Origin of the sequence: Oenococcus kitaharae DSM 17330, assembly GCF_000241055.1 — a bacterium.
GTDB lineage: Bacteria > Bacillota > Bacilli > Lactobacillales > Lactobacillaceae > Oenococcus > Oenococcus kitaharae.
On record NZ_CM001398.1, the window covers coordinates 1 to 57,671 of the forward strand.

55 protein-coding genes and 1 pseudogene are annotated in these 57,671 nt (G+C 43.8%); 20 read left to right on the forward strand and 36 right to left on the reverse strand.

The window, feature by feature from the left end:
- Positions 1 to 1,927: 1,927 nt before the first annotated feature.
- Together OKIT_RS09735 and OKIT_RS09570 are read right to left on the reverse strand one after the other, a co-directional pair.
- Positions 1,928 to 2,005 (reverse strand): annotated as a pseudogene (locus OKIT_RS09735) (KxYKxGKxW signal peptide domain-containing protein); the annotation flags it as partial.
- 687 nt (positions 2,006 to 2,692) lie between these two features.
- Positions 2,693 to 2,860, reverse strand: coding sequence for a hypothetical protein (locus OKIT_RS09570; RefSeq protein WP_007744175.1), 168 nt, complete (start codon positions 2,858 to 2,860; stop codon positions 2,693 to 2,695).
- A gap of 470 nt (positions 2,861 to 3,330) precedes the next feature.
- Here OKIT_RS09570 and OKIT_RS00010 point away from each other — a divergent pair, with 470 nt between their 5' ends.
- The 4 genes from OKIT_RS00010 to OKIT_RS00025 are packed head-to-tail and all read left to right on the forward strand — an operon-like array spanning position 3,331 to position 6,284.
- A complete protein-coding gene (locus OKIT_RS00010) occupies positions 3,331 to 3,642 on the forward strand; it encodes a PTS sugar transporter subunit IIB (RefSeq protein WP_007744177.1) in 312 nt (103 codons plus the stop codon).
- Positions 3,639 to 3,983, forward strand: coding sequence for a PTS lactose/cellobiose transporter subunit IIA (locus OKIT_RS00015; RefSeq protein WP_007744182.1), 345 nt, complete (start codon positions 3,639 to 3,641; stop codon positions 3,981 to 3,983). Before OKIT_RS00010 ends, OKIT_RS00015 begins: the two co-directional genes overlap by 4 nt.
- Before the next feature lie 57 nt (positions 3,984 to 4,040).
- Positions 4,041 to 5,495, forward strand: a complete 1,455-nt coding sequence (locus tag OKIT_RS00020; RefSeq protein WP_007744183.1) for a 6-phospho-beta-glucosidase — start codon at positions 4,041 to 4,043, stop codon at positions 5,493 to 5,495.
- 51 nt (positions 5,496 to 5,546) lie between these two features.
- Positions 5,547 to 6,284, forward strand: coding sequence for a GntR family transcriptional regulator (locus OKIT_RS00025; RefSeq protein WP_007744184.1), 738 nt, complete (start codon positions 5,547 to 5,549; stop codon positions 6,282 to 6,284).
- Here OKIT_RS00025 and OKIT_RS00030 read toward each other — a convergent pair.
- Positions 6,277 to 7,191, reverse strand: coding sequence for an ROK family protein (locus OKIT_RS00030; protein ID WP_007744185.1), 915 nt, complete (start codon positions 7,189 to 7,191; stop codon positions 6,277 to 6,279). The genes OKIT_RS00025 and OKIT_RS00030 overlap by 8 nt on opposite strands.
- 200 nt (positions 7,192 to 7,391) lie before the next feature.
- Here OKIT_RS00030 and OKIT_RS00035 point away from each other — a divergent pair, with 200 nt between their 5' ends.
- Complete coding sequence (locus tag OKIT_RS00035) at positions 7,392 to 7,598, forward strand: hypothetical protein (protein ID WP_007744186.1); 207 nt, start codon at positions 7,392 to 7,394, stop codon at positions 7,596 to 7,598.
- Between the two features lie 214 nt (positions 7,599 to 7,812).
- Here OKIT_RS00035 and OKIT_RS00040 read toward each other — a convergent pair whose 3' ends face one another.
- The 8 genes from OKIT_RS00040 to OKIT_RS00080 all read right to left on the reverse strand — a co-directional run bounded on the left by OKIT_RS00040 (position 7,813) and on the right by OKIT_RS00080 (position 19,513).
- Positions 7,813 to 8,838 carry a polysaccharide pyruvyl transferase family protein gene (locus tag OKIT_RS00040; protein ID WP_007744187.1) on the reverse strand — a complete coding sequence of 342 codons (1,026 nt, stop codon included), beginning with the start codon at positions 8,836 to 8,838 and terminating at the stop codon, positions 7,813 to 7,815.
- Positions 8,831 to 10,222, reverse strand: coding sequence for a sugar porter family MFS transporter (locus tag OKIT_RS00045; protein ID WP_007744188.1), 1,392 nt, complete (start codon positions 10,220 to 10,222; stop codon positions 8,831 to 8,833). Before OKIT_RS00045 ends, OKIT_RS00040 begins: the two co-directional genes overlap by 8 nt.
- 233 nt (positions 10,223 to 10,455) lie before the next feature.
- A complete protein-coding gene (locus OKIT_RS09435; RefSeq protein WP_007744190.1) occupies positions 10,456 to 11,865 on the reverse strand; it encodes a C39 family peptidase in 1,410 nt (469 codons plus the stop codon).
- 179 nt (positions 11,866 to 12,044) lie between these two features.
- Positions 12,045 to 13,208 carry a class C sortase gene (locus OKIT_RS00060; RefSeq protein ID WP_007744191.1) on the reverse strand — a complete coding sequence of 388 codons (1,164 nt, stop codon included), beginning with the start codon at positions 13,206 to 13,208 and terminating at the stop codon, positions 12,045 to 12,047.
- Positions 13,205 to 14,089 (reverse strand): class C sortase, encoded by an 885-nt coding sequence (locus tag OKIT_RS00065; protein ID WP_007744192.1) that lies wholly within the window; start codon positions 14,087 to 14,089, stop codon positions 13,205 to 13,207. The genes OKIT_RS00060 and OKIT_RS00065 overlap by 4 nt, the downstream gene beginning before the upstream one ends.
- Before the next feature lie 77 nt (positions 14,090 to 14,166).
- Positions 14,167 to 15,687, reverse strand: a complete 1,521-nt coding sequence (locus OKIT_RS00070) for a SpaH/EbpB family LPXTG-anchored major pilin (RefSeq protein ID WP_007744193.1) — start codon at positions 15,685 to 15,687, stop codon at positions 14,167 to 14,169.
- Positions 15,684 to 16,847 (reverse strand): pilin N-terminal domain-containing protein, encoded by a 1,164-nt coding sequence (locus OKIT_RS00075; protein ID WP_007744197.1) that lies wholly within the window; start codon positions 16,845 to 16,847, stop codon positions 15,684 to 15,686. The genes OKIT_RS00070 and OKIT_RS00075 overlap by 4 nt, the downstream gene beginning before the upstream one ends.
- The gene (locus OKIT_RS00080) at positions 16,844 to 19,513 is read right to left on the reverse strand and encodes a SpaA isopeptide-forming pilin-related protein (protein WP_007744198.1); all 2,670 of its coding nucleotides are present in this window, start codon (positions 19,511 to 19,513) and stop codon (positions 16,844 to 16,846) included. Before OKIT_RS00080 ends, OKIT_RS00075 begins: the two co-directional genes overlap by 4 nt.
- Before the next feature lie 460 nt (positions 19,514 to 19,973).
- Here OKIT_RS00080 and OKIT_RS00085 point away from each other — a divergent pair, with 460 nt between their 5' ends.
- Complete coding sequence (locus OKIT_RS00085; RefSeq protein ID WP_007744199.1) at positions 19,974 to 21,050, forward strand: FAD:protein FMN transferase; 1,077 nt, start codon at positions 19,974 to 19,976, stop codon at positions 21,048 to 21,050.
- A gap of 7 nt (positions 21,051 to 21,057) precedes the next feature.
- Here OKIT_RS00085 and OKIT_RS00090 read toward each other — a convergent pair whose 3' ends face one another.
- Positions 21,058 to 21,663 (reverse strand): class I SAM-dependent methyltransferase, encoded by a 606-nt coding sequence (locus OKIT_RS00090; protein ID WP_028291780.1) that lies wholly within the window; start codon positions 21,661 to 21,663, stop codon positions 21,058 to 21,060.
- A gap of 246 nt (positions 21,664 to 21,909) precedes the next feature.
- Here OKIT_RS00090 and OKIT_RS00095 point away from each other — a divergent pair, with 246 nt between their 5' ends.
- Genes OKIT_RS00095 through OKIT_RS00125 form a run of 7 tightly spaced genes read left to right on the forward strand, consistent with a single transcriptional unit; the run spans position 21,910 to position 28,251 of the window.
- Complete coding sequence (locus tag OKIT_RS00095) at positions 21,910 to 23,778, forward strand: FAD-dependent oxidoreductase (RefSeq protein ID WP_007744202.1); 1,869 nt, start codon at positions 21,910 to 21,912, stop codon at positions 23,776 to 23,778.
- A gap of 15 nt (positions 23,779 to 23,793) precedes the next feature.
- A complete protein-coding gene (locus OKIT_RS00100) occupies positions 23,794 to 24,237 on the forward strand; it encodes a NusG domain II-containing protein (RefSeq protein WP_007744203.1) in 444 nt (147 codons plus the stop codon).
- Positions 24,234 to 24,791, forward strand: a complete 558-nt coding sequence (locus OKIT_RS00105; RefSeq protein ID WP_007744204.1) for a Gx transporter family protein — start codon at positions 24,234 to 24,236, stop codon at positions 24,789 to 24,791. The genes OKIT_RS00100 and OKIT_RS00105 overlap by 4 nt, the downstream gene beginning before the upstream one ends.
- Before the next feature lie 5 nt (positions 24,792 to 24,796).
- Positions 24,797 to 25,774: a polyprenyl synthetase family protein gene (locus OKIT_RS00110; RefSeq protein ID WP_007744207.1), complete on the forward strand. Its 978-nt coding sequence runs from the start codon at positions 24,797 to 24,799 to the stop codon at positions 25,772 to 25,774.
- Position 25,775: 1 nt separating this feature from the next.
- Positions 25,776 to 26,609 (forward strand): energy-coupling factor transporter ATPase, encoded by an 834-nt coding sequence (locus OKIT_RS00115; RefSeq protein ID WP_007744208.1) that lies wholly within the window; start codon positions 25,776 to 25,778, stop codon positions 26,607 to 26,609.
- Complete coding sequence (locus OKIT_RS00120; RefSeq protein WP_007744209.1) at positions 26,585 to 27,451, forward strand: energy-coupling factor transporter ATPase; 867 nt, start codon at positions 26,585 to 26,587, stop codon at positions 27,449 to 27,451. The genes OKIT_RS00115 and OKIT_RS00120 overlap by 25 nt, the downstream gene beginning before the upstream one ends.
- The gene (locus OKIT_RS00125) at positions 27,448 to 28,251 is read left to right on the forward strand and encodes an energy-coupling factor transporter transmembrane component T family protein (protein ID WP_007744210.1); all 804 of its coding nucleotides are present in this window, start codon (positions 27,448 to 27,450) and stop codon (positions 28,249 to 28,251) included. Before OKIT_RS00120 ends, OKIT_RS00125 begins: the two co-directional genes overlap by 4 nt.
- On the opposite strand, the gene OKIT_RS00130 is transcribed toward OKIT_RS00125, so the two are convergent.
- Entirely contained in the window at positions 28,237 to 29,205 is a 969-nt protein-coding gene (locus OKIT_RS00130; protein ID WP_007744211.1) for a UbiA family prenyltransferase, read from the reverse strand. The two genes, OKIT_RS00125 and OKIT_RS00130, sit on opposite strands and share 15 nt — an antisense overlap.
- Before the next feature lie 108 nt (positions 29,206 to 29,313).
- Positions 29,314 to 30,225: an extracellular electron transfer flavoprotein PplA gene (gene pplA, locus OKIT_RS00135; protein ID WP_007744212.1), complete on the reverse strand. Its 912-nt coding sequence runs from the start codon at positions 30,223 to 30,225 to the stop codon at positions 29,314 to 29,316.
- A 224-nt stretch (positions 30,226 to 30,449) separates the two neighbouring features.
- Here pplA and OKIT_RS00140 point away from each other — a divergent pair, with 224 nt between their 5' ends.
- Entirely contained in the window at positions 30,450 to 31,205 is a 756-nt protein-coding gene (locus tag OKIT_RS00140; protein WP_007744213.1) for a MerR family transcriptional regulator, read from the forward strand.
- Between the two features lie 29 nt (positions 31,206 to 31,234).
- Here OKIT_RS00140 and OKIT_RS00145 read toward each other — a convergent pair whose 3' ends face one another.
- Complete coding sequence (locus tag OKIT_RS00145) at positions 31,235 to 31,534, reverse strand: hypothetical protein (protein WP_007744214.1); 300 nt, start codon at positions 31,532 to 31,534, stop codon at positions 31,235 to 31,237.
- Positions 31,535 to 31,729: 195 nt separating this feature from the next.
- On the opposite strand from OKIT_RS00145, the gene OKIT_RS00150 reads away from it, so the two are divergent.
- A complete protein-coding gene (locus tag OKIT_RS00150; RefSeq protein ID WP_007744215.1) occupies positions 31,730 to 33,358 on the forward strand; it encodes a gamma-glutamyltransferase family protein in 1,629 nt (542 codons plus the stop codon).
- A gap of 32 nt (positions 33,359 to 33,390) precedes the next feature.
- Here the strand turns inward: OKIT_RS00150 and OKIT_RS00155 are convergent, their stop codons facing one another.
- On the reverse strand, positions 33,391 to 34,851 hold the full coding sequence (locus OKIT_RS00155; RefSeq protein WP_007744216.1) for a glycoside hydrolase family 1 protein: 1,461 nt from the start codon (positions 34,849 to 34,851) through the stop codon (positions 33,391 to 33,393).
- 134 nt (positions 34,852 to 34,985) lie between these two features.
- Here OKIT_RS00155 and OKIT_RS00160 point away from each other — a divergent pair, with 134 nt between their 5' ends.
- Entirely contained in the window at positions 34,986 to 35,501 is a 516-nt protein-coding gene (locus OKIT_RS00160; RefSeq protein ID WP_007744217.1) for a flavodoxin, read from the forward strand.
- A gap of 64 nt (positions 35,502 to 35,565) precedes the next feature.
- Here OKIT_RS00160 and OKIT_RS00165 read toward each other — a convergent pair whose 3' ends face one another.
- The 3 genes from OKIT_RS00165 to OKIT_RS09440 form a co-directional block, all read right to left on the reverse strand.
- On the reverse strand, positions 35,566 to 39,147 hold the full coding sequence (locus tag OKIT_RS00165) for a GW dipeptide domain-containing protein (RefSeq protein ID WP_007744218.1): 3,582 nt from the start codon (positions 39,145 to 39,147) through the stop codon (positions 35,566 to 35,568).
- Between the two features lie 270 nt (positions 39,148 to 39,417).
- Positions 39,418 to 39,813: a type II toxin-antitoxin system CcdA family antitoxin gene (locus OKIT_RS00170; RefSeq protein ID WP_007744219.1), complete on the reverse strand. Its 396-nt coding sequence runs from the start codon at positions 39,811 to 39,813 to the stop codon at positions 39,418 to 39,420.
- Entirely contained in the window at positions 39,813 to 40,010 is a 198-nt protein-coding gene (locus OKIT_RS09440; protein ID WP_036593642.1) for a type II toxin-antitoxin system HicA family toxin, read from the reverse strand. Before OKIT_RS09440 ends, OKIT_RS00170 begins: the two co-directional genes overlap by 1 nt.
- Before the next feature lie 170 nt (positions 40,011 to 40,180).
- On the opposite strand from OKIT_RS09440, the gene OKIT_RS00180 reads away from it, so the two are divergent.
- A complete protein-coding gene (locus tag OKIT_RS00180) occupies positions 40,181 to 40,792 on the forward strand; it encodes a hypothetical protein (protein ID WP_007744221.1) in 612 nt (203 codons plus the stop codon).
- Between the two features lie 25 nt (positions 40,793 to 40,817).
- Here the strand turns inward: OKIT_RS00180 and OKIT_RS00185 are convergent, their stop codons facing one another.
- From OKIT_RS00185 to OKIT_RS00195, 4 genes are all read right to left on the reverse strand, one after another.
- Complete coding sequence (locus OKIT_RS00185) at positions 40,818 to 42,011, reverse strand: hypothetical protein (protein WP_007744222.1); 1,194 nt, start codon at positions 42,009 to 42,011, stop codon at positions 40,818 to 40,820.
- Positions 42,012 to 42,163: 152 nt separating this feature from the next.
- On the reverse strand, positions 42,164 to 43,414 hold the full coding sequence (locus tag OKIT_RS00190; RefSeq protein WP_007744224.1) for a hypothetical protein: 1,251 nt from the start codon (positions 43,412 to 43,414) through the stop codon (positions 42,164 to 42,166).
- A 151-nt stretch (positions 43,415 to 43,565) separates the two neighbouring features.
- Positions 43,566 to 43,718, reverse strand: a complete 153-nt coding sequence (locus OKIT_RS09575; protein ID WP_007744227.1) for a hypothetical protein — start codon at positions 43,716 to 43,718, stop codon at positions 43,566 to 43,568.
- A gap of 112 nt (positions 43,719 to 43,830) precedes the next feature.
- Positions 43,831 to 45,315 carry a glycosyltransferase family 2 protein gene (locus tag OKIT_RS00195; protein ID WP_007744229.1) on the reverse strand — a complete coding sequence of 495 codons (1,485 nt, stop codon included), beginning with the start codon at positions 45,313 to 45,315 and terminating at the stop codon, positions 43,831 to 43,833.
- A gap of 105 nt (positions 45,316 to 45,420) precedes the next feature.
- Between OKIT_RS00195 and OKIT_RS09445 the strand changes: the two genes are divergently transcribed.
- On the forward strand, positions 45,421 to 45,585 hold the full coding sequence (locus OKIT_RS09445; RefSeq protein WP_007744231.1) for a ribbon-helix-helix domain-containing protein: 165 nt from the start codon (positions 45,421 to 45,423) through the stop codon (positions 45,583 to 45,585).
- Between the two features lie 156 nt (positions 45,586 to 45,741).
- Here OKIT_RS09445 and OKIT_RS00200 read toward each other — a convergent pair whose 3' ends face one another.
- The 12 genes from OKIT_RS00200 to OKIT_RS00255 form a co-directional block, all read right to left on the reverse strand.
- Positions 45,742 to 46,806, reverse strand: a complete 1,065-nt coding sequence (locus tag OKIT_RS00200) for a WxLIP family cell surface protein (RefSeq protein WP_007744233.1) — start codon at positions 46,804 to 46,806, stop codon at positions 45,742 to 45,744.
- Positions 46,807 to 46,857: 51 nt separating this feature from the next.
- Positions 46,858 to 47,478 carry a WxL domain-containing protein gene (locus tag OKIT_RS00205; protein WP_007744235.1) on the reverse strand — a complete coding sequence of 207 codons (621 nt, stop codon included), beginning with the start codon at positions 47,476 to 47,478 and terminating at the stop codon, positions 46,858 to 46,860.
- 2 nt (positions 47,479 to 47,480) lie between these two features.
- Positions 47,481 to 47,858 (reverse strand): hypothetical protein, encoded by a 378-nt coding sequence (locus tag OKIT_RS00210; protein ID WP_028291783.1) that lies wholly within the window; start codon positions 47,856 to 47,858, stop codon positions 47,481 to 47,483.
- 14 nt (positions 47,859 to 47,872) lie between these two features.
- Positions 47,873 to 49,345 (reverse strand): collagen-binding domain-containing protein, encoded by a 1,473-nt coding sequence (locus OKIT_RS00215; RefSeq protein ID WP_028291784.1) that lies wholly within the window; start codon positions 49,343 to 49,345, stop codon positions 47,873 to 47,875.
- Between the two features lie 309 nt (positions 49,346 to 49,654).
- Entirely contained in the window at positions 49,655 to 49,951 is a 297-nt protein-coding gene (locus tag OKIT_RS00220; RefSeq protein WP_007744261.1) for a hypothetical protein, read from the reverse strand.
- 714 nt (positions 49,952 to 50,665) lie between these two features.
- On the reverse strand, positions 50,666 to 50,920 hold the full coding sequence (locus OKIT_RS00225; protein ID WP_007744262.1) for a Txe/YoeB family addiction module toxin: 255 nt from the start codon (positions 50,918 to 50,920) through the stop codon (positions 50,666 to 50,668).
- Positions 50,910 to 51,200 (reverse strand): type II toxin-antitoxin system RelB/DinJ family antitoxin, encoded by a 291-nt coding sequence (locus tag OKIT_RS00230; RefSeq protein ID WP_007744263.1) that lies wholly within the window; start codon positions 51,198 to 51,200, stop codon positions 50,910 to 50,912. Before OKIT_RS00230 ends, OKIT_RS00225 begins: the two co-directional genes overlap by 11 nt.
- Before the next feature lie 204 nt (positions 51,201 to 51,404).
- The gene (locus OKIT_RS00235; protein WP_007744264.1) at positions 51,405 to 52,001 is read right to left on the reverse strand and encodes a PBECR4 domain-containing protein; all 597 of its coding nucleotides are present in this window, start codon (positions 51,999 to 52,001) and stop codon (positions 51,405 to 51,407) included.
- A 351-nt stretch (positions 52,002 to 52,352) separates the two neighbouring features.
- Positions 52,353 to 53,120 (reverse strand): hypothetical protein, encoded by a 768-nt coding sequence (locus tag OKIT_RS09450; protein WP_007744266.1) that lies wholly within the window; start codon positions 53,118 to 53,120, stop codon positions 52,353 to 52,355.
- A 520-nt stretch (positions 53,121 to 53,640) separates the two neighbouring features.
- A complete protein-coding gene (locus tag OKIT_RS00245; protein WP_007744267.1) occupies positions 53,641 to 54,438 on the reverse strand; it encodes a hypothetical protein in 798 nt (265 codons plus the stop codon).
- 201 nt (positions 54,439 to 54,639) lie between these two features.
- A complete protein-coding gene (locus OKIT_RS00250; protein ID WP_148126072.1) occupies positions 54,640 to 55,026 on the reverse strand; it encodes a hypothetical protein in 387 nt (128 codons plus the stop codon).
- Between the two features lie 80 nt (positions 55,027 to 55,106).
- The gene (locus OKIT_RS00255) at positions 55,107 to 55,475 is read right to left on the reverse strand and encodes a hypothetical protein (protein ID WP_007744269.1); all 369 of its coding nucleotides are present in this window, start codon (positions 55,473 to 55,475) and stop codon (positions 55,107 to 55,109) included.
- A 127-nt stretch (positions 55,476 to 55,602) separates the two neighbouring features.
- On the opposite strand from OKIT_RS00255, the gene OKIT_RS00260 reads away from it, so the two are divergent.
- Positions 55,603 to 55,833 carry a hypothetical protein gene (locus OKIT_RS00260; protein ID WP_007744270.1) on the forward strand — a complete coding sequence of 77 codons (231 nt, stop codon included), beginning with the start codon at positions 55,603 to 55,605 and terminating at the stop codon, positions 55,831 to 55,833.
- A gap of 116 nt (positions 55,834 to 55,949) precedes the next feature.
- Here the strand turns inward: OKIT_RS00260 and OKIT_RS00265 are convergent, their stop codons facing one another.
- Entirely contained in the window at positions 55,950 to 56,906 is a 957-nt protein-coding gene (locus OKIT_RS00265; protein WP_007744276.1) for an AbiH family protein, read from the reverse strand.
- Positions 56,907 to 57,047: 141 nt separating this feature from the next.
- Between OKIT_RS00265 and OKIT_RS00270 the strand changes: the two genes are divergently transcribed.
- The gene (locus tag OKIT_RS00270) at positions 57,048 to 57,548 is read left to right on the forward strand and encodes an SAV1803-related protein (RefSeq protein ID WP_007744278.1); all 501 of its coding nucleotides are present in this window, start codon (positions 57,048 to 57,050) and stop codon (positions 57,546 to 57,548) included.
- Positions 57,549 to 57,671 lie beyond the last annotated feature (123 nt).

Genomic DNA, 57,671 nt, shown 5'->3' on the forward strand with positions numbered 1-57,671 from the left:
AACTGGAAGCCGATTCGGAACTAGACAGTGATTCCGAACTAGACGTACTTGCTGACTGGGAAGCCACAGATTCCGAATCACTTGTAGACTCGGAAGAACTTATAGATGCGGAAGTAGAGGCGCTCAAAGAGGCACTGGTCGACGGAGTTGGAGTATAAGTTACGATCGTATCCCGCCCCAAATCACTAGGTACTGAACCATTTTGAATGGTTGTAACATCAACAGGATTACCGTTACCATCCACTGCCGTTACGTCATATCCCGGAACATTCGGAACTAGGGTCTGTCCGCCGTCATTGCTAGCATTCGGGTAATATGCGGTCGTCGCATCGGCTGGGTCATTAGTATATTGATTGGTTGTCGTAGTCCCATCTGGCAAATGCACGATTAAACTGCCAAGTGGTTCATACCTATATTCGACATTCTGTGTTTGTGGCACATAAGGATTCACTAGGTTATACGTAGTAGTACCAATACGTGTGGTAGTCGTCGCTCCAGCTGCGAGATTATCGTCAGTATAAACAGTGGCCCCATTATTAGTTACAACGACACGCATTGTGCCGCTATCATCCATTTGAGTATAAATGGCGACTACGCCATTATGATAGTCTTTTTCATATTGGGCCCCAATTGTACCAAATTGAGACATGGTGCCATTTCCGTTATTATCCACATCGATTGCATAATAACCGTTAATAACTTGCCCGGAAGAGGTAGTGTAAGTCTGTCCGGTCCATCCAGTCTGTTGGTAAGGAGGATTATCAGGTATAGGAGTACCATTTTGATCAACATAAGTGGTAGTTTGAGTAATATTCTTCGGTACAAAGTTAGTTGCCGTACCATATCGACCAGTATTATCGGTCAAATAGTTAACATAGTTTTCGCCTAAGCTATAAGAACCGCCAATAATAACTAATGAAGAGTTGTCGCCTATTGTATCGTAATAATAGCGTAATCCCGAAAAGGCTTGAGAAGCCGTCCCATTAGTATCTGTGCTACCTGGCAAAGCAATCGTCAGATCTCTCTCGGCACCACCGGATGGCAGTTCTCTCACATAGATAGTCCCACTGCCAGCGCGATCAATTGCAACAGAAATATTACCTACTAATCGTGAATTACGGTAAATAGTTAGCCATTCAAAGGAATATTGATTTGCGTTATCCAGATTAGTTGGCATGCCCGCTGGATAGGCCGGATCAGTTACTGAAAAACCTGGCTGTGCTGCGGTAGCCGCTAAAGTAGTAGGTGTTTGAGTAGCTCTAGCTTTAGCGTTCTGCTGCTGTGTTTCAGACTGTGAAGTTGATGAGGAAGCAGACTGTGCCGGTGTTGTTGATTCGCTCGTTGAAGCAGAAGTATTTGAACTTGAAGTACTCGTGGAAGTCTGTTCGCTTGCCGAAACCCTTGTGGAAGCAACCTGCGAACCAGCCGATTCGCTCGTTGATGCAGGCGTCCTAGTTGAAGTTGAACTGCTTGCTGTCGACTCAGAACTTGAAGCATTTTCAGAAGCAGATGCGGATTCAGAGCTGGAAGCACTTTCGGACGAAGCGAGAGATTCAGAAGTAGACAAGCTAGTGGAAGTAGATTCAGATGTCGATAAAGAAGTCGATTGTGATGTACTGCCGCTAGTCTGAGAGGCCGCTGGAATTGTGGCTTTATCAGCTGTCGCTAAAGTCTTAGCTGTCGTTGTCTGTTCAGTGGCTTTCTGGGTACTTTGTTGAACGCTATCGGCTGAGACCTGTGTGCCGGACACCAAGGCAGAGCCGCCAAACAAGGCCGCCAAAGCAGAAACGCCTTTTAACAGATTAAAGTTGCGATGATTTCCTTCTAGGGAGTCGTCTTCTTTGGAGTCGTCTCCTTTCGTGATTGGCCGGACGATCGGAGAACTATGCACAAACTTGGTTGTGAACCAAGTCAGTCCTGAAACAACCCATTCCTTACCCGATTTATATAATTTAAAACGTGTGACGTCATCAGAAACCCGATAACTTGTCTTATTTTTTTTCATTGAATATCTCCATTTTCAGTACTTCTTTACCATCTAAAGTTATAGATAAAGCGAACCTTTACTAGTCTACTGAATTAAAAGGAGATAATCATGTAATTTTATCGTATTTTGATATAATAAAAACTTTTTTTTGGAGCAATTGTTTGATAAATTGGCTTTAATCACAACAATATTTTTCAGAGATACAAATTATGAGCCTTGTTAGGGGTTTAGAGCTAGTCTCGTTCTTTGAAATATCATACATAACTAGGAAGAAACATAGTAGCAGGCCTAGACTTGTCCGCTACGCTATAGATCCTCTATCACGCATGCAACAGCAACACAACTGATAACCATTTGTCCAATAACCTCAGATCATTCTTATAAAAATGCAAGATACGCAGACCAATGTCAGAAAACGGAGGGACCAGTATATCTTGCATCAGAACATCAGTTTTCCGGAATTTTTCTTTCAAAAAATTTTTGTAGCAGACGTGCATTTTAAAAAATATGTGTTAATATAATTGGTGTAAGCGCTTCCGAAGTTATTCCACTCATAAAAGTAATCACTTAAAGCTATCAGTAGGTCGCTTACATTAATCAATTCCATTTATGCTCGACCCGCAAGCAGGTACATGGTTCTCCGCCCTTATTGCTTGCGGGTTTTTGTATGCAAAAAATCCCTGGCGCCGGCCAGGGATTTATGTTTTACAGCTTCTTCTTTAAATTGAACAACGTCCCAACGGCAAATCCTAGTGCAACACCCAAAGCAATATTGGCTGCCGCAAAGGCAAGGACTGGTTTTACAGGTAACTTTGTTTTAATCGTCAATGGCCCGCCGAACATCTCGTGTGCGTGTCTGTTATGATCTTTCATTCTTGCCTCCTTGTATAAAAAAACAGCTCCCCCGACAGTTTTGAAACATTTGGCACTGCCCAAATCTTCTCACTGTATCCATTTCAATGCCGATGTCTTGAAAGCTATTGCTCAAGCACCGAAACATAAATGCTGGTAGGAACTGCCTTGGGCCTCATGAGATCCAATTTGCTCAAACGAGAAATCTTTCTAGCGACTCAAACCGCTTTTATGATCTCTTAAACCCTATATATATAGTAACATAGATCCAGGGAAAAAGAAAGCGCTTTCTAAAAAATAATTTAGGTTCTTTTTCCCAGTCTACTCATAAAGAAAGCGTTTACATTAATACATGATTATGCTAGCATTAAGTCGTTCGGATGACCGCTCATTCGAACGAGTCTGTTTACCGGCCCCCACCCTTTTCGGCTAGCGAGCAGCTTCCTTTTAAAGAAAAATGTAAGCGCTAACAATTACGATTGGAGATTAAAATGGCTACTAAAATTTTACTAGTTTGTGCAGCCGGGATGTCGACCAGCATGCTGGTTTCCAAAATGAAAAAAGCAGCAGAGGCTGACGGCATTGATGCAGAAATTCAAGCCACTGCGGCATCTGATGCAGGCAACATCATTGCAGAAATGCATCCGGATGTGCTCATGCTCGGCCCGCAAGTCAGGTATATGGAAGATGACTTTAAAAAGAGAGTCGATATTCCGGTTGAAGTAATCAATATGCAGGATTACGGCCTAATGAAGGGCGACAATGTTCTAAAGTCCGCTCTGGCCTTAGCAGGACAAAAATGACAGAAGTAAAAACACTCGAAGAAAATGATCAAGAACTGCAGGTTGTGATGCAGCTGATCATGTTTGGCGGAAACGCAAAAAGCTCGGCTTTTGAAGCCTTGAGAGCTGCTAAGACAGGTGATTTCAGCCAAGCAGATGCCAAATTAAAAGAGGCTGATGGTTTCTTATCACAAGCCCATAACGCCCAGACCGCCATGTTGACAGACGAAGCAAACGGCAAACACGCCCATGTATCGCTGCTGATGGTGCACGGCCAGGATCATATTATGAACGCAATAACTTTCCGTGACTTGGCTGGCGAGTTAATTGATTTGTACCGGCGTTTGGACCAGCAAAAATAAAATTATCAGCACAAATTTGGCAAAAGACTGGCATTAGACTAAATCGGAGGTATTTCTTTGGCATTCTCAAAAAACTTTTTATGGGGCGGTGCTGTCGCTGCTCATCAGTTCGAAGGCGGCTGGCAGGCCGGCGGCAAAGGCGTCAGTATTGCCGATGTGATGACAGCCGGTGCCAATGGTGTCCCCCGGGAAATTACGGATGGTGTCATCCCCGGCAAGAATTATCCTAATCATGAAGCGATTGACTTTTATGATCGCTACAAAGATGACGTAAAACTTTTTGCTGAATTAGGCTTGAAATGCTTTCGGACCAGTATTGCTTGGTCGCGCATTTTCCCTCAGGGAGATGAAGCATTGCCAAACGAAGCCGGCCTAGCTTTCTATGACAAGCTTTTTGACGAGCTGCTGAAATACCATATCCAGCCCGTCATTACGCTTTCTCATTTTGAAATGCCCTACCACCTGGTCAAAGCCTACGGCGGCTGGCGCAACCGCAAACTGATCGACTTTTTTACACACTACGCTGAAGTTGTCTTCAAGCGTTACAAAGACAAAGTCACCTATTGGATGACTTTTAACGAGATCAATAACCAGACCAGCGGCATGAATGACTGGTCGCTGTTTACGAACTCGGGCTTGCAGATTCAGCCGGGTGAAAACGCTGAACTGCTTATGTACCGTGCCAGCCATCATGAATTAGTGGCCAGCGCTTTGGCCGTCCAAATCGGTCATCGAATCAACCCGAACTTTATGATCGGCAGCATGTTTTCCACGGGGCCTGTCTACCCGGCCAGCCCCGATCCCAAAGATACGATGAAAGCCCAAAGGCTGATGCAGGCCAACTGCTGGTATGCTGATGTCCAATGCAAAGGCAAGTATCCGGCTTGGCTGAAACACTATTTCGCAGTCAAAAATTACGATATCGGCATTACGCTGGCCGATGAGGATATTTTAAAAGCCGGCACTGTCGACTATATTGGTTTTTCCTATTACGCTTCACACGTCGTCAAGGCCGCTGCAGACGAACCGGCCGATTATATGACGCCGGGCCGAGATATCGAGGTTAAAAATCCGACCTTATCTCGGTCCGACTGGGGTTGGGAAATTGATCCAATCGGCTTAAGAGTCACTTTAAATTGGTTCAGCCAGCGTTTTGACCTGCCGCTATTTATCGTGGAAAACGGCCTTGGTGCTTTTGACAGACTGGACGGTGATCGGATCCATGATGGTTATCGAATCGACTATCTCAAGAAGCACATTGAACAAATGGCGTTGGCCGTCAATGAAGATGGTGTCGACCTGCTTGGCTATACACCTTGGGGGATCATCGATTTGGTTTCAGCGGGGACTGGCCAGATGGACAAACGCTACGGATTGATTTACGTCGACAAGAATGATGCCGGAAAAGGCAGCCTCAAGCGCCTGAAAAAGGACTCCTTTTACTGGTATCAGAATTTGATTCGGCATAATGGCAATCAGCTGACTGAAAATACTTTTAAAACGCATCCATGAGCGGATGCTTTTTTAAACGCCGCATATTCCGTCTGTCAGAAAGGACCTATCATGACGCAACAAATCAGCAGCTTGGATACTGCCGCATTAGTTAAGAAGATGACAGCTGAAATTCAAAAGGGCCGTATCGGCGACCACAGTCGAAAGCTGGCAAGCGAGCCGGAACTGATGGCTCGTTATGATGTGACCCGTTACACGCTTCGTCAAGCCTTGTCGCAATTAGCCAGCATGGGCTACACCTATCAGGCACATGGCATCGGGACTTTCATCCGGCCGCGCCGAAACAGCCATACGATCACGATGCAGAATAAAGTCAATCTGGCTGAAGAACTTTCCCGCCAAGCTCACCGGCTGGAGACGAAAAAAGCCCATCAGCGGACTATTTCTCTTCGGGAGGCCGAATTTTTGCCAATCGGCTGCGAGCTGCCGGCCGACACGAGATTAATTGAAGTCAAACGTTTTCGGACTTTAGATGGCGCACCCTACTTACTGGAATGTTCTTATTATCTGGCTGATGTGGTTGGAATGATTCCCGAGAACGCCTTATATGGCTCGTTATTTGATTTCTTGGGTTCGCAGGCCGCCATTAAACCAGGATTCTTAGACGAGATCATTTCAGCCGACACGCTATCCGAACATGAAGCGAACTTCTTCCATTTGTCCCAGGGAGCGCCAGCTTTAGTTGTGCGTGACGATTCCTATCTGAATTCCGGCCAGCTTTTTGCCTTTTCCAAACTGAAATATAATTGTGAAAACACACAGCTATTTATGTTTAAAAAGCTCAGTTAAAATCCTGGTCAGCTACGAGCAGCATATGATATAAAGCCCCGTATAGATTGGCCTGATTGTGGAATTTTGCTGCCATAATTTCCGGCATTTTCAAAGTTGCATCCAGCACCGGGATCGCTTTTCTCAATGCAAGATATTCTTTTTGAATCGTCTCGATCACGATATTTTGTGCAGAAATGCCGCCGCCAATCACAAAGCGTTCGCCATCAATTACAGTCTGAACATTATTAATCAAAGCTGCAATCGTCCGGCAGAAATCTTGGAAAATCGCTAGGGCTCTCAGGTCTGAAGCATTAATCGCCTTAAAGACAGCAAAACCGTCTTTTTTATTTGGCAAGTTTAAAAGCTCGGCAATCTGCTCAATCATAACAATCGCCGAACCCGTCTTGCCGATCGTTGTATCGCTTTGGAAATTCTGCCAGTCGGACATAAAACTCAATTCACCAGCCTGAAAGTGGCTGCCGTATAACAGCTGGTTATTCACAACAATCCCACCGCCAACGCCTGTGCCTAATGTAATCACAGCACCATTTTGGACACCCTTTAAGTTCCCTAGCCACAATTCCGCCAGCACAGCAGATTTGGCATCGTTTTCCACAGTGACCGGAATGGCCTCACCTAAATGCAGCAGTTCTGGTAAAGATTTGTGATCCATAAAAGGCAGACTACCGCCGCCATAAATAATCTCGCCATGGTTATGATCAATTGTGCCTGGTACGCTGAAACAAATACCGCGAAAACGACCCTCGAAACGCGCAATAATCGTATTAATTGCAGCCATAAATACATCTAAATTCTGGTCCGGTGTCGCGACTTTATCGTGTTCTATCAGATTGCCGGAATGGTCAAGCAAGCCATATTTAATATCTGTTCCGCCAATATCGAAGGCTAAATAATCTTTCTGCATCGTCAGTGTCCTCATTGCCTATTTGAAACAGGTTGTCTACATGGATCATTATATATGAAAGCGTTTACATTATAAACATTTTCGTACTATAATTGAGTCAGGCGTTAATTTGCCTGTTTCACTGAACTATCGCAGCATCAACAAAACCAGTCTCTTGAAAATCACAATCAACTTTAATAACTAAAGGAGTGTTCATTTCCATGGAAGAATTCAAAAAGTTTCTTAAAATTACCGCATCATTTGCCTTGATTACGGGCGGCATCTTGGTTGCCAGCACAGTCTTTGCAGCTAAGAAAATTGATGAATCGACAGATGATTGGACGGATAAAGCCGATTCGCTAAAAGATAAATTCGCAGATAAAGTCAAAAAGATCTCTGATAAAACTACCGGCAAAATCTTCCAATGAAGGCAAAAAGACACTTGGTGACGCAGCTGGTAAAGTAAAAGATGTCTTAGCTGATGCAACTGATATTGTCAAAGATAAAGTCGGTGATCTCGCCAGCAAAAAAGACGAAATGATGCGTAAAGTCGATGAAGTAGAGCGACAACAGAAAGAACAGGATTAAAAAAAGACCACAGAGGTCTTTTTTGATTGAAGCGCTAGAAAAACAAAATTTAATTTATTTTATTGTTTCCAAATGCCTAGAAATCAAAAAGTGCAGCTGGTCAAAATCGGGACGCAGATCAAAATCGTGTATTTTGCTGGTCATTAAACGGTCAACAATCTGTTTCAAACGTTTTGGATCCGTCTCGTCCGTATAGTCGATCCAACCAATATGTTCCAGCCAATCGACATAAGCATGTTTGCCCTTGCCGTAACTGTTGCCAAAAAGCAGGCATGGCGTCCCGGTCAGCACAGAAAAGACCATCGCATGCCAGCGGTCGGTAATGATCATTTCTTGGTGGGCAAACAATTCCAGTTGCTGGTCAAATAATTTTTCCCGTGTCAGCGGACTTATTTTATCGACCGAATCCAAAACTGTATCTGTTCGATTAATCGGCCGACCGTTATCTAGAATCGTCTTCATCGAATCCATCAAGGGCTCATCAACTACCTTTTCGCCATCGTGACGCAGGACAAAAAGTGCCCCTGACCGTTTAAAATTAAATTTTCTTGGTTTTAAATACAGCACCATATCTGGTGTGAACAAAACACGGTTCTCAAAAGTTGTCTGCATGCGATGATAACTTTGTGCATCACGTGCAACCAAAAACAAATGCGGATTTTTCTTGTAAGCTGCTTGGCTTAATCGCTGTTCCTTTTGACCAAAAGGTGTTTCTTCAAAATGGATCGATTGCGGAAAAGAAATCGTCAGATTATTAACAAAGGTCGAAAAAACGGCCCGGCGCGCAGTCTCGTGGTCCGTATAAAGGCTGCCCATATTACCGCCGCCAACAAAAGCGACGATGTCTTGGGAAGTGATGATTTTCTCAACAGCCTCAATGCCGCTCTCGTTATCATCTTCCATAATTTCAATGTATTCAAATTCAGGGAATTCAGCTTCAATATATTTACGTGCAGCTAAAGAGACAGCCTGGTCACCCATGTTCGTATAACTTGGCACACCGAACATGAAAAATTTCGGCCGGCCGTTGGTTGGCAGCACAGAAGCTGCTTTGGTTGTTTCAATAAAAAAATCAGGCATGTTTTTCTCCTTTTTGTGTAACATACTCATTTTGCAAATAAGCTGCGTGGATACGGCGGCCGTCTAGCACAAAGGCCGACAGCAGCACACTAACGCCATTTGCAGCCGTGAAAATAAAGAAGACTGCCGCAGTACCAAGAGCCGTGATCAAGATTGGATAGATTAAAGCAATCAAAAAGTTCGTCATCCAAAGTGTGGTCGTTGATAAAGCCATAAAACGCGCTTTAACACTCGCTGGGAACATTTCCGACATAATCAGCCAGGTAACGGGGCTGACAACACCTTGGTGACTGGCCAAAAACAGCGCTAGCAAGAGCAGAATCACGATATTGCTAAGCCAGCCTGTCAATAGATGAAGCTGTAAGACTAAGCCCAATAATCCCAAGAAGAAAATATTGCCTGCCAGGCCGATCAGCAGCATCCGATGATGGTCATAACGGTCAATCATGCTCGTACCAATGATACTAGCAATCACCGAGACAATCCCGATCAAAATATTCGCATATAAAGAGGCACTTTGCCCCATACCGCTGCGTTCCAGCAGAATCGTGCCGTAATACATGACCGTATTCACTCCAGAAATCTGCTGGATTAAAGCAACGATCGAGCCAGAAATCAGCAAATACAGCAAGGTACGGCTTTTAAAAATACTGCGCCAGCTTGGGCCTTGAGATGTCTGTCCTTTTGCTGGCTGGCTTTCTTTGATGCGTACTAGGTCGGCCGCATCGAAACCAAGTTTTTTAAAGACACGCCGCGCTTTTGCAAACTGTTTTTGCAACAATAACCAATGCGGGCTGTTGACAATGTGAAAAGAATTAATCCAAAGAATAATCGCAGGCACGCTGGCTAGTAGAATCATGATGCGCCAGATTGGCCCCCAGCTGCCCCAGACGTTTCCCAAAAGTGCATTCATACAAAAGGCAGCCAATTGCCCCAAGACAATAAAAATGGCGTTTTTGTTCACATTGAAGGCGCGCACAGCTTCTGGTGAAATTTCAGCTAGATACATAGGTGACAAGCTGGATGCCGCACCAACAGCCAGGCCGAGAATGAAGCGGAAGACCGCCATAAAAATAAAGTTTATTGACAAAGCACAAAAGATCGTCGAGACAGTAAATAAAAAAGCGACCCATCGAAGGCTTCGGCGGCGGCCGACTTTATCGGCAATGCGTCCGCTGGCCAAAGCACCAAAGCAGGCACCGAGAACCAAAGAACTTGACACAATTCCCTGCAGCGCGGGCGTCAGGTTCAGCTGATCGGGTTTGCTCATAAATACCAAGGCGCCATTAATAACACCGGTATCATAACCGAACAGAAAACCGCCCAGTGCAATCACGTAACTGCTATATCGTAAAAAGCTGTTGCTAAATGAATTTTTTGACATTTTATTAAAGAAAATAACAGCCTCCTAACAGAATTTGTCCATTATTCCAAATAAAAAAAGAAACAAAGATCTTACATAACTTCAAAGCTAATAAAAAAATACCGGCCCTGATTCCCGCAAACAAGTTGCACCTTGAAAACTCTCTTAAGAAAAGACTACCCTTTTTTTACTAAAATTTCAGCAGGACTAATAAATTTCCGTCGGAAAAAGCACAATAAAACAGTTAAAAAGCCCTAAACGATCGGCATTTCGGCAATATAGGTTTTATCCAGCGCTGCCATCACATAAAGCGTTAATCGACTTTTTTTGCCAGCTGCCTGCTTTTTAATTTCTGTTAAATCCAGGTAAACATTCCCGGATTTAGTCGCGTGTGTATAGTAAAAATGCTGCCCAGCTAAATCTTGATCTTCAGGATCAGCTGTTAGGCTATAAGCCAGGCTGCCGGACTTGATCCTCAAAGGATCGCTGGCGGCAGCAAAATCAGCAGGAAAAGCCAGCCGGTGTTGACCCAAATATAAGGCGAAGGTGTTTTTTTCATCGGTCGGGCGCAAAAAAGCCTGCTGCCGTTTCGTACGGTCAGCAATCAATGCCGGCTTATTTTCATGAATGATATAGGCCATGTGCGTCGACCAGGCATTTTGAAATTGCGACAGGAGATAGCGCTTAGCTGCCTGCTGATTGGAAGCGGCAAAAGGATCGTTGACTAGGACATACTCTGTGTCATCAATCGTTTGAAAACCGCGCACCAGCAGCAGATGGCCGTGAGTCGGGCCGTAGGCGTTTTCTAAATAAGGCAGCGTCTTATCGTTTGGATCATTGGTATACTGCACGCTGACACCGACCGGATAACCGGCAGCAATTTCTTTTTTCAAACCGTCAATCGTCGTGAATTCAGCATAAGCTTGAAAGCCATAACTACCGGCCAAAGCCATGTTAAAAGCCCAATTGCCAAAGCCTTGATAGACATAATCGTAATCCTGATAAGCCGTCTCTTCGACTAAAAGATTGCCGCCCATCCGGTTCATAGCCATCGTGATCGTCGTCGGACTGCAGATATTGGGCGCGAGTTTCGGATCCCGTACCAGCTGAGCATAAGCCGGTGTCGAAATATCTTTATTCAGCGACATCCCGCCGTCATGATCGTGTTTTTGTTCATCTGTCAGGACAGAAAAACAAATCAGCTGCAGCGTCGGCGTCAAAGTCGTGTGATCGCTATGTAAAAGGGCTCTTATCTGGACTTGATCAGCCCGGGCATCGTGCCTCACAATCAGCGTATCTGTATCAACGAAAGCCAGAGGATCGGCATCGTTGGTCACGCTGGCAGAAGCGATCGTGGTTCCCCATTTGCCCCAAGAAAGCCAAGCCGACCACTGATCGCCGACTTTCACGCGTGCCTGCAATTCCAAATAAGTGCTCTGGGGTGTTTGACCATTCCAAGACATTAACAGCTGTGAAAAAGCCGGTGTTTTAAAGGCATCGGACTGGAAAACGCCTTGCGTCTCGTAGCTATCGTCTGTCTTTGCCAGTGCCAATTCTGCCTGGCCCTGATGCCGGTGCAGCGTGAGATCCGTCAAACTGCCGGCAGCAAACTGTCCCTCTTGATTAATTAAAAACGTATTATCGGCTACTCGGGTGAAATTCATAATCTGAAAGGCCCTTTCATGATGATTTTGCTGTTATCGTACCTTAAAAAGGCCGACAAATCAAAAAATTTTGTGCGTTTTGACGACAACTTCGGCCGACTGCAATTAACGCTAATTTCCCAACACAAAACCCGCTCCAGTCATAAGTGTGAGCGGGTCTAAGAAAGTAAAAATAGATATTAATGATCCAAGTAAACGGCCAGCTGGCCATCATGATTGATAAACAACCACTTTTGCTTGCCGTCCGGGTAAAAATGCATCTTGTGCTCACCCAGTCGGCGCATCCCCACTTGGCAGCCATCCCCATCTGTCCCCTCAGTCAGCTTTAGATAATACAAACCGCCAGGCAAATCAGCAAACAGCATCCGGCCGCGCATGTCTGAACGTGCTGTAATCGGACGGCCGCGTCGTGTAAAAGGCTTCTTGCGGTTAACAACCATCAACTGGCCTATGACACCAGCCAGTTCCCGACGGCGGCGGTCATAAATCCGCAGTGACAAATCGGCTCTATTTTTCGCAATCAGGTTTGCATGAATACTGCGATATAACCAGCGCAATTGACCGGCAGCCAATAGTAGAACAGCCGCTAAAATCGAGATTTGAATCCAATTGTTGGCAGTCGCCGCCTGTCTGGCCTGTTGCCCCATGGCAGGATGATAAGCCACACGATGGCCTGTGACCAAAAGCCGATGGGAATTGATCATATAAGGTGTACAAGTCAGCAAAGTAACCAGGTCACGGCCGGGTTCAATCTTCAAAGCACGATAATTATTCGGTTTGACGACGCGGATCCGATCGACACGATAAGCTAATTTCTTTTTCAGCACGGTGAGGATAAATAAATCGCCTTTTTTCAGCTGATTTAAATTCGTAAACAAAGTCCGCTGTGCCAAACCACGATGGCCTGTGATGACAGAATGCGTATTCGGGCCGCCTAATGGAAACGAAGTTCCCTGCAGAACGCCTGCACCGTAGTTTAAGATTTCTGAGTTCGTCTCATCAAATAACGGAATCCGCAGGCGGATCTTAGCAATCTCGATACTGCCAATCAGATGTTTTTTCAAATCCACGCGGCTGGTCGTATCAGCGCCGGAAAAAGGGTCAACACCTGGATGCAGGCCGAATTGCGTAATCTGCGCATTCTTTTTGGCCATGGCCGCTTCTTTTTTAGCGATATCGGAAGCCGTCTCTTTTTCCACTAGTCTGATGCGCTGCTGATCAATAAAATTGTTCACAGCGCCAACATAAAAAGGGTAAAGTGCGATCAAGGAGCCGATCATAAAAAGCAGGATCAGCCACAATTTATTTTTGCGTTTTTTATGCGAAGAGCGATCTTTTTTCATGGCTGCTCCTTTTCTCGATGGTGGTAAAAGCGTCGTATCTGCCGATAAACAAAGTAGATAAATAACAACAAGGCTGCTGCAATCAGCGAGAGGTAAAAGGTCAGATGTGTCGTCTGAGTGTTGACTGTTTTTGTCTGTGCGCGGTCAAACTGGCGTTTATCCAATCCAACGCGCCGGCCTGTCACTAACAAGCGATGCGTATTAATCATATAAGGCGTGCAGGTCACAAGTGTCACTAAATCCTGATGCTGCTTGATGCGGACATCTTTTAAGTCATCGGGCCGCACGACTTTGATGTCAAACACCTGATAGGCCAATCTTTTTCCAAGAATCTTCAAGAAAAATTTGTCCCCTTTTTTCAGGCGGTCAATATGCGTAAACAGCTGCTGATCAGGCAGGCCGTTGTGCCCTAACAAGACAGCATGGGTACTCGGCCCGCCAGTCGGATAAGAACTGCCGTCAAGCAACGTAATGCCTTTTTCCAGCAAGGTGTCGTTTGTCGTATCAAAAATCGGCAGACTGAGTGAAATTTTCGGAATAAAGATACTGCCCAATGAATGCTGGTAATAATATTGACGGCTTTTATTCGGCACGCGTTGAACGGCCTGGCCAAGAATATCTTTAATCGGTGAAATGCCGATCTGCTGATCTGCAAGGCTTTTCCGGCGATTTTCTTTTTGCAGGCGTGTGATTTTAGCGGCCTGGCGATCGGCATTACGGGCGTTTTCCCGTGCAGTCTCTTTGATCTGGCCCTGATAGGCGAAATTAATCACGCTGTCGGCGGCAAAAGGATAGAAGAAGACGAGAAAGCCGATCAAAAACATCAAGGCAATAAACAGTTTTAAGAAAATGTTGAAAGTTTCCGGACGGTGCTTTTTCATCAGTTTCCCCGCCTTCCAGCTAAGAAAAACTCCGGACCTAGAGAAACGGCATCCGAAGTTTTAAACAACTTTTGAAATTAGATTTCTGATTGGTCTTGACGCTTCTTGTTCCAAAGATAAGCACTTGCCATCAAAATTGAACCGATGACCAGGAAGATAACGATTCCTGAGCCGCCGGTAGCTGGCAGGATACCCTTTTGAATGTTGACAATCGTGATTGTATTTCTGTCGCCATAACTGCCTTGAGTCACAGTGAACTTAACAGGAGCTGTCAAAAGTGCATAACCTGTAGGTGCTTTTGTTTCCAACAGCGCATAGCTTTCGCCGGCTGCCAGCTTAGCGGAATATGCAAGACCCTGCAGAGTCAGCATACCTGCGGCATCAGAAGTGTAGATAGTTGCACCTGCTGCTGCAGCATTCCAAGTGTAGCTGCCGTCAGCAGCTTGTGTTGCATAGGCAACGATATCGCCGCTGGCATTAACTCTGACAAGCTTGAATTCAGCACCAGCTAATTTAGCGGCGCTCTGCTTGTCTTCCTTGATGAACTTAGCACCGCCAGTATAGATAACCGGTCCCGGTGTGTCAGTTGTTGTCAAGTCAGTACCATTTCCGATAGCCAGAGAAGCAGTGTTGTTCAATCCGGTATCAGGTGTTGCAGCATTAGTCAGCACGGCCTGATAAGTAATCATTAATTTCTTACCAGCCTGTGCACGAACAGCTGCACTGCTTGTATCAAAGGTAATTCTGTAGCCCAAACCCTTACCAGCTGGCTGGTTAACGGCAACTGTATAATCAGTGCCCTTAGTCAAACCTGCAACAGCTACTGAAGCTGTATTAATATCAATACCCATGTCGGGTGTATCAACAACAGTAAAGGTGTCTTTGTCCTTGATGTTCCAAGGAACAGCAACCTGGATTGTATAACCAAAAGTCTGGCCGTAAGCAGCGTTGAAAATCTTGCTGCCATCAGGCAGAGTCACAGTCAAATCCAGTTTGCTTTGATCAGTCAAATCCTTAACAATCGGATCTGCCTTTTCATTTTTCGGATAAACGTGAATATTTGTATTAATCTGTGTGTCAGAACCGTTAGCATAGATCGGCATAGCCAATACTATTGGTGCGGCTTTGGCAATCACATTGGTCGGTGAATCTGTTTCAAGGAAAAGATAAACTTTATCCTTATTGCCATCTTTTAAAGCAAGATTGGTAAACGTGTAAGTGCCGTCAGGTGCTGTGGTAACGCCGCTGGAAAGCATTGTTGCATAGGCCGGTGCACTATTTGTCGAGTCTGCCTGAATTTGAGCGATTGCCTGCTGGGCTGTATCGCCAGACCCACGTAATGTCAGGTATTGATCAGTAACATCGTAGGCTGTAAAGGTAACGCCCGCGAGCGGCATGCCGCCAAAATCCGTTGTAACTTCACCGGTATTTTGTTTATCAGCCGGTAATTGTCCTTCATCGAAAACCCGCTTGTGCAGTGTCACGTTAACTGTACTTGTGTCAGCTGCAAAAGCCTGGGTTGAAGCAACGAAAGATGAAAGTGTCAGCGGAAGCAGCAAAATTAAGCCGGCTATAAATGTCCATAGCTTATTTTTCATTTTTCAATGTTCCTTTTCTTTTTTTGAAGCCATATGAAACTGGTTGCTAATATTGCCAGCAGTCCGGCTAGAGAAATAAGACCGATTGATTCACCCGTTTGGGGCAGGAATGGAAAGACCTGGCCGTTGCTGCTTTTAACTGCTTTTTCGTAGTTATAAACTCTTGGTGATGCGTTTTTAAAGACATCGGCAGGAATCTGCCCAGCGACTGTTTTAGAAAGTGCCTGGCCGTTTACCGTGATTGCCGGTATATTCGTCAGTGCCGAGGCAGCAGGGATTTCGACTTTGATCTGTGTGGCCGCAGCCGAAATTTCATATCCTTTCAATGTCTGTAATTCTTCAAAATAATAGGTGCCGGCCGCCAATGTGCTGTTATCCAAAGCTACCAGGCCATTAGACCCGGAAACGATTTTTCTAACAGCAGGATCCGTCAAAGGATGGTCGCTTGCCTGCCAGCCGTTTGTATTAGTCAGATAAGTTTTCTTGCCAGCGATTAACTGATAGAAAGCGAATTTGGCGCCTGCTAGCGGCATTTGCGTCTTCGTCAGCGTCTGCCCGTATTTGAAGAAGTAGGGAATTCGGTTGACGATGGCCGACTTCGTGTAAAGATGGATCACGGATAGCGGTACATTACTGTTCATTGCATAAATTGGCAGACTGAAGGCAATCGGATCCGACCGCTGTTCAAACATCAGCTGGTTCACTGATTGTGCATCGTTTTGCAGCTGAACAATCAGATAAGCCTGCTGGAGGCCGTCTGTCAGGTTAAATGAGGCAATACCCTGGGTATCAGTGGTTTTTTCAGCCACTTTGACCAAGCCGTGATCAGTAATATAGCTGTCGATGGCCGCTTGATCCATCGTTTTAAATTGGCTTAAGAAAACGGCCGAATCGCCTGGATAGTTTTTCAATTGATTGCTGATGTCATAAACGGCAAAAGCCGTATTTGCACCAGCAATTAACCCATCCGAACCGGTCCGTTCATAACCATTGTTTGGCGTTTGCGCTGGCAGATTATCCCAGCTTAGGCGATGATGGAGCATGACAGTCACCTGCCCGCTTTCATCAGCCCGCGCGATCGAGGTCTTGACACCATTGACAGCAAACAAGACACCCATCATAAGAGACGCGATAAGCAGTGATAATATCTTTTTAATCATGACTTATGCCTCCTCTTAATCCGGAATAGATATAGGCCGCTGGCTGCCAAAGCAGTCAGAATAAAGGAAAGCGAGATGACGGCATATTTTTCCGTTCCAGACCCGCCCGTTGCCGGGAAGACGTTTTTCACAGAATTTTTAACCGTCAAAGCGATTTTGTTATTGCCGTTAGCTTCTAATGAGGAAGTCCAGCCGTCACTATTTGTCACTGTGACAGTACCGTCAGCAGCAATTGTGACCGTAATGGTCTTATTGAAAGGCATATAACCGTTAGGGGCTTGCGTCTCTGTCAATGTATATGTGCCAACCGGAAGGCCATTGAAGGTAAACGTTGCTGTCGCACCACTCTCTTGAGCGTTAATAACGTTGCCATTGGCGTCTTTTAACGTGAATTGTGCACCAGTAAGCGGTTTGCCAGTCGTCTGATCGATCTTATTAACTACCAGATCAAAGGCTTTAAGCGCGTCATACTTTGCCAGCACAATCACCGGTGCGCCGAGAGCAGTCTTCTTAAGGTAGAAATTGTCGACACCCGGCAACGCCGCAGACGTGATTTCTTGATTACTTGCATTAAAGAATTTTCCTTGATCATCAACACGGAAATTAAAGGCCGTTGTCTCTAAAGCGTATCCGTCCGGGGCTTTGCTTTCCCGGATTTGATAATAGCCCGGCGTAATTTTCGTGTTTGCTGATTGATTGCCGTTAATCGTAATCGGGCTGAAGGTTGGATCAACAGCTGCCCAATTAGCGTTGTACTTCGTGATCACAAATTGCGATCCTGCCAAAGGAGCTTGGTTGTTGCGGCTGTATTTTTCAGCGTTCACGCCAAGTTCGCTATTTGTGATTGTAAAGACACCATTATTATTGGCAATATTGGAAACAAATCCCGTCACTGCATCTTCGGACACGACCGTGTAGACAAAATTCTGTCCTAAATTGTTGAACTTAGGCAGATAAACCGTGTTCACGCCGCTTTGCAGCTGTGTGAAACTTTTTGTCCAGTTATCAGACTGAGCCAATGTCCCTTTAGCCTGCTGCCAAGCTGTTGGTGATGTGGTCGTCGCACGATTCACAGTAAAGGCAATCGACGATGGTAATGAGCTGGCAGATGTCAGCAGATTCCAAAGCTTGTTGACCTGTATCGAGACACCGGGGGCTTTTGCCGAAGGGATCGCGAAGTCAACTTGGTTCGTCGGATTTGCACCGTTAGGTGTTAACAAAGTCCGGCCGTTGGTCTGATACCAGTGATCAGGCTGGAAAGCCGCATCTTCGGTATTGATACGAACCTGATAGTGAATCTGAACTTCCTGGTTTAGGCCAATATTCAGATTTGTCGCCTGCAGACTGCCGCCTGAAATCACAGCTGTCGGCAAGTTTGCAGTTGGAATCGCAACACTTCCCACACTTGTAACGGACAAAGTAGTCGGATTTGCGTATAGGTACTGGCTACCAAGTGAGTCACTGATTGAACCGTTCACAATCGTATTGAAACTTTGAATCACATTTTGAGCTTGGCTATTCAAATAGGTCGTTACAGCAGCAGGTGTGCCCGCCGCTTGGTACATCGGGCCACTCGCATCCGAGGATGCAATCGCCTGCATACGGGTCGTGATCTGAGCAGAAGTTAGATAGCTATTGCTAGCTAATTGAATACCCAAAACGTGAATTTCAGCCAAGATCGGGCTGCTTTTGGCCAGTATAGCCTCGCCAATCGTACCCGCCCAAGTATCATTGATCGGGATGGTATTAACTGTATACGGACTGTTTAATTGCGAGGTGGCTGTGTTTGCACTATCCGTCGCGTTTGGTGCACTCGGATCCCTAAACTGAGTCCCGTAAGGTAAATTAGTACCAGCCGTTCTGGCAGCCTGAGTGACATGGTAAGACATATTTGGAATACCATCGGTCAAAAGGATCATCATCTTTTTGTTGCCGCTGACATCACTCTGCAGCATTTGGGCACCATTTCTGATACCTAATTGTGTAAAGGTCGTACCATTAGGCGAGGTCGCAAGAGCGGTATTAATATTAGCCTGGTTGGCATTGATGCTGGCCATTGAAACTGTGGTTCGAATCACATTTGAATAACCGACCAAACCGACGTTAACGTAGCCGCCATAACCTTGGTTTTGAACCGCAGTCATGAAGTCTCTAATACCGTTTCGAACAGCTGTAGCCTTTGACCCGCTATCACCCAAACTGCCCATGGAACCGGACATATCGACGACAAAGACGATATCAATTGGCGTAATATTCTGCTGTTGATTGCCTCTGACATTCAGATAGATATCAAACAAACCTGGCGTTGCTGTCTGCCTAGCGTACTTACGGATCGCAAAATCCGGATTAGCCGCGTTGCTGCCGTACTTGATATAGGAATTAGTCTTATTGGCAGGATCGCCATTCCAAGATGTCACCCCGTCCCAAGCACCAGCTGTACCGCCTTGGTGGTTAACAACATCCGTCTGCCCAGGGATGCTCCAGCTGTTTGCCGAAGCCGGCCGTGTACCACTAGCATCGGTCTGATAGTTCGGTGCGATATTTGTATAGGTAGTCCCGGCAGCCTGTGCAGATCGATTTGATTGCAGCAAACCAGTCATTGGCAGGAAGATTGACAAAAGCAAAACCAGCAGTGAAAAAATGGTTAAATTTTTTGTCTTTTTCAAGTCATCATTGTTCCTTTCTTCATAAAACACGACCAAGAGAACTTATACGCAATTTCCACCATGGCTCAAAATGATCGTGGTTTATGATTGTTTTCCTCTTAAGATGTATACGAAGAAGGACAAAGTGATTTCTCAAAAACCTAGACTGAGAATACCTGTCCGCGTTACATATACCATAAATTGTAAGCGCTTACAATACTTGTTAGAGTATATTGTGCGGAAGATTGTGAATTATGAATAATACTTTGAAAACTATCTGTTTATCTGCGTGCTGAACTGTCAATAACTTGGGCAGGTCATCTGCTTGCTCGACTTTTCAAATACCAAGTCAAAGACCTTCATGTGTAAAAAAAGCGTACAATATTCTTGTGAATTAAAATACAATATTTCCCATCGTGATTACGATCGGCTGCTTAAGGGAGACAGCCAGCAATCAGTGAGACAGTAGAGAGCGAATCATATGAAGAAGAAAATTTGGTTTTTGTTAATCATATTGGTACTTGTTTCGGCGAGTGTTTTCATCTATTTTTCTGCGAATGGCAAAGAAAAACAAAGCGTGCAATATACGGACGTGCCCTACCAAAAAAACGCGTTTCTCATGGGCACCATTTGTACCCTGACCATTTATGACAAAGGCAAAGAATCTGTCTTAAATAAAGGTATCAATACAATCCGTCATTTTGACCAAGAAGCGACTTTGACTCGGTCTGGTTCTGTCCTAGATGCAATTAATGCTAACGCCGGTATCAAGCCGGTTAAAATCCCGGCTGATTTTTGGGAACTGATCGAAAAAGCCATGTATTTCTCAAAAAATTCCAATGACAGCTTTGATATGGCTATCGGCGCCGTGACGAATTTATGGCAAATTGGGCTTCCTGGTGCACGTGTGCCGGCTCCATCCGAGATTAAAGCAGCTTTGCCCCTACTCGATTACCATGATGTGATTTTAAACAAGCAGCAGCACACAGTCTATTTAACACGTAAAGGCATGCGCCTTGATTTCGGCGGCATCGCTAAAGGCTATATTGCCGACAAAGTGAAACAAACTTTCTTAAAGAACCACGTCACAAGCGCCATTATCAGCCTCGGCGGCAACATTTACGTGATTGGCCAGAGTCATCCAGCTTCCGGCACACGCGATTGGAATGTCGGTATCCAAAATCCGAATCAGTCGCGCGGTTCCAGTATCGGCTTTGTGCGCGAATCCAACATGTCGATCGTGACAGCCGGCACTTATGAGCAGTATCTAATAGCAAACGGCCATAAATATATTTACCTAATGGATCCGAAAACCGGCTACCCTTACGAAAATAATCTGATCTCCGCCACGATCGTCTCAAAAGAATCCGTTGACGGCGACGCCTTATCGAATGCCGCTTTTGACAAGGGACTGAAAAAGGGCCTAGCTTACATGAACCATAAAAATAAAGACGGCATTCAAGCCATCTTCATCACAAAAGCGCACAAAGTATTTATCACCAACGGCCTGAAAAATAACTTCAAATTAACCGACAACAGCTATCATATGGGCAATTAGAAATCAGTTAAAGGCTCAATTCATAATATTGTATCTGAAAAATCAGCCGCCGTTTTTGGATTTGCCAGCCATTCCGTTGAAACAAAACACTCAGCTCGCTTGGCCGATAAGCTTTGACGTCCCCATCTTCAGAAGTTGCCGCCACATGCCGATTATAAAAATCATGAAAAATCGGGATATTCACTTCAGCAATGATCAGCCGGCCCTGTTTTTCCAGGCACCTTTTAGCCTCCTGCAAAAAGAGGTCCGGATCAGGAAAATGGTGAAAAGAAGCTGAACAAATCACATAATCAAATTCGCCATCTGCAAAAGGCAGTCTCTCAGCTGAAGCACAGACAAAGCGGCCTCTTGGCAAACGTTTTTTGGCCAGCGCGATCATTTGCGCTGAGATATCAAGACCAGTTGCCTGAATCTTAGCCTGCCTGTTCAATAAAGCCAGCAAACGGCCGTTGGCACAACCAACATCTAATAACTGCTGGCCATGCTGCAGATGCAGTTCATGATTGATCAGCCGTTTGAAAGGATATGACAAAAGGCCATCAATTGACCAGTCAAAACGTGCTGCAATTTTGTCGTAATAGGCTTCGCTGAGTTTCTCGTAATTCCTCGCCATCATCCTCTAATTCCGGTAATTCTCTATGAAATGTCCACAGCCGGACCAATTCAGCTTGTGATAAACGCTTTCATTGTGGCCTGTCAAACATGTGAAGTCAAGCATGCAAAACACAGAGACAGCCTTGGATTAACTGTCTCAAATTCAGCAGAATTTCTCTTAGGAAAAGCTAACCCATTGTTCTGAAAAGGCTTACAATTAAGGAGTTAGTTAAGTTTATAACATGACAATTGGGGGATTGTTAAAATGACGAAGAGCAATATCGTTATTGTTGGCGGCGGTTTTGGTGGAATTTACGCCGCGAAAAGCCTTGCTAAAAGACTGAAGAAAAATTCCGATGTTCACATCACAATCATTGATAAGCACTCATACATGACCTACATGACCGAACTTTACGAGGTTGCCGCTGATCGTGTCGCACCCAGTGCTATTCAATATGATCTGCACAACCTGTTCAGCCATCGGAAAAATGTCTCGATCGTGACTGATGAAGTCACAGGCATCGATCGTCAGAAAAAACAAGTAATAGCTAAAAACAGCCGTTATGACTATGATTACCTCCTATTGAGCGTCGGATCACAGCCGAATACCTTCGGGACGCCCGGTGTTGACGAATATGGCTACATGCTGGGATCAGTCGACGAGGCAATTAATTTAAAGCATGCCATTGAAGCTCACATCCGTGCAGGTGCCGCTGAACAGGATCCGGACAAGCGCAAAAGCCTGCTGACGATTTCAGTGGTCGGGTCCGGTTTTACAGGTATCGAAATGACCGGCGAACTGCTGGACTGGAAAAAAATCCTTGCTAAAGAAAATAAGATCGATCCGTCCGAGATCAGGCTGGCTTTGATCGAAATGGCACCGACTCTGATGAACATGCTTGACCGCAAAGATGCCGACAAGGGCGAAAAATATCTGGTCAAACACGGCGTAGAGATTCTGAAAAACACAGATGTTGTCAGTGTCGGCCAGCACACGATTGATTTTAAAGGCGGAGACAGTTTTCAAACATCGACTTTAATCTGGACTGCCGGTATCAAAGCAGCCGATAGTATCAAACAATTCGGCCTGTCACAAGGGCATGCCGGCCGTCTGCTGGTCAACAAACAAGGCCAGTCAGTCGACGATGCCAATATTTATGCCTTTGGCGATGTCTCTTTGACCGATGCTGACGGCAGCGGCAAAGGCCAGCCGCAGACTGTTCAAGGCGCTGAAGCTGGTGCACATGTCGCAGCTAAAAATGTTGCCCTGGCTATTTCCGGAGAAGAACCTAATGCCGTCTTTGAAGGCAAATATTCTGGTTTTGTCATCGCAATCAGTTCCAAATACGGCGTTGCCCACATCGGCAAAAATACACACTTGAGCGGTTTTTGGGCTCAAGCCGTCAAACACATGATTAATTTCATGTACTTTTTCCAGATCACGAATGCTTATTATTTCTGGCTCTATTTCCGGCACGAATTCTTTAATACAGCCAACGAGCGCAACCTCTTCCACGGCTATGTCAGCCGTCAAGGCAATGTCCTCTGGTCTGTGCCGGCCCGGCTCTTTTTAGGCGCCGCTTGGCTCGTCGATGTCTCGCACAAAGTTAGCGGTGAAGGTTCCTGGTTCGTTAACAAGCTGCGCTTAAGCAGTTTTGATTGGCTGGTCACTAACACGACTTCCGGTGCAACACCTAAATCTGGTGCCGCCGCTGCCACAGCCAAGGCAGCCAAAGCCACTTTTTCCCTTTCTTATGAATACGGCCATCAGCCGATGCTGATTTTCCAGCACATGCCAAAATGGTATTACGATGTGACTAAATTCATGATTCCTAACACCAATATGGCTTTCTTCATGCAAAAAACCATGACGATTCTAGAATTATTAATTGGCCTAGCCTTGATTGTCGGCCTCTTCACTTGGCTGGCATCGGCTGCTTCGGTCGCATTTGTCGTCATCTTCTCACTCAGTTCAATGTTTTATTGGACAAACATCTGGATGATCCCCATCGCCATAGCCGCCATGAACGGGTCAGGACGCATCTTCGGCTTGGATAAATATGCGATGCCTTGGATAGGCAAACACCTGCGTCATTGGTGGTATGGTAAGGAAAAAGCAATTTACAAGAAGTAAGTTGAAGGCAAAAAAATGAAGCACGCATTTCAAGCAGATCAGACGAAAAAATATCTGCACATGATCAAACCACTGGACCTGATCATCGTTGTCTTCTTGATTTTTGCTTCATTTATCCCGGTAGGCATCTTTTCCTATCAAGAAGGCATCAAACAATCAGCCGGCGCACAGGAAGTTCTCACAGCGGTTGTCACTCACAAAGGGCAGGTTGTGCGAAAAATCCGTTTAACCGGACATCGCGGCGTGACTAAATACCGTTTTACGAATGGGAAAGCCTATGATGTCATCGTGGCGACTGGCAATGAAGTCCGAGTGATCGAAGCAAACTGCCCCGATCAGATCTGTGTCCACCATGCACCGATCGATCAAGCCGGCCAGTCAATCGTCTGCCTGCCGCATAAATTAATCATCGAAGTCAAATCCGGCAGTGGACGGACTTTCGGAGGCATTGTCAATTGAGCGGCTACTCCGAAAAAACCAAAGAATATGTCTATATCGCACTGCTTTGCGCTCAAGGCGTGATTATTGGCTTGGTCGAACGGACAATCCCCTTTCCCTTTGCTTTTGCACCAGGTGCCAAATTAGGCTTGGCCAATATCATCACGATCGTCTCGATTTATACGATGCCCGTCTCTGAAAGTTTTCTGCTGATGGCCATGCGCCTCGTTTTAACAACGCTGCTGGGCGGTACGATGTCGACTTTTATGTATTCAGTGATCGGATCAACGCTGGCTTGGCTGACAATGCTCTTAATGAAACAACTCGGCGACCACCATATTTCGATGATCGGCATTTCAGCAGTCGGCGGGATCATGTTTAACGTCGGTCAACTAAGCGTCGCCAGTTGGATTGCAGGCTCTTGGACCGTCATGCTGTATATGCCGATTTTGTCCTTTCTCGGGATTTTCGCAGGCGTCGCGGTCGGTATTGCAGCCAATTTTCTGTTTGAACATGTACGGACTTTGTCGCGATTGCGCTTTGAATATGCAGCCGCAACAGAAAGGACTGATTAAAAGGCATGAAAATAAATCCCATCTGGAACAAATACCCGCTGATCAAGCCGGAATTAGAATCAACCATGGCTTTGATGGAAAACAACATTCAGACAGACAATAAGCCCGTCTCCAAAGCCATTGTCAGCATGATGGACAGCGGCGGCAAACTGCTGCGGCCAGCCTACCTGCTGCTCTTTTCTATGTTTCAAAAAGCCGACCGCCAAAAAATGATTGCTTTAGCGGCAGCCGTTGAGACATTGCACATGGCAACACTGATTCACGATGATGTCGTTGACCAATCGCCGACTCGCCGCGGGCAGTCTTCGATTCAGGCACAATTTGGACAAAGCACAGCTGTTTATTCAGGCGATTATTTATTTGTCGTCTGTTTTAATCTGCTCGCCGACCACGCCAGCGATTTCAAAGGCATTCAGCAATATGGCCAGTGGATGGGAAGCATTTTAAACGGCGAAATGGTTCAAATGGCCGAGCGTTATGATACGAATATTTCCATCGATCAATACTTAAAGCAGATCTCCGGCAAGACGGGCCAGCTGTTTTCCCTATCCGCTTTTCTCGGTGCTTATGAGGGCGGCGGTGATGCCCAGTTTGCCCAATTAGCCGGCAAAATCGGCTTGAATATCGGCATGTCTTTTCAGCTGATGGATGACATTTTAGACTACACAGACAGCAGCAGCCAATTAGGCAAACCAGTTCACAGCGACGTCCGTCAAGGCGTCTATTCAGCCCCGCTGATCTTGGCGATGCAGCAGCAGCGCGACTATTTTCTGCCTTTATTAGCCAAAAAAAATCGCATGAGCGACGCTGATACCGAGCAAGTCGTGAGCGGCGTGATGGCCTTTGGCGGCATTCAAGCAGCTAAAGCCTATGTGCGACAATACACACAAACTGCTTTAAAACAAATCGACTGCCTGCCGGATAAACCCGCCAAAAAAATTCTCATCAGTTTGACAAAAGACCTGCTGGATCGTCAGGCCTGACATGTCGATGATCGAGACAGAAAATTTAAGTTTCAAATATCCTGAGGCTGCAGAAAAAAGTGTCGACCAGGTCAGTTTTACAGTCGAGGCTGGCCAGTGGCTGACAATTGTCGGGAAAAACGGATCTGGTAAAAGCACCCTGATTTTTCTATTGGACGGCCTGTTAAAAGCTGACAGCGGCCGGATTTTAATTGACGGCCAAATTTTGTCGCAAGCAAACCTGTGGGATATCCGCAAGAAAATCGGTATCGTTTTTCAAAATCCTGATAATCAATTTGTCGCCGGTAGTGTCATCGAGGACGTGGCTTTTGGCATGGAAAATTTACAAGTGCCGCGCGATCAAATGCTGGCGCGCGCTTATGCTGCTTTAAAGACTGTCGATATGGCAGAATTTGCTGACAAACAGCCGGCACTGCTTTCCGGCGGTCAAAAACAGCGTGTTGCGATCGCGGGTATATTAGCCATTCAGCCCAAAATTTTGATTCTCGATGAAGCCACGAGTATGCTTGACCCGGACGGCCGCGATGAAGTCTGGCAGACGATTCGAAAATTACGCGCGCAAAAACAGCTGACAATTATTTCCATCAGCCATGATTTAAATGAGTTGGCCTTGTCCGATCGCGTTTTGCTGATGAACCAAGGCAGAATTGCGGCCGATACTAGCGCTGACCAGCTGCTTTCAACACCGGACCTGCTGACCGAAAACAACCTCTCGCTGCCCTTTTTACAGCAGCTGCAGGCGGATTTGCACAGGCAGGGCGTGAAAATTCCGAAAACATATCATCAAACAAAGGAGCTGATTGAATTTCTATGGCAGTCGCATTCGACAATGTAAGCTTTCAATATGAGACAGCTTCCTCAATTCACAGTGCGGCTTTAAAACAAGTCAGTTTTCAGATTCCGACCGGTTCTTTTACCTCAATTATTGGCCGGACCGGCAGCGGCAAATCGACGATCCTGCAATTAATCGACGGCCTGATTCTCCCTGCCAGCGGCCAAATAACCGTTGGCCAGACCAAGCTCAGTGCCAAAAGCAGCTTGAAAAACCTGAAAAGTTTCCGCCAGAAAATCGGTTTTATTTTTCAATTTTCCGAGAACCAGCTCTTTGAAGAGACTGTCGAACAGGACCTGATTTTCGGCCCGAAGAATTTCGGCATCGACGAACAGACTGCTAAATCGCGCATCAAAAAAGTCCTCAACATCGTGCATCTACCCCTTTCGATACTGACTAAATCACCCCTGGACCTTTCGGGCGGCCAGAGAAAACGAGCCGCGATTGCCGCAATTTTAATCTCCGAACCTGATATCTTATTACTTGACGAACCTGTGATCGGCCTGGACCCCAGCGGCCAGCAGGAACTAATGGCCATGTTCAAGGAACTGAATCGACAAGGCAGGACAATTATCATGGTCAGCCACGAAATGGATCAAGTGGCGGCTTATTCCGATCAAGTGATTGTCATGAATCAAGGTGAAGTGGCTGAAAAAGGGACTGTACAAGATATTTTTTCCGATGAGAAACGCCTGCAGGCTAACCATTTGCGCCCGCCGTCAGCCTTTAAATTCGCGGCTGAATTAAAAAAAGCCGGCTTCCCGCTGTCAAACGGCATCACAAGCGAAAACGCATTGTCTAACCAAATCGCACAAGTTCTCCTACATCGGCGAGGCCAGTTATGAACTTGGACCGTCTATTGATCGGCCGCTACCTCCCTGGCAGCACCGTAATACATAAGCTGGATGCCCGCGTGAAACTAGTCATCACACTGGCTTTTATTGCCTTAACTTTTTTTGCCGATAATTGGCAAAGCAGCCTGCTGCTGTTTTTGTTTATCTTCATCGCCGTCGCCATGGCGAAAATTAATCTGCTAATATTTCTCAAAGGCATCCAGCCCATGCTCTGGCTGATTATTTTTACGGTTTTAATGCAGGTTCTGTTTCTCACCGGCGGCCGCGTTTACTGGCATTGGGGCTGGCTAATAATCTCGGAATACGGCTTCGCCTCCGGCATCCTGATCTTTTTCCGTTTTGTCCTGATCATATTTATCTCGACTTTATTGACGCTGACCACTTCGCCGACGACTTTAGCCGATGGCATCGCCAGCCTGTTGTCACCTCTAAAAATCTTTCATTTGCCGATTGACGAAATTGCCTTCATGCTGGCCTTGTCCTTGCGTTTTGTCCCGACGCTGATGGATGAGACGAGCAAAATCATGACAGCACAACGTTCTCGCGGGGTTGATTTTGGCCAGGGAAACGTCTTCCAGCAAATGAAGGCCGTCATCCCGATTTTCATCCCCCAATTCATCGCCAGCTTTCATCGTGCCGACGAATTAGCGACCGCCATGGCTTCGCGCGGCTATCGGCCGGCTGCCTCCAGAACAAAACTCTACCGGCCACAACTAAAAAAGCGCGACGGCTTTGCGATTCTAGCCTTCGCGCTTTTAACATATCTAACCTTTATATTAAGCAGCAAATAAATAGATAACCATGATCAGAACTTGTGCCCCGTCGATGATTAACAAATTACTAATGGCTGTGTGAAAAGTCGTCTGTTTGTCCTGCCGGCGCATAAAAATACGGACGTTTTTAATAATCCACGGCAGCAGCAGAATCGTCAGCAGGCTCCAGACTGGCAGGTAACCAATCCAGACAGAAATCACTAGGAAAAGCAATGCAGCCAGCGGCCATAGCGGATAAATCTGGACAGCGCGCTTCTTGCCTAAATAAAAAGGCAGCGTAAAACGTTCATTATGAATATCCTGTGTCAGATCGCAGATATTATCGGCAAACATGACGGTACTATCCATAATCGCAAAAGGCAGGCCAACCAGGATCAATTGAATCATCAGCGGCAGATTAATCACGAGATCAATCACCCAGCCGCTGTGAAAATAAATTCCCATCGGCAGCTCGCGCATATTAATAAAAGAAGCAATAAAAATCGTACCGCAGCCTTCCACTGGGCCTGACAGAACCTCGCCTAAGGGCAGCCTGGATAACGGAATCGGTCCGGCTGTGTAAAAAATCGCCACCAAAATAGCCGCGCCGCCGATCAGAAAAAGAATCAAATTTGTCCGGAAGACCAGAATCAGCCCTAAGACACAGGCCAGTGAGAGAATAGCAAACATTAATTCAAGTACTTTTCTAGGATTCAAGTGTTCTCTACTTATGATATTAGTTGCCCTTAAATAAGCCGGATCCTTGGCCTTTTTAAAATCTTGAACATGGTTAAAACCGGATACAAATAACGCCACGCAGAACTGCGCCACGAAATAAATCAGCGTATTGACCCAATCGATCCTGCCAAAGGCATATTGTGCGTAGACAAAGCCGAAGAGCAGCGGCATTAAGGCTGTCGTCTTTTGCGGCAGGCTAATCAATTCCAAGAAAATCGGCCAGGTTACTCGGCCGTAACGACTGCTATTTACCATGAAAAACCTCGATTTTATCTATCTTAACAGCATAAAAACACCTGTCATCCAACCATCTTGGACCACAAGTGTTTTGCATGCTATCAATCTTGCAGACAGCCGAACTCATTATTCGGCGTAGACAATATTTGAAACTTTGACTGTCTTGTGATGGCCAGCCTGTGCCCGGTCAAGCAGCTGTTGTGCATAAATCACAAACATGCTTGACGAATCGGTTGCACCCGATACCGTGTCGACAACCGCAGTCGGCTCTTTGGCACTTTCTGACTTCAGCAATTCAGCATTCAGCTTCGGAATATACTCTTTAGGGCCGACGCCGTTAGCCTTCTTCATGGCTTTTTCATAAGCAGTATCAACAGTCTTGGACTTGCCTTGAGCATTGACATAGTCAAAATTCGACTTGGCCAGTTTGCCGTTTGCGATCTGAATCGAAAAGACGATCCGGTAACCGTGGGCGTAATTCTGCTCAGCCAAACGGTAAGTGCCGTCTTTTAAAGCAGCCGTGTTATCAATCTTGATTGTCTTGTGATTGCCGGCCTGCGCAGCCTGAACTAATTGCTGGGCGTAATTTTTGATTGTCCAGGATGAATCAGTCGCACCCGTCACAGTATCAATCGTCTGAACATTACTGCCGGCCTTCTTCCAAGATTTCAGCAGCTTTGGAATATACTCTTTCGGGCCAATACCATTGACCTTCTTCATGGCTTTTTCGTAAGCCGCATCCTTGGTCTTGGATTTGCCTTTGGGACTGAGATAGTCGTATTTATTGGAAACAATTTTGCCATTCTTCACTTTCATGGACATCACAATCCGGTAACCATGGCTATATCCCTGTTCAGCCAGTTTGTAGCTGCCATTCTTGAGCTTCTTGCCAGCTGTCTGTTTGGCAGCTTTGGCCGCACTGGCACTGATTACCACGTTGGGCAATACAGCCGGCGCAACAAGTGTAAAGGAACTCAAACTCATCAATGCAGCACTAGTTAACGCAATACCCTTGAGCGTTTTGCTAACTTTTAACATAAATCTTCCTCCCTTGTAAAAATCACATCCCGCTACTTGTGAATCATATTACAAGGATCATTGTACGCCATTGTAGCGCATTTGCAAGCGCTTTCAAAAGATTTCACAATCATTCCCAAAGTTTCACAAGCAATGAAAAATTCGCTTCAATTTTAGGAAAATCAAACTTTCCTTGACATTGACCTTAGGTCATACTTTAAGCTAATCTTTGTCAAGGAGGCAGCATGTATCAGACCAATGAATTAGCCGAACTGGCTGGGATTACGCCCAGAGCCGTTCGATATTATGAAAAAGTAGGCTTATTGAAGGCTCAGCGAGAAGTTGAAAACAACTACCGATTATTTGATCAGCAGCAAGTCGACCAGCTCCAGCAGATTCTCTTTTACCGGGAGCTCGACTTTTCCATTCAGCAGATTAAAACCATTCTGGCAGATGAACATGCTGACCGTTTACAAGTCTTAACAGCACAAAAACAGGCGCTGCTGGCTAAAAGACAAAAACTGGACGCTTTAATCGAACTGGCTGATCAGACAATTCTTGACGAGAAAGGACAAAAACATATGACAGACGAAGAAAAATTCACGGCTTTCAAGACTCAAATGCTGAAAACAAATGAGCAGCAGTACGGTAAGGAAATCAGGGAAAAATACGGCAATCAAACAGTCGAAGCGGCCAATGCTAAAATGCTGCACATGACTGCAGCGGATTACGAGCGTTTCCAAGCTTTGGAAAAAGATCTTTTCAAACAACTGGCCGCACTTATACGCACTCGTGGCCTCAATAGTCCAGAGGCCAGACAAGCTTTTGAAGACCATAAGGCCTGGTTAGAAATGACATGGCCGCAATACTCTGCAGCGGCTCATCGCGGCCTAGCGGACATGTATCTGCAAGACGACCGTTTCCAAAGTTACTACGATAATAAAGTTGGCGTTGGCGCCACGGCCCTGCTTTGCCAAATTATCAAAAAATATGCAAAATAAAAACGGGATTTTCCCGTTTTTTTTAATTATTATTTCCTGACAAATAAGCTCACAACGTGCTGCAAAGCCTGGTCTAGATAACAACCAGGCGTTAACGGCGTCTCGCCTAATAACATACGGTACACAATAATTGCCAGAATCACGAGCAGCTCAACTGCAGCGGCGAAAAAAAGCGTAAACAGTGCACCATCCAGATAGGCCTGTTTGATTTCTTGTTTGACGCGCTTATAATCCTGCTTCCATTTCAGATTCCTCTCTTCTGTCTCGGACAAATACCAAGCATTGGTATTCCCGCGGCCTGATGATCGATACACACCTCTCGATGCCATATTACTCCTGCTTATAAAAAGCCCTTAGCTGATAAATTTTGAAATTAATTATAAGACAAATTGTGAACAAGAAAATTAAAAAATAACAGATTTTTAAAGAAAACACATACTTTTATATCAAAAACATGACTATTCTACCCATTTTGCAGTATAAAGAAGCATAAACGGATATTTGTTCACGATACAGGAGCTTCATTGTCAATTTATACTAATCAGTTTAATCCTTACATGCGCTCGCGAAAGCCCGTTTACGCTAAGAACGGCATGGTCGCTACCTCAACGACAGCTGCCGCCCAAGCCGGCCTAGCGATTTTAAAACAAGGCGGCAACGCGATTGATGCGGCCGTCGCCACAGCTGCTTGTCAAACAGTCACAGAACCAACTTCCAATGGTATCGGCGCCGACGCTTTTGCGATCATTAACTTTCATGGCAAGCTCTACGGCCTAAACGGCAGCGGCCCATCCCCTAAAAGCCTGTCCTTAGATGCACTGCTGGCACAAGGCAATCACACGATACCGAATTTAGGCTGGGACCCAGTCGACATACCAGGTGCACCGGCGACTTGGGCAGCACTTGTCCAAAAATTCGGCAAGTTATCACTTTCCGAAGATCTGGCGCCAGCCATCGATTACGCAGAACACGGCTATGCACTGCCGCAAGTCTTAGCGAGATATTGGCATCGTGCCTATGAGATCTATCAAAAACACGCTGCGGCTTCGCCAAGTTTTGCCAGTCTATTTTCAGAATGGGAACGCGTCTTTGCACCTAATGGCTATACACCCGCTGCCGGCGAATGCTGGTCCAGCCCGGATCACGCCAGGACTTTAAAAGAAATTGCCGAGACGAACGCAGAATCTTTTTATCGCGGCTGCTTGGCTGAAAAAATTGCGGCAGCATCCCAAAAAGCTGGTGGCTTTCTATCATTAGAAGACTTAGCTGCATACCAGCCTGAATGGGTCGACCCGATTTCAGTCAATTATCACGGCTATGATGTCTTTGAACTGCCGCCAAACGGCCAAGGCATTGTTGCACTAGAAGCCTTAGGAATTCTCGATGCTTTCCAATTCGCCGCTCATGACAGCGTTGACACGCTCCACAAGCAGATTGAAGCTATCAAGCTAGCCTTCTCGGACTTGTTTCAATTTGTCGGCGACCCCAAGGCCATGACCCTGCCCGTTGTTCGTCTGATCAGCCAGTCCTATTTGGCAAAACGCCGTCAAACAATCACCGATACGGCTGCTCTTCCTGAAGCTGGCAGCCCGGATTCAGGTGGAACTGTCTATCTTTGTACAGCTGACAGCGAGGGCAACATGGTTTCTTATATCCAGAGCAATTACATGGGTTTTGGCAGTGGTGTCGTCATCCCCGGCACCGGGATTGCGATGAACGACCGCGGCTGTAATTTCTCACTAAATCCTCAATCTGCAGACTTCATCGGCGGTCAAAAACGGCCTTTGAACACGATTATTCCTGGTTTTCTCGCTAAAGACGGCCAAGCAATCGGGCCTTTTGGCGTCATGGGCGGCTTTATGCAGCCGCAAGGCCATGTCCAAGCCTTGATGAATTGTATTGATTTCGGCATGGATCCGCAAGGCGCTTTAGATGCGCCGCGCTGGCAATGGACTGGCGATAAAAATGTTCAGCTGGAAAGAACTTTTTCTGATGCCTTGATTCAGCAATTAATTGCCGCCGGCCATCACATCACGATCAACCCTGAAGCAAATAGCTTCGGCCGCGGCCAGATCATCTGGCGTAATCCCCAGACTGGTACCTACGTCGGCGGTTCGGATTCCCGGACTGACGGTGCAGTCGCCGCTTGGTAACAAAAAAGCCCTTTTCAGGCTTTTTGGACAGACTAATCCAGGTCATCCCCGTTGCTGGCGATGACTTTTTTATACCAGAAGAAGGAATCTTTTTTGTAGCGTTTCAGACTGCCATTGCCCTCATCGTCCTGATCGACGTAGATAAAACCATAGCGCTTGGACATTTCCGAAGTGGAAAAACTGATCAAATCAATCGGTCCCCACATCGTATAGCCCATCAAATCAACACCGTCTTTCACGGCTTCTTTCATCTGCTGGATATGCGCCCGCAGATAATCAATCCGGTAATTATCATGCACATGACCATCAGCTTCAAGCTGGTCAACGGCACCGAGGCCGTTTTCGACAACGAATAATGGCTTGCGGTAACGATCCCACATCTCGTTGAGGCTAATCCGCAGGCCGACAGGATCAATCTGCCAGCCCCAATCCGAAGCCTTTAGATAGGGATTACGTCCGCCGATAGCCAGATTGCCTAAGGAATCACCTTGGTCTGCATGCGATGTGACAGTCGTCATGTAGTAACTGAAGCTGAGAAAGTCGACAGGATTTTGCGCCAGAATCTGCTCGTCATTGTCTGCCATGTCGATTTTAATCTCATGTTCAGCAAAATAACGGTTCATATATTCTGGATAGACACCGCGCGCCTGCACGTCTGTAAAGAAGAGATTCTTCTCGTCTTCCAATTGAGCCGCCCGCACATCCAGCGGATCCGGCGTTTTAGCGTAAGTCTGCATCCTAGCCAGCATGGAACCAATTTTGGCTTTAGGATCAATTTCGTGCAGCTGTTTTGTCGCGATCGCACTAGCGACAAATTGATGGTGCAGTGCTTGGTAACGAATCTGCAGCTGCTGATCTTCAGGCAGTCCTTGATCCACGGCACCAGTCTCATGAAAGCCCCAAGTCCCGGAATTAATTTCGTTAAAAGTCAGCCAGTAGCGCACGCGGCCTTTGTAGCGTTTGAAAAGAACCTCGGTAAAACGATTAAAGTCCGCAATCACCTCGCGGCCAGCCCAGCCATTATACTTTTCGGTCAAAGCCAGCGGCATCTCGTAGTGCGACAAAGTAATCAGCGGCTGGATACCATAATGTTCCAATTCGTCCAGGACTCTATCATAGAATGCCAGACCAGCTTCGTTAGGCTCAGCCTCATCACCGTCAGGAAAAATCCGCGACCAAGCGATGGAAAAACGGTAAACTTTAAAGCCCATCTCGGCAAACAGCGCAATATCTTCCTTATAGTGATGGTAAAAATCAATCCCGCGCCGTTTGGGATACAATCTATCGCCGGTATCAGCGACAGCCGTCTGAATGGATGCTTGCGTCACGCCATCCAAGGTCAGTTCACGGCGGTTAGCGGCTTTTTGAACAACTTCAGCCGTGCTCAGCCCCTTGCCGTCGACGTTCCAGGCACCTTCGATTTGATTGGCAGCCGTCGCGCCGCCCCATAAAAAGCCTTCAGGAAAGCCTTTTGGAAAACTTGTTCGATACATAAAACACCTCGTCTATTTTATAAATCTCAATGACAGAATCACTCTAGCATATATTGTAAGCGTTTTCAATTGAGCGAAAGCTGACATTCTAGCGCACAAATCCTATACTCAATATATAAAAGCGAGGATATCCTATGAAAAATATTCTAATCGCCTATGTGACCCGCACAGGCAACACCGAGGCCGTCGCCCGCATGATCCAAGATGAAGTCGGCGGTGACCTCTTTCACGTCGAGACTGCCGCACCTTATCCTAAGGGTTATCGGGCTCAGGTGAATCAAGTTGTAGACGAAAACGCCAGCGATTTCCTGCCGCCCTTAAAGGGTGGTATCGAAGACATCGGTAAATATGACACAGTCTTTTTAGGTGCGCCGACTTGGGGAATGCAGCTGCCGCCACCAATGAAAAGTTTCCTCAATCAATATGATTTGACTGGTAAAACGGTCATCCCCTTCAATACGAATGGCGGTTACGGGACCGGCAGCAGTTTCCAAGACATTGCAGAACGCATGAATGGCAACCTGCAGCAAGGCTTTTCGACTAAAGGCGGCGAAGAAATTTACCACATCATGCTGGTCATGAAAGGCAGCAAAGAGGCTGAGACGCGCCAGCAGGTGAATACCTGGCTGAAAAGAATTGGGCAGTTGTAAAAACTAAATAGGACAAATTAAAAGCGACCATGGATGGTCGCTTTTTAATAAACTAAAATGTCAGTTAAGCCAAAGCGCGACGGTCAACCCAGAAAATTTGGTTCGTGCCTGAAACTCGGACTTGTGCGTATTGATATAGTCGCGGCTGTCTGCTGCTGCCACGATTAGTTTCGACGACGGCCAGAACGGTTACCGCACGGTTTTGCAAGTGCAGGTCTTTTAGTACAGCCATCGGTACAACTGTATCATTGCTCGTCAAAGCCGGCCCGTTTTCATACACCATATCGTTGCGTCCTTGAGGTTCGCTGATACGAGCTGAGGTTCGGAAATTAGTGACTGTCCGCCTTGTTGCATAAGGCTGGACATTCAGAGAACGAGAATCAACCCAGAAAGTGTCAGATCCGTTTGTCACCTGGACATAGGTATAGCGAAGATTGTTGCTTGCGCGCGTTGTCGTGACGCTCTGAAGAACCCGAACTGTCTGATTGCGATAATCGCCAATTGAACCATTACCATCCAGAGTAGCGATACTGGTCAGTGCCGGTCCAGCAGTATAGATTGAATCAGTGCGGCGGCCGGGAGCGATGATGGCATAACGGCCGGATAATGTAGTTGGTGCAGATTGCACATCAAAAACCGAAACAGACCGTGTATCAATCCAATACTCGTTGATACCAGCACCGTCTTGAATGTTCTGGTCATGAACACGTAAATAAGTATAGTGCTGGCCGTTGGCACGAACTGTCTCGACAGATTCCAGCACATTGACAATATGATGATTAACTGAATTAGATACCGCAAAATCATGTTGCGCATCAGGCGTCGATAAGGCTGCAGCATCCTCGTAAAGACCATCACGACGGGTGCCAGCCGCAATATAAGCTTGATAATTCAATCCATATGAATTGTGAATAACACGGGAAAACGGCGCGAAATTCAGTGCACGGACATCGACCCAATAAGACTGGTTGCCATCACTGACATAAGCGTACTGATAATCTCGATTATTAGTCTTTCTGTGAGTTGTCTCGATTTGCAGGACATGCACATTATGCCCATTGAAGTCAGAGGCCCGCCCGTTGCCACCAGTAACAGTAGTCTGCTCGTTTGTATTTGCTGGGCCAAGAAGATAAACACCATCATAAGGACGGCTGGCAACAGTTGCCCACTGATTTCTTGATTCATTTAAGATAACAGAATCGTAATCATTGGCAGCCACGCCTCGCTGGTCGATCCAGAATTCCAAATTGTTCTGATCGAGATCTTGAACCTTCAAAAATGTGTAGTAGCTGCCATTGGAACGAACTGTTAATGCTTGCCCCAACACCTGAACGCGGTCTCCTTGCAATTGCGAAGAAGAATACTCAGCAGAAGCTGTGCTCGTGTCAGCAGAAGTCAGTGCAGGGCCATTTACAAAGATGCCTTCATTGCGGCCAGGCAAATTCCTGATCGTGCCAGTATAATTTGTCGAAGTAGAAGATACAATCGCAGCTTCATAATGATCCACGGTTGCCAAAAAAGCACCAATTGCTGTAGCCGATGCACTTTCAGCAATCGCTCCTTGAGCCATGACAGAGCCCGGGATGATACTGGTCTGATCACCATTGATGGCAATCTCAAAAGAAGGGCCAAAGGTTGCATAATTATTGGCACCAGCCGCAAAATTACGGTTCGTCATGTAGGTAGTAATAATCACACGATTACTGTTGGGCACCTTGATGGCAAAATAAGAATAATTGAAGGTCCTGCTATTGCTAGGCTGTGAGCTTGACACGACTAAGCCATTACCATTCAAGGGACGGTATTGGCCATTGATCGTATCGGAGACAAAACCCAGCATCATGACGTTGTTCGCATCATCAGAGTTGTTAATCGAAGAACGTCCGATTCTTGTCGAAGTAAACAAGTAATACTTGCCATTTAAAAAGACGATTGATGGACGTTCCAACTCTTCTGAAGCTAAGGTGGCTGTAATCATTGGTGCCATAACGGTATCGACACTATTATCATCATTCAGCTTAATCAAACCGATCACAGAATTAGCAACTTTAGCAATATCGATACTACCGCTATCAGAGGCTAGCAACGAATATTGCTGATTGACAGCATCTTGAGAATCTGATGAATAGGAAGATAGATTATTTAAATCTTGGAGATGATCTTGCGTATTAATTGGCGCCGATCCTTCAAAAGCTAGGTAACGGTCAGTACCGCCACTAGCATTAGCTACGAAAATGATATGCGGATCACGCAGAGCCGTATCCATTAACGGCTGGTCATTTTTCGTCGCCTGAACCTTGCCATCATAAGCCTGCTGGTCGGTCATATACTGCTGGCCGTCACCATCAAAAATAATGTGATCGTTCAGAACTCTCGTATAGAGATTATCATTTGCATCCGCATATAAGCCCAGCTGCGCTGTGGCTAAATGCGAATAATTATCAGCAATTTCAACAGACGTGTAATAAAGCTGGATCGTATTATCCGCGTTCAAAATAGCCGAACCCGACCATTGCTGTGATTCAATCGGATTATCTTGATGGAAACCTAAACGAGGATCTTGGATAGCGGGATTAGATGCGGCATAAACATGTGCTGGTGAATTATCAGGGTTATACCCCCACTGATAATTCTCTTCAACAACATTATTTTGGAAGATGGCACCGGTTGTTTTCCACTGATCAATCGCAGCTGATGTCAAATCACGGTTGTTTTGATCATCAGCCTTATAGAAAAGATACAAGTGCCCGTCAGACCAAGTAGCACCCACGCCAGCCATGGCAATCACCACTTGATAGGTATGCCGGCCGATCCTAATCGTTTGAATCGAACCATCGGTTGGATTCTGCACTGGCCAGGAATCCCAGACATCCAATTGCGTTGGCTGATTATTGACATGGCCGGTTGTAGGGTTCGGACTTGTATCCACGGTGACGGCAGCCGGCAGATTCTGAATTTTTGTCGGATCGACCGCTGGGTAAGAATTACTAGGATTCTGCCAGTTTGCACTTTGATTCATACTATTCAAATCAGAGATGGTCAGATTTGGTGTCCCTTGGCTGCCATGCCAGTGGTCGTTATTTAATGCATTGATCTGGCTGCCAGTCAAATTATTAATTGATGCGTCCAAAAATCCTGCATAAAAAACACCATTGTCATTTAATTGTGAATAACGGCCATGAAAATATTGCGAACGGGCTTCTTGTGCGTCAGTATGGGTTAGTCCATCGCGACTACTATTCGTATTTGCCGAAACAGGTACAGTTGGTGTTTCAGGCTGCTGCGGATTGGTTGCTGGTTGAGATGCGGTTCCATTATCAGTTGCTGGTGCTTGATCAACGGTGTTTTGCGAACCTGTGTCGGCGGTGCCGCTGCTAGCTTCTGCGGTAGTATCAGGACTTGTCGTCGCCGGGCTGACACTAGCAGGCTGTGCATTAGTAGCTGCAGATTGATCTGTCGCTGTTGCTGCGGGATCTGTCTTTGCAGGCTGCTGAGTAACCTGTTCAGTTGTTGTCGGCTCTTGCGGTGCCTGTGTGCCATCGGCCGAAACTGATAGTTGAGGAGCCATCAAAGCAACTGTCGTAATAGCAACGCCAATTACCCAATTTTTGCCGGATTTATATAGTTTCTTTCTTAAAATTTGCACGTGCACCCCCTAACTTCACCAAGCATCCTCGAAACGATAACAAAGTGAATCAGAAGCACACCTTGTCCATCTCAGAAAATAGTTAGCAAACACCATTTAATTAGTAAAACAGTTGTTAATTCTAGCACAAACTTATATTCATTTACTAAGTAATTTCATTTGGAAACGCATACATTATATTTTTAAATAATTACAAATAAATCCGTTAATAAAAAAACAACCATAATCGGTCGTTTTTACACTGGCTGCCAGAAACTGGAGAAATGGCAATTAGCAGACTTTCAGTTTTTTCTCCAAAGCCTCAGTAAGAGTTTGAGAGAAATTAATTCCTTGTGCTTCCGCCCGCCTAGCTAAATCAGCTGGGATGGTTGTATTCTTTTTCACTGATACAGACTTAGTTTGTTCACGTGCCTGAACCAGATCAACTTCGACTGGGTAAACAGCTTGCTGGCCCTGAACTTTGATCTGACTAATATCAGATGCAGTTGGATAGACATCCTGGTAGTCAACAGTTAAGATGGCGCCTAATACTTCTGATGCTCGAACCAAAGCCTGCTTGAGATTATCCCCTTCAGTAAAAGCATTAGGTACATCGGGAAAGTTAACAACATAACCTTGCCCATCTTTCTCAAAAATGGCTGGATAAACGAGATAACGTTCTTTCATCAATTTGCCTCCTTGATGCTGCGAATGATTGATCGATAAGTACCAATTCGAATAGCATCTTTTAAATGACTATACGGAACCGGTATCGAACGCCTGCCTGTCTTCTTGAAAATATGGTGATCACCGTTAATATAACTTTCAATATATCCGGCTGCCTTTAACATCTCCACAACCTCTTTTGCCCGGTGTTCCACCATGTAAGACATATTTTATACGTATCTATACGTATTGTCAAACAGCATACTCATAAACTGTTAGGCTTTACGCACAGAGATAAACTTCCACTACTACATAGATCTTCTCAGCCAGACAAAAAAATAATCACAAAAGTTATTCCAAAAAGTCATTTCTGCGCTATATTTATCGCATGGATGTTTATGAAGAATTATCAAAGACAGGGTACGATCATTATGGCAGTTGGGCCCTATATGATGTGTCACAAGATGCTTGGGATAATAAGACAATCAAAACAAAAGATGTCAGCTTTGAGCCCTTCGCAAAGCAATTAGAGGATCCCACAGTACGCGCTAAGAAGTTGAACACAAAAGTTATTCTGCTTGGCCTAAACTGGGCATCAAGAGGGTCGGTTCCAGTACCTTGGGGAAACTTTCATGACTTATCTTCTCGCAGTAGAGATTATAAAATTGCTTACATTGTCAAGGGAACGCCTTATGAGGGTGCTTATATGACCGATCTTTATAAAGACCATTCGGATACAAAGAGCGATAAAGTAGCCAAGTATTTCAATAGCGCGGAAGGCGCAGAAGCCCTCAAGAAAAGTATTAGCGGTTTTCAAGAAGAATTAGACATTCTTCAACCTACTGAAATTATTTGTTTTGGTGGCGCAGTTTTTACAAATTTGAACAAGTTGGTAGACAAACATTTGCTTTATTTAGATCCCAACAAGACTAAAATTAGAAAAACCTGTCATTATTCCACGGCACGTTCGATTGACGAATTTAAAAAAGATTTGAGATAACTTCTCAAATCTTTTTTATAACAATTTATTTCAATGATCGATACGAATATTGAACACCCTTTTGTACATCCAGCAAGGGCTTGCAATTAGAGTCAGTACTCTCTTGCAATAATAATTGCCTTTTTAAACAACTATTAATAATTTGGCGGACTATATCATCTGTTTTAATATAAGTACTTACTTTCACTGGGCTAACTTTATGGTCAGTGAGAAATGGTGTGTCCCTGCGAAACGGCTTGCTTTGGAAATTATTTGATTCCGATGGCAAAATTTCCAACTTAAAAAACTCATTTTCATTACTTTTACTGTGAAATCTCTGAAAGTCTTTTTTCACAAGATGCTTGCGGCCATTTTTCCATCCTGTTTCTGAATCCGTTTTATCGACAGGAACATCTTCAGCCACAATTCTGAAATACTTCTGAGGATCTTTCGGCTGATGCCCTTTATCTTCACTTTTAGGATAAAAGAGAACCAATAACCTATTCAGAATCCAATCATTCCGCTGTACGTACGCCCAAAGTTTGCCATCTAATTTTTTCAGTTCGTTTTGGTCTTTGAAATTTTTGCCATAAGTATCGCGAATCTCTAAATAAAACTGATATAAAAACTTAGCTGTATTTTCTTTTTCAACCTGCAATGCAGAATTAAATTTTCTAACAGCGTCCGGATTTTTAGCTAACCCTGGATCTTGCATAACATCCTGTTTAATCTGGCGTAGCGTCCTACCCAAACGATTTAAATATGTCTTTGTGTAAGCTTCAGCCTCTATGAGAGCGGCATATTCCGCATCAATCTGCTGCTCATCACCATTGACCATCTTGACTTCTGCCAGCGCGGAGTGCAAATCATGAATATTCTGATCAAACTTTTTCTCAAAACTGCCTACCTCTTCAATGAATTCATCAACAAAGAAGTCCTGTTTAAGATCCTCACTTTGGAAGGCTCTGGTGTCATCATCGAGAATCAACGGAAAAGTATTGATGAAACCCAACACGCTAATGATCGAATGTTGGAATTTTAATTGTTTTTCTTCCTGCCGGACTTTTCTATAATGTATTTCTTCAAATCGCAACGCAATAACAACGCCGACCAATGCACCAACGGTCGCGACAAAATTACTGTTGAAGAAATCTAGCAAATCTTTAAATAAAGAACCGAGAGTTGCCGAAAATGAGTAACTTGAAAATAATAAAGATACTAAATAACCAATATCAACCATTGCCCCTTATATCCTCTCAATACATAGCTATAGAACCATTCATCAAAGTAAAAATAAGCCAATAACTATATGGCTTATTCTAATTCAAACATTAAAATGTGACACGTCAATCAACAAAAAAATAGTGCTTTTTATGTGTTGAAAAATGAGCTTCAATTGGCTACCTCCGGCAGCCACAAATAAGTCTTTCCGCCTTTGAGCATCAATTGCACATCTTGACCATATAAGCTAAAATCCATCTGTTCGCCTAGTTTAGGTACAGACAGCTCGGCTTGTATTTTATCAGCTAAGACCGAATCCAGCTCCGTATAATGCCAATCTTTATTAATCACGCCGGTAACCGTTGCAATTGCACCCTGTATACCATCTTTTTGGCGCTTGTACTGATCAAGATCAATCGCAAAGTGCTGGATTTGCCGATGATGCCAATCAACTAAATCTTGGTCGAGTTTCAAAGAAGGTTTTTCGTAAGTCTGAAGCAGCGAATAGCTGTAGTCGTTAGACAGTTTTCCGTTTCCAAACACTAGGGTTAATTCGCCAATCTTTTGCAGCAAGGCCAATAAAATTTGCTGATAACGAATCAAGCTCTCAAAATCATTGACCAAAACTGTATATTCCTTGTAACTCAGGTCGCTTTTCGGTGTCATTTTATCCTGCAATTCCAGGTTCACTTGTGATAAAAGCTCCGTTGCCTTCTCTGACAAATTCTGCAGCTGCAAAAGCTTGTCATTGCGAATTGTCTTGTCTTCAAAAAGTTCCTGGCTGAATTTGGATATGGACTGGACTGTGATGACCAAGGATTGCAAACGGCTTTTGAATTCTCGTTTCTGATAATCGCTGATTTCGCTGATTGATTTATCCATTTTTTCCAGCTTGCCATTGATTTCAGTCATATAGTACTGGCCAACAACTAATGAAGCAACATTCATCACATTAGCGGCTGTAGCAACGGGCAGTGGACTGGCTGCCTTTATCGGGATTAAATTTGCCATGCCGTTAATGCTATCTTTTCCCCTAGTAATGCCACGAAAAGCGCCATCCATAGCTCTTGACCGTACTAGACTCTCACCACTTTTTAAAACCGCTTTATATAAAACGTTAGTCCCTTTGCCAGCCACCTTTGCTATATTTTGTGAATTCGCCAGAGCATTTACAATTGCCGGGGTCAAAGCAGTTACTCGCGAAAGCACATTCTTATCCGTAATTTCGCGCAGCAGATTCGGCTTAACGTTTACAGTCGCAGGCAATTTGTTTACCGTGACTGCTGGCTGGTTGGCCTCTTCAGATATTACTGGCATCATATCAGAAGCTCCGTCATCTCTCTCTCGCGAACGCCGGCTATATAGAATAACAAAAGCTGCCAGCACAATCACAATTATGCCGCCCACAATCCAAGCAACCATCTCAAACTCCCCAAATCCTTATTTTGAAAATAGCTTAGCACTGTTATTGGCAAAATGGCCGCGCTCAAATAACTATTTTGGATATAAAAAAAACACCCCAAAGAGCCTCAGCCCGATGCGGTGTTTCCCTATTATCTCAATTATCAGCTCATTACACTTTAGCGAGCTTAGACATGACCTTTTTAATATTTTTATTAGTGGTAATACTCTCCAGCATTTTCTTCTGCAATTCTGGTTTGGAAAGACGGTCTTCAATAATTTTTTTTGCAGTGGTTGTAGTAAATTTAGGCGAAATATTGTTCATTTGAGACCTCCTTGAAGAGATTGTATCATTTTTCGACATCTATCATATTTCTGCCACGGTTCCGTACATATCAGGAGCATTTGCAATCGTTCCCCTGCGCTGATCCCGCCCCTTATGCCCGATAATGTCCCCTCAGCTTACTAAGCTGGAAAAGCATGAAGACAAAAGTCGTGATCGTCAGATAGGTCAAGACGTTGAATGCAGCGTTCAAATACGGCTTGACGGTCATAACAAGCAGATCCACGCTCAGCCATTTGAAATAGAAACCAACTACAATCGCTGCTGCTAAAGTCAGGACAATATACAGCCAGTTGTAACTGCGTTTCAAAGTACCATTTTCTGCTTGATATTGCATCGCCCAGCCATCGAGTTTCTCGATCCTAAATGAGTCGCGCCAGCTGGATAGATGGACAACAATTTTAAACCAAATTGTCAGCTCGGCCGGAATGGTCGTCAGTGCGAAAAGCACATCGACCCAGCGCTTGTTGGGTGTCTTGATCGTCGCTACGGTATTCAGAATTGCCGAGACGAAAATGGGCATAAACCAGATATAAGACCAGACGTATTCATTGAGCAGCAGCGCCACCGGAATCAAAACAATCAGCATCAGCCGGATCAACAGGTTAAAACCCATCAACAATTCTTGGCTCCACAGTTGACGCGCATAAGCAGTCGAGACACCGGCTTTGGTCATATACTGGATAATCCCGGCTTGCCACTTCTTTCTCTGATTATACAAACCGCGGAAAGTCGTCATCGAATCCACATAGCAGCGGGCCGAGTCGCTAATTTTGCATTGCCAGCCGACTTCTCGAATCTGCTGAGTCAGCAGCAAATCCTCAGTATCACTCTCATTTGAATAAATACCGTTCATTTTAAAGTGCCGATAAATATCCCTTAATGTCTCCGGGCGAAACATCGAACACTGGCCGCCGGCAATTTGAGCCGTATGATTATTGACTTTTTGTTTGATCGTCCAAGTCGAAAACTCGACATTCTGTGCAACGGCATAAAAACGTGATAGCGGGCCGCCAAACTTGCCATGTTTCAATAAATATTCCCGATTAGGATCATTTCGCGGAATTACATTGATGCTTTCCGGAAGCAGGCACTGATAATTCGCACTGACAACACCAGTCTTATACTGCTCTGTGAGTTCCTGATACAAAGTCAGCAGGCAATCTTTTGCCAGATAGACATCGGCATCCATGCCAACAAAGGCATCAATATTAGCCACAGCTTTTAAATGCTGATCAGATAACGCCTCGTGCGTCAGGTCCCCAAAGAACAGACGGTAAATTTGATTCAACGCGCCGGACTTACGTTCCTTATTATTGACAGTCTTGAGCAGATAAAGATTCAATTGATCGGCATACTTGGTGACCTCTTGCTCAGTTCCATCGCTGCAGTTATCCAAGGCGATAAAAATATCGAGCATATGATCCGCGATACCCATTTGCTCCACAATGCTTTTAAGTACGCCTCCGATCGTATCGGCTTCATTATGTGCAGGAATGACAAGTGCAATTCGCTTTGAAACAGTATCATCAAATATTCTATTGTGTACAGCATCTTGGTAGGTAACGATTTTGAGCATGGCAGTGTCCTCTCGAATTTAGTCAATAACATTGTTGCATTACCAATAATGTTATTGTACATTACTATTATTTAAAATACAATAACTTTGTTGTACAATTAAGGCATGAAGAAAAGAGTAACATTCGCCCTTGAAGAAGACCTCATCGTCGAATTAAAAACAATTTCAAAAGAGACCATGATTCCACAGTCCCGCTTGGTAGAAAAAGCCGTCGAAGATCTGCTGGTAGAAGAGCAAAAGAAGATTGACGAAGGCGCCTTTGACGTTTAGTCAATCTGGTCCAAAATGACAGGCCTATTTGCTGTAAACAAAAACTCCCAAGTTATCTCGGGAGTTTTTTTGTGGGGGTCATATTTCTAAAAGCAAGATATTAAAAACCTCAGCCAGGTTTCAGCTGAGGTTTTTAAAGCATTATCATCAATACAATTACTTATTTGACGTGCGTCTTCTCATCAATAAGATAATCAGCAAGATAATCATGACGACCAACAGAACGATAATCACAGCCGGCAATACCCAACTATAATCCGGCCCCTTAATTTGTTCAACGGTCGATTTATTCAGAGAACCAGCCGTTGAAGCTTTAATTTGAAAATTCTTTGAAAAATGCCAAGTCTGAGGATTCTTGTATGCAGTGGCCGTCACTTGAACGCGAGCTGTATAGGAACCAGCCTGCATGCGGGCACCTTTCAAATAAATTGGATAGTTAAGTGCGTTATTCGGAGCAATTTGCATATTGCCAATTGTCGAGGAATAAATAGGCGTGCCTTGCCCTTTGCGATATACCTTAGCCGAAACCTTAACAGACGACATCAATAAAGACTTTTTATTTAGAATTCGCGCATTAATCAAGTTCCTGCCATCCGCTTGGTTAGGCTGAGCCGAAGCCAAAGCCAAAACTGGTTTGACCGCTTGAGCCGATTCTCTTAGAATCATCGCGACAGCATAGACGAATTTATTTTGGACAACAGTTCCTTTCTGCGAGCTGGATGAAGCACTTGCTTTGCTGTCATCCTTCTGTTGAAAAGTCAAGCCTCCTAAAACAATGCCCTTGTAAAGCTTATTAGGCATTGTAATGGTAAAAGGCACTGCCTGTGACTGTTTTGCCGGAATCGTGACCGTCTTTGGATACCGCACTAATTTTTCCAAAGGATATTTAAGCGACTTATCATTTTTTAAAGATGACTTGCCATATTCGATCACACCATTCAGATTTGTCTTAGCAGCATTGACACCAACGTTGACCGTAATCGCCTGAGAGGTATTGTTCGTCAAAAGGACCGTTACAGTCTGCTTTTGGCTTGGCTTCATCTCTAGATCGAAGAAACTTCTGCTTTTATCAATTTGATTGTTCGGAATATTGGTCGAAACAGAAAAACTCAATTCAGCGGCATGAGCAACATGAGCCGATGAGAAATTAAATAAAAAAAGTCCCAAGCAGATTGTCAGGATAAAAATAATTCTTGATTGATGTAAAGTTTTTTTCAGCACTTTGAGACTTCTTCCATAATAAATTAGTTGGTTTTTGAGTAAATAAAATGATTAGTTACCACCAGTAGTCGGTACAGCACCTAATGTCCATGTGATTGAGGCAGTATAAGTACCTGTATATAGCCTATTGTGTGCAGGAATATTCAATGTGAACTTTGCAATTGAATCTGTTGTCACGCCCATGCCTTCATTAGCATTAGCGGTTAGAATATTACTTTTAGTGGTCGAAATAGTAGCATCCGTGGCCTGCACGCTTGAATCCGTCACATTAGAAATAGTACTATCACCCTTATTGATCGAGATAGTGGCATCCTCTAATGCACTATTGACATGGTTGGCATTTGCAAAGGGCGTTTCTATGTTAGCAGTTAAATTCCAACCGGCGCCAGTGCCACTAAAATCCGTGATAATGATTTGATTATCCTTATCAGCATAAGTCAGATTAATTGTCTTGTCTCCACTTGCGAGGCTATTGATATCGTTAGAATCGGCTGCTAAGGTTGATGGTACTTGAGTTAAAACAGCTTGTTTACTAGCACTGTCAAATATAACGGTGCCAGTTGTTGGCTTTGTTGTATCATCAGCGAAAGCTGCGCCTGCAGGTGCCAACCCGACAACAACAGCAAGGGCACCAGCCAATAAATTAAGTTTAATATTTGTTCGTTTAGTCATTTCTAATTCTCTTTCTTTTCAGTTCTTTTAAAATTTTTATAAATGATGACCGAGGTAACTGCAATCGCGGTAAAAGCAAAGTTAATCACAATACACTGACTGATCTCTCCTGTATCAGGTAGGACGATACGCTGCCTTGGAAGCAAAGGATTATCGTGAGCATCCGACAACTTAAATGAATTATCGGAGCCTGGTGCAATAACATAATAAGGAGTCTTAATTAGCTTTGGAGGCGGAACCGTACCTTGTACTGGTATCGGGGACCCTCGGGTGATGACCAACTGTACCCCTGTCTTCAATTCATTGGCCTGAGCGTGTGTTGCTGTGTTGCCATAAACCCATACCGTTGCAAATAACAGCGAAGCAATAAATAATTTCATAATTTGTTTCATAATTAAGGACTGTCCGTAAATGTCCAAGTCAGAGTAGCTGAATAATTTCCGGCATATTTAACAGAGCCTAAATTCGACACAACCAGGGCGTAATTTTTCAGTGGGTATTCGCTTGTACCGCTTTTCTGAATGGTATAGGACAAAGAGGTCATCGGCACACCCGTCTCGGAAAACGGCGTGACAGCCTGACTGCCCAAATTCAATAAACTCCATCTAACCGAATCCGCAGCATAATCTACCTGTTGGTTCGTAAAATTTTGGGTCAGAGCAACGTTAATCGCAATCTTTTGATTCTGCTGTCCCGTAACGGCCAGATCTTCTGACCATAAACCCTGAGCACTTTGCGGACCGCCTAAATTAATTTGGCCGAAGTTGACATCAGGCACATCACTAATCACGGGCGCGGACGGCGCAGCAGGAGTGGGCATCGTGATGTCAGACATTTGTTCGTCACTATAAGTTGAATATTGCTGGTTAACCGTATTAGCAGCTACGTTGCCATGAAATGGCTTACTTTGCAAATTGACTGTTGCTGCAGTCGCCAGAACAGCATAATTCAAGCTCGTCATGACATTATTGAAAGTAACCTGGCCCGTATAATCAGATTGGTTGGCATTATTAAAAAAATTGAACATCAAATTTTTCCCAACCAAAACCCGTCCCTCAACTTCGTTAAAAAACTGAGAATTAGTGAATATAACGTTATTCTGACCAGAAGTATCAACTGTTATGACAATATTGGTTGCATCAGAGATGCCTTTCAAAATAAATAACTGCGTTGAAGATATGTCGGCAGCTTTAATCGTGATATATTTCGTGCCGTTAATAGCATCAATGGCAGACAAGTCAAATGTTTTTCTAGGAGAGTAGGAGCTGACAGAAATTGCGGGAACGTTATTTTTAGAATATGCAGCCAAGGTCTTTGAATGTGATTCTAGCTGGTCAAACTGATCTTGAAAATTGATGTACTGTTGCTTCTTTTGATCCTGCCGAACATTGCCAGAAAAATCCTCTAATCTATTTCGGTCGATACCGGGTTTACCATATTGAAAATTCGCTTGGTAATTCACGGCATTGCCCAGAATCAAAGTACCAGCTTGACTGTGTATGACACCATTGAACGCAAGCGAAGATTGTATGTAAGAGATGCCCCTCGTGCCAAACTCCCCGGCGCCGTCACCACCTGTACTGGCTAAGTTCTTAACGGCCGCATTGCCTACTACGCTCTGCGATTGATATAAATTATTTGCGAAAACATTGAACTGACTCGCAAGGCCAAAAATACCATTCGCATTAACATTTTTAAAATCGTCGGTCCAATTACCCGCGGCTGGCAGCTGATTAGTATTCGCTAATTTTTCAAAGACCGCACTTTTATTAGCAGGGACAATTGTTTTCCCAGCTGAGAGAATTTTAGTGTTATAATTTCCTGTATAATTAATTGAGTCAAAAGATAACACGAAAACTAATACCACTGAGATAGATATCAAGCATAGAGTTCCCAATTTTACGAGTCTTGAATTATTCATATAGTTTTGTCTAAGTACACGATAAAACGCTTGTGTGAATAGTTATTCACACAGACTCTTTTATTTTACTATAATTTATGGCTTTTTCAACAATAAAGGATTATTTTTATTTCATTTTTCATAATTTATCTCAGATGCCTTTACTTGTATGAAATATTTATGAAACGTACTTACTCCGCGCCAAAGAGCCCGCCTATTAGATTATTTTCAGTAATTCAAATAATACATAAAATCTCGTATTCTCAAGACCATCTCTTACTTTTTATCGTATTTCTGCCATAGGGCTGTCGTATTGGGTACTGAGACCTTAAAAGTATCGTAAATATACTCATCATGGATAATATGGCCGAAGTCGTCCACGTAGCCGTGAAAATCCAGTTTGCCCTCATTGGTCCACTGCCTGAGAATGCGAAGCAGCTCTTTTTCATTCAGGCCGCAGAATGCTAATAAGTCGTCATAACGCATCTGATAAGCATTATCCCGATCCATATCATGGACAACATTGATCAGATCCCGCATCTTAATTGCTACTAATTGCTTATTCGTCAACATACATCTATTATACGAACATGTGTTCTTATAAACAAGAACTGGGTATTTTAAAAAAAATAATTTAAATATAGTAACTAATCTCGTTAGCCGTGATACTCTGTCTAGAGACAAACATTGCTGGTGTTTGTCATTTGTGAGTTAACAGATGTTGGCGCATCTTTAAAAACCTAGAGTTGCTGGAATTCGCTTGCCAGTTGTCACTCCTAAGACAGAAAAAATGGAACATGGTGGACTAGGACACCTTAAACGCCGAACATATTAGGAACGGACTACAAGTTGAAGTGTAGACGTTCCATTTTTTATGAAGAGAAAATATTTTTTAAAGTTCATAAGAAATAGCAATACGCCGCACACATTAAGAAACGGGCAGCGTTTTTTTGAAGAAACTTTTTTAAATCAAGAGGAACGATTTTCCTATTAAACAAGGTTTCGCTGTAACAAGAATTATTTTTCTAAACAACAAAACCGGCAGAATTAAGATCGTAGAATAAGCGTTATCATCCTATTCATAAGAAAAAACAAACCCCTATATTTCCATACCTGAATATTATTGATAAATAAAAAAAGACCGCCCTATTGTGCATGAACGAAGTTCAGAGGCCTAGGCAGTTCTGTTGATATTTATGATACATGATTTTAAAGTTATTAATGGCATTTGATGACTTTGCAACTACATACCTACTATATGTACCAATAAATGTCCGGCACAAGACTTTACTTATAATGATTTTTACAAGCCACAATAATTAAGTGGCTATCCTTCATGGCATAGACTAAGCGATCCTTACTATTGATTCTGCTTGACCAGCCGTCTTGATATTTTAAATGTTCTGGCCTGCCCAATCCCTTGTCCAGACCATCTCGATTAATTGAAAGAATGATATGATTGATTCGTTTAACAGTTTTACGGTCTTCATTTTGCCAAGCAATATATTCTTCCCAAGCTTCATCCAAAAAATCAATTGGCATGGTCAGCTATCTCATCGTCTAGAGGCCGATGGGAGTGGATACCCTTGTTATTGGCAATTTTTTTGAAACGGCAATCAAGCTCAGCTTGATTGGCTTCACTGTAGAACGGATCTTTAACATCAAAAGGCAGCCCACCCTCAACAATGCTTTTCTTAATAAAAATATTAATCGCGGTCGAAAGATTTAGTCCCAAGCTATCAAAGATGGCTGCAGCTTGTTCTTTATCCGCCTGATTCGTTTTGACAGAAATGGAAACTTTTTTATTGTCGGGATCTGACATTATTCTCACCTCACCTATCTATAGCAACACGATACACATACAATATACAGTATTATACATATAAAGTCGTCTTTTAGGCCTCTTTTAGAAGATTCCCATATTGTCTCCAATCAACCATTAACAGATGTATGACTGATGCCAGTGCCAATACCACCGCTCACCCAGGCTCCGGTCAAAGCTTGTTAACACATTTAAAAGTAAGTCTTAACCTTGCCCAATGTATAGAGTGTGCTGACCATTCCCCTGTGACCCTTTATTAGTTAATTGTCGGCTCAAATTAAGTGTGGATTTTAATATATAATGATCCGGTTCACCCTTAGGGTTCTGCATGAGAGCTATCCCCAACGTATCTTTTCTTGAACGCAGCATTAAATCATATTTAAGTTTTGGATATACTGCTGCTGAAGAGATACAAACACCTTCATGGAATAATTCATCAGCACACTTCAACGCAGACCTTTTGTACTCAAATAGTTGAACCAAGGTATTTTTGTTGCTGCCAAAAGACTCATGAGCAAAAGTCAGAAGGTCTAAATTTAAGTCGATATTTTGGTCAATCTTCTCCCAAAAACGTGCTTTATCCAATTTTTGCGCTTGATAGTCAAGCCCTAGCAAGTGCAAAAAAGAACCTTTCGTAAAATCAATGTGAACTTTGTAAAGTTTTTTTCCTTGTTTGTATTCGTACACAGTATTCTTGTTGAGAAAAGTATCTTTGAATTGACCATGCAATGCTCGCCACTCTTCAATGATGTACGCTCTAGAATGAAGATATTCTGAAACGGTAGGATGTTGATAGACCATGATTTTCTCCAAAAAAAACCGCAACACTGATGTTGCGGTTTTAAATATGTATTGTGGATTTTCTTGTGCGACGGGAGCGCCGTATTCCTAAAAAAGAAATATGAATCTTGCAGGCCTTACTGTCCTACTTTACCCCGATGGTTCCACCAACCACTAGAAACGAATGTTCCCAGAACAAGCAACCAAGTTACCTGCCCTAAGAAGTATTATCTGATAAGACCCCAGGTTCGCGCAAGGTCTTCTGACCCTGGGCGATTTTCTTAAGAAAAACTTAATATTTAATATAAACTAGCCTATACGTGCCTTTAATATAGGCAATAAAAACCACCAGCCTCAGCCAGCAACTATCGCTCACTCCACCGACACCACGACATTCTCCGCATCGATAATCTGCTGGTCATCGGCCTGCAGCGTCTCGGAGAAGACTTTGACCAGTCTCTTACCCATGGGACGGAAAGTCAGGAAAGTCAGGCCGCCGGAAGCGATGCCGCCAATAATGGGAACGGTCTTAGTGACCAGGCTGGAAGCACTCTTTTTGGTAACTTGTATGCCAATTGCGCCGGCGATTTTTTTCATCAGCGGATACCAAAACGTCTTTGTCAAAGTGGCCTGCAGCATTTTTTTACCGACAGTTGCGCCCAGCCCTCTAGACACTAACATCAGACCAGAATTAGCTGCGGCAACTCCAAGCATGGCGCCTAAATACAGCATCACTTCCCGTTCGCCAGCTTCAGTCAAAGCACCATCTTCGTTAAAAATGCTCGGCCGGCCAAAGACATAAGCCACCTCTTGGGCCATACGGACAGCAAAAGCAAAATACTGAAGAATATCCGCAGTCGCCGTACCCGCCATAGCCAAAGGAGTCGACGGCAATCCCGCAGCAAAAGAAAAGACCGTACTTTTCTCTGTGTCATTTAGTACGACGCGATTGGCAACTTTAATCAAATCTTTAGCCCCAAAAAGGCTCTGTGGCCCTTGATCCACAAGCTGCGCCAGCTCCGCACCCTCCAGCTGATGAAAAGTCTTCGCTAGAAATGCCCTCCGATCGACCTTGACTCCAGGTAACTTAATCGCTTTTGAAACAATCTCCGGTAGAAACTGATCGCTTTCTTCGTCCATGATTCTCTCCATAGCCATTCCTTGATATCAAACTTAAAAGAAGCATATAACAAGAATCTCCGTTTACTAACAAAATTTTTATATCTATCAGAATTGCTTAAATAAAATGGAAAACCAATGCACACCAATTTATGCATCACACAAGAACACTATATCAAGCAATTATTTGAAATGACAAATCCTTGCCACTCTTCAATGACGGCTGGCCAGAAAATGACATTTCGTCTCACTGCTCAATGGCATCCGCCCAGTCTGGAAAACTAATTATTTGTCGAGCAAAAAACTGGTAGCTATGATACGAATGTTATTTAAGAAAATTACCCGATCCACAACTATTCGTCAATGCTCGCAAGTCTTCGCAAGACACCATTTTATGTCCACACCATTAGCTGGTAGATCATAGGCTATTCGGAATAGCAATTTGTTCATTGACCACGAGAAAAGTATATGAACATGCATATGAGGGGCAAGGAGGGGCTAGATTCTTTTTATGACAGAGAATTGTACCGATAAAAGTGTCTTATAGATGCTTGGTAATTTTCTTAACAGCCTGAAACCTATCCGGTTTATTTTTTATGAGATTAGCATCGAACATTTCAGATGCAAGTTTTCGGATTTTGCAAAGAAACTTATTTGTATGTTTTTGATCTAGAAAGAAAGCATTGTAAGAATCACATTCTGTGCTTTTAATAGGAAAAAGAAACCAATAATCATGGACCCAAACCTGTTTTAAGTTAAAATTTTCCTTTATTTTTCTATCGGTTTTCGAACACACTGAATTTGAAAATATATTTGGTATGCTTTTTTGATTTCGAATCAACAAGTCCTGAATGATGCCGCCAAAAGCAATTTGATTAAGATCGTCTTTTAATTTCGTAGGTGTCGGATTAGGAACATCGAAGAAAGCAATTCCCTTTGAGAATCCAGGGAGTGTGCATTTTGGATATTCAATAAAACCAATTTGGCCATTATTGTTATAAAAAACAAAAGTGGTACATAAACCATGTAGAACAATAAGAATGAAATTATAACCCAATTGGTCCGCTTCATAACAATGGCCAAATTCATGACAAAAGGTCTTTTGCAGATTATCAAGTTCGGAATTCGTTTGAGCTCTCTTAACATATTCTTGGTGAAGTTTTAACATGGTTGGCGATAAACCATTTATGTTCTTGCTTAAATACTGGGTATTTGTTTTTTTAATATCACCAAAAATTGATAAAGTTTGAGATTTAAATTTTTTTTGGCGACTTTTTGATATCCAATCTACAATTTGTTTGGCCACATCATCTAAATCATTAGAATTCCAATTTCCCATAATAGCCCCCCAATTAAGCTATTCTTAATAAATCCATCCATGCCTATAGCAAAAACTCAGTATCCAATGATTGCTGGATAGCAAGCCTTATTTGTCGCCTATTATACAAAATAGTCCAACAGCATAATTGTAAACAAAAGCCACCCTCAGATACACCAAGGGTGGCCAATATTTCAAAATGATTGTATTGTATTTTCGTTATTATTTAATTTTCCGATTGTGCAAAATCAGAAAAGGGAGATGAACAATACCGAAGCCGAACATGTTGGTACCTTCAGCGACTGAGGGACTCATATAGGACAAAATCAAAGCTGGTGCAGTAACCCCCCCAAACAGTGACTTCCTACTACCATCATTTGGAACATCGATCAAATCAAATTTTGCTTCCATCACAATATTAATTTTATAAGCAGATGCATAGTTTCTAATACTTGAGCTCAAACTAACGGCATAGTGGCCTTTGCCAGTGCCCACTGACAGAGGATAGTTTTCCGAATGAAGACCACTACCTGGAATGTGACCGTTATTTTTTCCACTATTTTTAATTAACTCAAAACTATCGTTTAAACTAAATTCGATTATTGTCAATCTTGGGTCAGTGAAACGAAAGGAATTTTTTTGTGACAATATCCTATCATCATCTGAATTTTATGTGGCTTTAGAGGTTGTTAACAAAGTGCCTGATAAATGCATAATTTCAAAGCTAGGCTGTTTAACCACTTCTTTTGATCCCAACCAAATCGCTTAACAGCATCCGTCATATTATCTAACAAAATCTGGTATTGACAGGTTGAGAATAACAATTCACGATAGCTACCAATAAAATTACTTATAATATCGGCTGTTGGATCTTTGAAAACAAATTTAGCCGTCTGTTCCCTAGTCTTGAATGATTCCAGTTCCCTTAAAAAGGGCTGATGCTTCTCAGAATTCTTCGCGTCCTGAATGGCGGGTGTGATACTAGAAAGTTCTGCATTGTTCGTTAGCAACAAAAAATCAAAACCACTTGCAATCTCTATATCGTTTTTTTCATTCAAAACAGTTGACGTCTCACGAAGCAGATTGGCTAAACCATCAGCGAATAAAAAAATCTGCAGCCTTTTCTCAAAGAGCAGCTGCTTGTTGCTATTACGTATTTGCCATCATGACATGAAAATGCCAATAATGGCCGTTGCTGCTGTCACGATTGAAAAAACAAAAGTCAGGTTAAATTGTATAGCAAGTATGCCCTCCTTCTACCAAGAAGCATGGCCAAACATCCTAGGCTTCCCTAAAAATTTGGCTATCTTCAACCAACAGAATGTTTTGTTTCAGGAACTTCTTGTTTCTTTTTTATCTCATAGGGAAAATAAAGCGACGGCTCATAATCAAATTCAACATAAATTCGATCTCTAATCTGGCTTTTCATCTTGTCTTCTATTGATGACTCCTCACCATGAATAATCTCATAACTATGGATAAGCTGATTTTGAAGAGCCTTTATTTTCTTAGAAAAGATAGGACCTTGCAAGCTAGGCAGGTAATCGAACGATAATAACGTGCTTATGCGGGTTGGCTATCATCCCTTCGATTATTTTGTCAAAATAGACCGCATCACTTTCACCTATAGACATACCGTAAATGATGGTAACATCCGAATCTTTGAGTCTTTTAAAAGTTTCATCGACTCTGCCATCATGCCTGTTCCGTGCGAAATTAAGTTTAGAGAGATAGTCTATCTGATAGTCTTCTAAACTTAATTCCTTGGGAATATCTTCCGCCCTACCAACACCAACGATAGATGTTTCATCAAAAGTGCCGTTAGGGTGAAGAATTTTTTTATTTACAGCGGCTATTTTGCTTCCATAAGTAACCCTTTTGAAGTCAGAATCATCAATATTAGCAACCTGAGATACATATTGATCCAAAGTATTAGTGTAATTGAAATTCACAAAATTTATCTCAAAGTGTCCTTTAATATTTGGGTCTGTTATTTCTGAATTTCCTTTTATGATTGAGTTAAACAAATCATCGCGATCCCCTGATGCGAGGTTCCGAAATGGCGCTAAAATACCTTCAGTCGCTTGACTGCCACTAACATTCAAATGAACTAGATCATTTTGGCTGTGTAAATACTGACTTAAACATTTTGAAAGGTCATAAAAGAAATCATCTATTCTTGTAGACAGTACTTCATGAGTAATTTCACTCTGTGCTAATCTCTGAAGATCTTCTTTGATACCTGCTTCTAAATTGGCCCAGTTGACCAAGGGCCTTTCTTTTTCAGGATCAAGCTTTTCTGGTTTATTAGGATCACCATGAAAACGTATATCTTTGATACTATCTTCTATATCTTTTATTAGACCATTATCTTCAAATTTTCCTTCATTAATTTGCTCATCTAAATATTCGTAAAAATCTTTATAACTCGTTTTGAGTCCTAAATGAAGATCAAAACCATTCCCTATCACGTAAGTCGTTTCTACCAAAATACACTCCCCAATTCACAATTAACAAAAAAATTAATTTTAGTATATATACAAGTATACGAACATATGTTCCCATTAGCAAGAAAAAATGTCGTTTTGGCTTTCAAGAAGTAAAATTTATTTAATCCAAAAGGAGCAACAATGACAGCTCAAACATTTCAAGATTATGAAAATCTTCTAAATCAAAATTACAAAGATGCAGTAGCGACTTTGTTAGCTAGATACGACCCAGCTACGGATAATTATTTCAAAGAAACATCTTACCAACGTTTTCTGGACGGCAAGATTAAGTCACTAGCAAAAGGACAAATTAGTCGTACTGCAGAGGGGCTGTATTGTCATCATATCGATGAGAATAAGTTCTTAAATATGGCCAATCCCAGTTACATTCGTGGACAAAAGATTCCATTCTCATATCAGGAAAAGGATCGATTGGCATACTACAATCTCATTGAATATCTGGTCCTTCATGCCCTCATTTCAAGCGAAACCAAGTACCATTTTGGATATCCAGGCTTAATAGCATACCTTCAGTCATCAGTAATAGCCTGGTATATCAATGGCATCAAACCCGAAAAGTCTTGGGAAAGAAAATACCATGAAAAGCTTTCATCACAAGTGATCAAGCAACTATATTGTTAAACACTATTACAAAACGATTAGAATCAGTTCAACAATAAATTGATCTTTTTTGCATAAAAAACAACCAATCAGACATAGGAGCACTTGATCAGGCGTTGTTTGAAACGAGAAATACCGCACTCT

Excerpts from the sequence above, each read along its gene's own strand:
- OKIT_RS09570 (WP_007744175.1), bottom strand. The coding sequence starts at position 2,860 with ATGAAAGATCATAACAGACACGCACACGAGATGTTCGGCGGGCCATTG.
- OKIT_RS00010 (WP_007744177.1), top strand. The coding sequence starts at position 3,331 with ATGGCTACTAAAATTTTACTAGTTTGTGCAGCCGGGATGTCGACCAGC.
- OKIT_RS00015 (WP_007744182.1), top strand. The coding sequence starts at position 3,639 with ATGACAGAAGTAAAAACACTCGAAGAAAATGATCAAGAACTGCAGGTT.
- OKIT_RS00025 (WP_007744184.1), top strand. The coding sequence starts at position 5,547 with ATGACGCAACAAATCAGCAGCTTGGATACTGCCGCATTAGTTAAGAAG.
- OKIT_RS00030 (WP_007744185.1), bottom strand. The coding sequence starts at position 7,191 with ATGCAGAAAGATTATTTAGCCTTCGATATTGGCGGAACAGATATTAAA.
- OKIT_RS00035 (WP_007744186.1), top strand. The coding sequence starts at position 7,392 with ATGGAAGAATTCAAAAAGTTTCTTAAAATTACCGCATCATTTGCCTTG.
- OKIT_RS00040 (WP_007744187.1), bottom strand. The coding sequence starts at position 8,838 with ATGCCTGATTTTTTTATTGAAACAACCAAAGCAGCTTCTGTGCTGCCA.
- OKIT_RS00045 (WP_007744188.1), bottom strand. The coding sequence starts at position 10,222 with ATGTCAAAAAATTCATTTAGCAACAGCTTTTTACGATATAGCAGTTAC.
- OKIT_RS09435 (WP_007744190.1), bottom strand. The coding sequence starts at position 11,865 with ATGAATTTCACCCGAGTAGCCGATAATACGTTTTTAATTAATCAAGAG.
- OKIT_RS00060 (WP_007744191.1), bottom strand. The coding sequence starts at position 13,208 with ATGAAAAAAGATCGCTCTTCGCATAAAAAACGCAAAAATAAATTGTGG.
- OKIT_RS00065 (WP_007744192.1), bottom strand. The coding sequence starts at position 14,089 with ATGAAAAAGCACCGTCCGGAAACTTTCAACATTTTCTTAAAACTGTTT.
- OKIT_RS00070 (WP_007744193.1), bottom strand. The coding sequence starts at position 15,687 with ATGAAAAATAAGCTATGGACATTTATAGCCGGCTTAATTTTGCTGCTT.
- OKIT_RS00075 (WP_007744197.1), bottom strand. The coding sequence starts at position 16,847 with ATGATTAAAAAGATATTATCACTGCTTATCGCGTCTCTTATGATGGGT.
- OKIT_RS00085 (WP_007744199.1), top strand. The coding sequence starts at position 19,974 with ATGAAGAAGAAAATTTGGTTTTTGTTAATCATATTGGTACTTGTTTCG.
- OKIT_RS00090 (WP_028291780.1), bottom strand. The coding sequence starts at position 21,663 with ATGGCGAGGAATTACGAGAAACTCAGCGAAGCCTATTACGACAAAATT.
- OKIT_RS00095 (WP_007744202.1), top strand. The coding sequence starts at position 21,910 with ATGACGAAGAGCAATATCGTTATTGTTGGCGGCGGTTTTGGTGGAATT.
- OKIT_RS00100 (WP_007744203.1), top strand. The coding sequence starts at position 23,794 with ATGAAGCACGCATTTCAAGCAGATCAGACGAAAAAATATCTGCACATG.
- OKIT_RS00110 (WP_007744207.1), top strand. The coding sequence starts at position 24,797 with ATGAAAATAAATCCCATCTGGAACAAATACCCGCTGATCAAGCCGGAA.
- OKIT_RS00115 (WP_007744208.1), top strand. The coding sequence starts at position 25,776 with ATGTCGATGATCGAGACAGAAAATTTAAGTTTCAAATATCCTGAGGCT.
- OKIT_RS00120 (WP_007744209.1), top strand. The coding sequence starts at position 26,585 with ATGGCAGTCGCATTCGACAATGTAAGCTTTCAATATGAGACAGCTTCC.
- OKIT_RS00125 (WP_007744210.1), top strand. The coding sequence starts at position 27,448 with ATGAACTTGGACCGTCTATTGATCGGCCGCTACCTCCCTGGCAGCACC.
- OKIT_RS00130 (WP_007744211.1), bottom strand. The coding sequence starts at position 29,205 with ATGGTAAATAGCAGTCGTTACGGCCGAGTAACCTGGCCGATTTTCTTG.
- pplA (WP_007744212.1), bottom strand. The coding sequence starts at position 30,225 with ATGTTAAAAGTTAGCAAAACGCTCAAGGGTATTGCGTTAACTAGTGCT.
- OKIT_RS00140 (WP_007744213.1), top strand. The coding sequence starts at position 30,450 with ATGTATCAGACCAATGAATTAGCCGAACTGGCTGGGATTACGCCCAGA.
- OKIT_RS00145 (WP_007744214.1), bottom strand. The coding sequence starts at position 31,534 with ATGGCATCGAGAGGTGTGTATCGATCATCAGGCCGCGGGAATACCAAT.
- OKIT_RS00155 (WP_007744216.1), bottom strand. The coding sequence starts at position 34,851 with ATGTATCGAACAAGTTTTCCAAAAGGCTTTCCTGAAGGCTTTTTATGG.
- OKIT_RS00160 (WP_007744217.1), top strand. The coding sequence starts at position 34,986 with ATGAAAAATATTCTAATCGCCTATGTGACCCGCACAGGCAACACCGAG.
- OKIT_RS00170 (WP_007744219.1), bottom strand. The coding sequence starts at position 39,813 with ATGAAAGAACGTTATCTCGTTTATCCAGCCATTTTTGAGAAAGATGGG.
- OKIT_RS09440 (WP_036593642.1), bottom strand. The coding sequence starts at position 40,010 with ATGGTGGAACACCGGGCAAAAGAGGTTGTGGAGATGTTAAAGGCAGCC.
- OKIT_RS00180 (WP_007744221.1), top strand. The coding sequence starts at position 40,181 with ATGGATGTTTATGAAGAATTATCAAAGACAGGGTACGATCATTATGGC.
- OKIT_RS00185 (WP_007744222.1), bottom strand. The coding sequence starts at position 42,011 with ATGGTTGATATTGGTTATTTAGTATCTTTATTATTTTCAAGTTACTCA.
- OKIT_RS00190 (WP_007744224.1), bottom strand. The coding sequence starts at position 43,414 with ATGGTTGCTTGGATTGTGGGCGGCATAATTGTGATTGTGCTGGCAGCT.
- OKIT_RS09575 (WP_007744227.1), bottom strand. The coding sequence starts at position 43,718 with ATGAACAATATTTCGCCTAAATTTACTACAACCACTGCAAAAAAAATT.
- OKIT_RS00195 (WP_007744229.1), bottom strand. The coding sequence starts at position 45,315 with ATGCTCAAAATCGTTACCTACCAAGATGCTGTACACAATAGAATATTT.
- OKIT_RS09445 (WP_007744231.1), top strand. The coding sequence starts at position 45,421 with ATGAAGAAAAGAGTAACATTCGCCCTTGAAGAAGACCTCATCGTCGAA.
- OKIT_RS00205 (WP_007744235.1), bottom strand. The coding sequence starts at position 47,478 with ATGACTAAACGAACAAATATTAAACTTAATTTATTGGCTGGTGCCCTT.
- OKIT_RS00210 (WP_028291783.1), bottom strand. The coding sequence starts at position 47,858 with ATGAAATTATTTATTGCTTCGCTGTTATTTGCAACGGTATGGGTTTAT.
- OKIT_RS00220 (WP_007744261.1), bottom strand. The coding sequence starts at position 49,951 with ATGTTGACGAATAAGCAATTAGTAGCAATTAAGATGCGGGATCTGATC.
- OKIT_RS00225 (WP_007744262.1), bottom strand. The coding sequence starts at position 50,920 with ATGCCAATTGATTTTTTGGATGAAGCTTGGGAAGAATATATTGCTTGG.
- OKIT_RS00230 (WP_007744263.1), bottom strand. The coding sequence starts at position 51,200 with ATGTCAGATCCCGACAATAAAAAAGTTTCCATTTCTGTCAAAACGAAT.
- OKIT_RS00235 (WP_007744264.1), bottom strand. The coding sequence starts at position 52,001 with ATGGTCTATCAACATCCTACCGTTTCAGAATATCTTCATTCTAGAGCG.
- OKIT_RS09450 (WP_007744266.1), bottom strand. The coding sequence starts at position 53,120 with ATGGACGAAGAAAGCGATCAGTTTCTACCGGAGATTGTTTCAAAAGCG.
- OKIT_RS00245 (WP_007744267.1), bottom strand. The coding sequence starts at position 54,438 with ATGGGAAATTGGAATTCTAATGATTTAGATGATGTGGCCAAACAAATT.
- OKIT_RS00260 (WP_007744270.1), top strand. The coding sequence starts at position 55,603 with ATGGCCGTTGCTGCTGTCACGATTGAAAAAACAAAAGTCAGGTTAAAT.
- OKIT_RS00270 (WP_007744278.1), top strand. The coding sequence starts at position 57,048 with ATGACAGCTCAAACATTTCAAGATTATGAAAATCTTCTAAATCAAAAT.